The following is a 57,671-nucleotide window of genomic DNA, read 5'->3' on the forward strand; positions in this document are numbered from 1 at the left end:
CTGTCCTTAGTACGAGAGGACCGGGATGGACGTACCGCTGGTGTACCAGTTGTTCCGCCAGGAGCACGGCTGGATAGCTACGTACGGAAGGGATAAGCGCTGAAAGCATCTAAGCGCGAAGCCCCCCTCAAGATGAGATTTCCCAATTAGTAAGACCCCTTGTAGACGACGAGGTAGATAGGTTCGGGGTGGAAGTGCCGCAAGGTATGGAGCTGACGAATACTAATCGGTCGAGGGCTTATCCAAAAGAAAGGTCTTGCAAGCGAAAGCGAGTGAGGCGCGCTGCTCGAGCGCAATGTGAAGTTTCGGATCTAGTTTTCAGGGAGCAATGCGTCCATTGTTTCTAATGATCATGGAGAGATACCCAAGTGGCTATAAGGGGACCCTCTGCTAAGGGGTTAGACTGCGTAAGTGGTGCGAGGGTTCGAATCCCTCTCTCTCCGTAGTGAATTTTCCATGTGGCGGTGTAGCTCAGCTGGCTAGAGCGTACGGTTCATACCCGTGAGGTCGGGGGTTCGATTCCCTTCGCCGCTACCATTTCTTTTAATTGATTTTAATTAATGAAATGTGTTATAATTCGTTTGGTTTCATTCCATTATGGAGGCTTAGCTCAGCTGGGAGAGCATCTGCCTTACAAGCAGAGGGTCGGCGGTTCGATCCCGTCAGCCTCCACCATTTCAATTTTGAAGAATAATATTGATGATTCCTCCACATACTTGTTGAAGGACATCATACAAACTTGCCGTTGTAGCTCAACTGGTAGAGCAACTGACTTGTAATCAGTAGGTTGGGGGTTCAAGTCCTCTCGACGGCACCATGTACTTTTTCAAATGCGGAGCCGTGGTGTAGTGGCCCAACATGCCTGCCTGTCACGCAGGAGACCGCGGGTTCGAATCCCGTCGGCTCCGCCATTTTATTACCATTACTTTAAAGATGGACGAGTTTCCTTTTAATATGAATGGTACTTGAAATTTGAAAATATTGCAGTATGGCTCGGTAGCTCAGTCGGTAGAGCAGAGGACTGAAAATCCTCGTGTCGGCGGTTCGATTCCGTCCCGAGCCACCATTGGATTTTTACTGCAGCGATGCAGCATGATCCCATATGGAGGATTAGTGAAGTGGCTAAACACGGCAGACTGTAAATCTGCTCTCTCTGAGTTCGGTGGTTCGAATCCATCATCCTCCACCATGATTTGAGACATTAGCTCAGTTGGTAGAGCACCTGACTTTTAATCAGGGTGTCGTAGGTTCGAATCCTACATGTCTCATCCATACAAAAGTAAGAGACCTGCAAAGGTCTCTTTTTTTTTGTCGAGCATCATGTAATTTGAAATGTTTTGACATTCAGTTCATTTATACGGATTCATAGACCTAATTTTGTTTCTACCGATTTCATTTTTTGCTGCATGGAGCTGGGTTGATCTCGACGATCATCAATTTTAATGGATGTGGAAACACGTTGTGCCCCATTTTGAAAGGGCAGTTCATGCAAGCGGCTTATGACCTTGAATAAATCATCAAGCTCACCCTCTATAATCGTGCTCATGGGCGTCATTTGATAGCTAATGGGTTCTTTCGTCTGTGCAAGTACTTCCTGCATATTGGCTACATAAGCGCTTAAGCTGGTGGATGTGGTGCCAATCGGAATAATGGTGAGTTCGACAATGGCCATGAGAAGCAGCTCCTTTGTATTAGTAATGCGGTTTCCAGAATGTCACGTTATCGAACACGACTAGCTTGATCATCTTTCAGATTCATTGTCAGTAACTCCTGATGCCGAGAAATAACAATATCTATAATACGTCGGTAAATTTCTGATGCATATTCAGGAGTTAAGCCATGCCGTTCTGAAAGCTGAGTGATTTTCTGAAACTGTTGAGACTCACGGGTTGTATCTTGAGCATTTAGATTGTTTTTCGCTTTATAGAGTCCCACTTCTTCTGTATATTTAAACCTTTTAGCTAATAGAGCAATCATTTCATGGTCAATTTCGTCGATGTTTTTTCTCAATTCATCTAATCTGGATGTCATCCCATGCCCTCCTTTGTGTTTAATAAAAGGGTTGTCGTGCTTTGACGCTTTTTTGTGATAAAGCAGTTGATAAAACTGTAGCACATTCGTTAAGTGGTTGTAAATGAGGTACCAAGCTTTCTGTAGGTTCCTTTACGGTAAATGTAGCTGCTTACGCATCTTCAATTAAACAGATTGATAAGCAAACTAAGATTGAAGTGCATTGTAGGCCAAAAAGGGATATAGATGCAGAAGTCATTTCCTGATTGTGGACCGAAGCCCAACCTTTTCAGTTTCGAGGTACATATTGATCAATGAATCTCACATATTTTCCATGGTAATGTGTTGATATGGGAATAGAAGTCACCCAAAAATGGATAACATATGTGAAATTGGAGGGAATTCATGATGGTAAAAGGCAGTATGTTTCGGGCTGCAGGCTTGACCGTAGTTATGGCAATTGCTTTAAGCGGGGTTATGGCAGGATCGGCTTATGCCGCTTATGATGATATGGATGCTGTGTCATTAAGCAAAAAGCTGGTTGGGCATGATTTTACAGCAGGCGAGCAAACGATAGCTAAAGGCTTTGACGCATCGGGACTTAACTATTATGTATATAAAATGCTTGATTACAAGATGCCAAGAGCTTTGAACGACCAATATAATATGAATAAACCGTTGATAAAATCATTATCGAGTGTAATTGAAGGGGATGTTTTATTTTTCGGAAAAGGCAATACCCCAAGCTCATCAGGAATTTATATCGGAAACGGCAAGATGGTAATGGCATCTAAATCCAAGGATGAAGTGGTCACGTACTCCACGAGTACGTTTAGCAATGAATTTATCGGAGCACGTCGAATTTTGACCGCAAATGATCAGCTGCGTACGAAGCTGGTGCTTGAAGCCCAAAAATATTTGGGAACTCCCTACGTGTTTGGAGCCAAATACGGGCAAACCGAGACGTTTGATTGTTCGTCTTTTATGAAATGGATCTTTTCCCAATATGAAATCTCGCTGCCGCGCGTTTCCCGTGATCAAGCATTGGAGGGTAAATTCGTCAGCAAAAGTAATCTGGACACGGGCGATCTTGTGTTTTTTACAACAAAGGATTCCAAAGGAAAGATTGGTCATGTTGGCATGTATATCGGTGACGGTATGATGGTACATACTTATGGTGAGGGCGGGGTTAAATACAGCACGATCGACAGCGGATGGTGGAAGGAGCATTATGTAACGGCCCGCAGGGTGATTGATTGAAAAAATAGAATAAGCAATGAACCGGAGAAACCATCTTGTGCTGTACAAGGTGGTTTTCTTTGTTTGATACTTGGTTGTTTATCGCTATTTTGCTATGATAAAGTAGGATTGAAGGCCTCTGCTCAGCAGCAGAAGATTGTGGACATCAGGGACAAGGATAAATAAAGGATAACGGTTATACGGCATCATTATTTATCTTATCTTTGTTAAACTAAAATAGGTTGGGGGCTCAAGTATGGACTGGGAGCCATTAAGGCAGCAGCTGGAACAGATTTTCAAAGGGTCTGTACGTTTATCAAAATGGACTTGGGAGCATTGGTTGAATCAGCTTGAATCCGAAGCCAAGGACAAGCCAGCTTCAACGAAAAGTATCGTGCTTGAAGATCAACTCGTATTTTTCGTTAATAAGGATGCTCAGGATGCACTTGTATTGTCAGTAGCGGCCGAAGGTGTGACATTAGCAGAACGGCAGCTCGTTGAGCTGATGCTGGAGACTCGCCGTATGCAGGAGAAGAAAAACACCTCTTCCACCAGTGAGGAGGAGCGCAAGGCAGCGATGGTGAAGGATTGGTTCAAACAGCAGCAGGAGCTTGGGCTCGTTCATGCGGAAATGCCCGACACTTTGGTTTCCCAGCTGTCCTTGTATTCGACCAAGATTCCTTTACTGCTCTACGGGGATTATTCCCAATCACAGCGGGTGAGCTATCAGGAGCTGAAGAAGCTGCTGGAATCTTTTTTTGATACGGAGATGATTTTGATCCCGCTGATGGAGAAGGAATGGCTTATTCTTGGCTCCGAAAAAATGCTCTCGATCGATGCGGCTGATGAGCGTGATAATGGAGATGAAGAGAGCCTGGAGGATACCCTTGCGGCTATTGGATTCGGCTTGCACGCGATGCTGGAAAATGAATGGATCGGTGAGTGTCATCTTGCGATCCACTATCCTATTTTGCCTGCGAAGTCGTTGTATGCAAGTGTTTTGCAGCTGCGCGAAACGATCATGCTTGGACGTACCTATCATGTCGGAAGCAATATGCATTTGCCATGGTCCTTGCAGTTGGAGAAGCTTATTCATCAGATTCCCGAGGGGGATAAGACAAGCTTCCTGGAACGTGTATTGAAGCGACTTGATGTTGCGCTGGATTCGGAGACGATGACAACGCTGGAGCAGTTTTTCCGGATTGACTGTAATGTTAGTGAAACTGCGAAAAAGCTCTATATTCATAGAAATACGCTGCTTTACCGGTTGGACAAGTTTAAACAAGAGACAGGTTTGGATGTTCGTACATTTAATGATGCGGTATTGGTCAAGATTGCACTCCTATTGTACAAAGTAACGAAAAGAAAGTGATTTTTTTGTGAGGATTGTGCATAGTCACAAGCGGATAGGTAGGGTAAGATAAGGATATAAATTGATCATAAATATGTAGGGGGAATTGAATCATGGCAGGTGTACGCTTAAACCATATCGTAAAAAAATACGCGGGTGCAGAAGAAGCAACAGTTAAAGATTTCCACCTTGAAGTCAAAGATAAAGAGTTTGTCGTTCTTGTAGGCGCTTCCGGTTGCGGTAAGTCCACAACTCTTCGTATGATTGCAGGTTTGGAAGAAATCACTGAGGGTGAACTTTACATCGGCGACCGTTTGGTTAACGACGTAGCACCTAAAGACCGCGATATCGCGATGGTTTTCCAATCTTATGCCTTGTATCCTCATATGAGTGTTTATCAAAATATGGCGTTCGGCCTTAAACTTCGTAAATTCAAAAAAGCTGATATCGACGCTCGTGTTCGCGATGCAGCTAAAATTCTAGATATTACACATTTGCTTGATCGTAAACCAAAAGCTCTTTCCGGTGGTCAACGTCAACGTGTTGCCTTGGGCCGTGCGATTGTACGTGAGCCGCAAGTTTTCTTAATGGATGAGCCTCTTTCCAACTTGGATGCTAAGCTGCGCGTACAGATGCGTGCTGAGATCAGTAAATTGTCCAAACGTTTGGAAGTTACGACTATCTATGTAACGCATGACCAAACCGAAGCTATGACAATGGGTGATCGTATCGTTGTTATGGAAAAAGGAATTATTCAACAAGCCGATACACCAGAAGAAATCTACAACTTCCCGAAAAACATGTTCGTAGCGAGCTTTATCGGATCTCCTTCGATGAACTTCATTACAGGTAACTTCACTGATGCTAACAATAGCGTTTACTTCAAAGCGGATGGCGTGAATGTAGAAGTGCCAGAAGGTAAAGCAAAATTCTTGCGTGAAAAAGGCTACCTGGGTAAAGAAGTTGTTATGGGTATCCGTCCTGAGGATCTTCACGAAGAGCCAGTATTCCTGGAAGCTTCACCTAATTCCGTAGTTAATGCACATATCGAAGTTGCTGAGAACTTGGGTCATGAAATGTTCTTGTACTTGACTGGTATTGGCAAAAACAGCGTAGTAGCTCGTGTTGACGGACGTGCAGGATTCAAAGAAAATACAAACGTGAAATTAGCTGTTGATATGAATAAAGTTCATTTCTTCGATAAAGAATCAACATTATCCATCTTCACTTCATAATTTGCGTATAACGTAGAAGGCCAGTCTTAATGACTGGTCTTTTTTTATTGAATTCTAACTGGAATTCGCAGTATGAGTTGATTTATGACGGTATTTTATATACGATGGAATTATCGGGAAAATGAAGGAGACGGAAGAGAGATGCCAAAAAAAGTAAAAGTATCCGATCTTGTGGCGGAATTTCATTTGGAAGTTATTTGCGGTGAGGGAGGACTGAAAAGACAGATAACCGTAGCTGATTTGTATCGACCTGGATTAGAGATGGCGGGTTATTATGAATTCCATCCCATGGAACGTGTGCAAATTTTGGGGAAGACGGAACTGACCTTTTTTCATGGTTTGTCCTCGGAAGAGCGAATGGATCGGATGACCCGTCTGTGTGCCCCAGAGGAAACACCGTGTATTTTGATCAGCCGCGGTTTAGATGTGCCCATTGAGCTGCTGGCTGCTGCAAATGATAAACAGATTCCAGTGCTGCGAACTCCTCAGTCTACTACCATTTTATTAAGCAGAATAACAGGTTTTTTAGAAAATAAGCTTGCACCTTCTACGACCATTCATGGTGTTCTGGTAGATGTATATGGCATTGGGATCTTGATCTCCGGTTCTAGTGGTATTGGTAAAAGTGAAACGGCCCTGGAGCTTGTTAAAAGGGGACATCGGTTGATTGCCGATGATGCAGTTGAAATTCGTCAAACGGCTGATCATGTGCTGGTTGGAAATGCACCGGAGCTGATCCGTCATTTATTAGAAATTCGTGGTGTGGGTATCATTAATATGATGACTTTGTTCGGCGCTGGTGCAATTCGCAACTTGAAGAAAATTTCAGTTGTGATTAAGCTGGAAACGTGGCAGCAGGACAAGCAATATGATCGTTTGGGGCTAGATGAAGAGACAACGCGTATTATTGAAACCGATATTCCTTTGGTAACGATTCCTGTTCGTCCAGGACGAAATTTGGCGGTTATCATTGAGGTTGCTGCCATGAATTATCGTTTGAAGCGGATGGGTTATAATGCTGCGCTGCAGTTTACGAATAAGCTTACGGAAACATTAGCCGAAGATATGGACGATATGGAATAAGAGAAGGTTTCGGCATTCAGAAGGGAGAACAACATGTGGTTGGCTATGAATCCGATTGCATTTGGGATCGGGGCACTACAGGTGCATTGGTACGGTATTATTTTGGGTACGGCAGCCTTAATGGGTTTGCTGCTGGCTATTCAAGAAGGTAAACGGTTTGGCATGAATCCAGACTTTTATATGGATTTGGTGCTGCTTGGAGTGCCTTCAGCCATAATTGGTGCGCGAATTTATTATGTGGCCTTCAAGTGGGAAGATTACAGGGATAATTTATCCGAGGTCTTTATGGTATGGCATGGTGGTATCGCTATCTATGGCGCATTGATCGGTGCCGTCATTTGTGCCGTCATTTATACGCGTCGTAAAGGCTACAGCTTTTGGCGTATTGCTGATGTGTGCGCACCAGGTTTGATTATCGGCCAAGCTATCGGGCGCTGGGGGAATTTTATTAATCAGGAGGCTCATGGCGGGCCTGTGAGTGAGGCGTTTTTAAGAAACTCTCTGCACTTACCTGATTTCATTGTCAATCAGATGTTGATTAATGGCCAATATTATCATCCGACTTTTTTGTATGAATCTGTATTTAATTTTATTGTATTACTGATTTTGCTCGTGCTGCGCAGACGGTCATTTTTACGCGCAGGAGAGCTGTTTTTAAGTTATTTCATTGGGTATTCGATTGTCCGATTTTTCGTGGAGGGCTTAAGAACAGATAGTCTGGATTTCACCGGACCGGAATGGTTGGCTTCACTCATGAACGGACTGTGGGCGCCAATGAGAGCTTTAGGGTTTGAATCGGGTTTTATGACCTATGGCGGCAATATCCGCATATCACAGCTGCTTGCCGTACTGATCATCTTGTTCGCTTTGGCGTTTATGATGTATCGCAGAAAAAGCGGGGCTGCAGTCGAACGTTATTCGGATCCTATCCGTCCGCTTGGTTATGTAGAAGAGCCATCCGCGGCAGATGCGGATGCTGCAAATAATCCTGCTGAAGAATCTGCAGTACCTTTACTCACAGGCATCCCAGTGGTGACCCCGCCTTCAGCAGATCAGATTGTGGCACAACACACTGAGCATGCCTCTGAAGTAAAGACAGACTCAGAAGAATCTCAGGAAGTCATACTCAAAAAGCCAGAGAAGCCTGAGTAAACTGAGCGTGTCTCGCAGAGACGATGCTCCGCACACAACCGTCCGAATACAATGCAGCCCCAACAAAGTCAAGCGTGTCCGTAGGACGAAAGCGGCCCGAGAACACGGCAGTAAGCACACGATAAACCGCCACCCAAGTCAAGCGTGTCCCGCAGGGACGGTAGCGGCCCGAGAACACAATAGTCCGCACACGCTCCAAGGGAGTCCAGAGGGCAGCGCCCTTTGGGGCCCTCCCTATAGGGAGGGTTTAGGAGGGTAAACTACTTGGGTAACGAAAATTAGGGAGGACAATTCAGTCACATGATCCATACACTATTATTTGACCTCGATGGAACAATTATCGATACAAACGAGCTGATTATACAGTCATTTATACACACATTTGAAGGCATTACTGAAGAGCCGGTTACAAGGGAACATATTATTCCTAATATGGGTCGGCCGTTAATCGAGCAAATGAAATATTTTTCAGGTAGAGAGAATGTAGAAGATTTAGTGCTGAAGTACAGGACATTTAACATTGAGAAGCACGATAAGCTGGTGACGGAGTTTTCCGGTGTACGTGAAACGCTGGGTAAGCTGCATGCTGCTGGTATCAAAATGGGGATTGTTACAAGCAAAGTTCGGATTACTTCAGAGATGGGGTTAAGACTGTGCGGGTTGTATGATTATTTTGATTCGATCGTTACGGTCGATGATGTCAAATTGCCGAAGCCTGATCCGGAGGGCATACGCAAAGCGTTGACGGAGTTGGGTTCTGAAGCAGAGGGTTCCGTGATGGTTGGGGATAGTCATTACGACATAGAGGCGGCTCACAATGCGGGTATTCCTGTAGTAGCTGTTGCGTGGTCACTTAAAGGAATTCCGTATTTGCAGCAGTACAAGCCTACTTACATCATACAAGATATAAAGGAATTACTTAAGCTCACAGGAGTCGAGGAGATTTCGCTTGAGACAAACGGATAAATTTCCGATAGAGGGACCCAATTCACTTTGGCAAATGTACCGAACGGTTAGCCGCTGGAAGGCGGTTCGCAATTTTATTTGTATTCAAATCTCAAGATATACGCCATCACTACCTATGAAAAGGTGGATCTATCGCCATTTGCTGGGGATGAAGGTAGGGCATCAAACCTCTTTTGCTTTAATGGTTATGGTGGATGTATTTTTCCCTGAACGAATTGAGGTAGGGGATAATACGATCATTGGATACAACTCGACGATTCTGACCCACGAATATTTAATTAAGGAATACCGAATAGGAACAGTCCGTATTGGCTCTCATGTCATGATCGGAGCGAATACGACGATTCTTCCAGGGGTGACGATTGGCGATCATGCAGTGATAGGTGCGGGCTCTGTCGTACATAAGAATGTAGAACCTTATAGCTTTGTTGCCGGTAATCCGCTTCAGGTGATTCGCAGTGACATTCGATGAGCGATTGGAGTCAGTTGTTCATAGACCAATGAAAGTAAATGAAAAAAGACCCATTAGGGTCTTTTTTGCGTGCAGCCAAGAGGATAGTTTGTACCGATTATCGAACCGTAACTTGAACAGAACTGAACTGTTGACTAGGGGATTTTACCTGAATGGTAAAACCGATTACAGCATTACCAACATGCGTGATTTGTCCTTGGGAGTTTATGGTTACTGTGTTGTCGCTACCATAACTGCCACCTGCGAATATGATATCGGTGATTGTATAAGATAGTTTTAAAAATGGCTGATAAAGTTGGATATTCTGATCTGTCTTCGCATTACCATTATCGTCCTTATGGGTTTCAGGAGTTCGATCGGATATATACTCATTGCCATACTGGTCAACAATGGAGAGCTTACGACCAAGTTGAGTGTCCCATGCATACAGTTTAGACAGAGCTGCAATGGTTTGTAAGTAGGGCCGATCAATGGTAGCACTATTTACGGCAAACATCAGGCTGGTAATGATCGGAGCCTCATTTTTACTGACAGTATTTAATGAGGCTGCTTGAGGATTTCCAGCAATATCGCGATAGGATACCTGGAGTTGTGCTGTTCCAACACCCATACCGGCGATGAATATAGCTTCTGTAGTATTTGAAACAGAGTAAGTAGCATCAACGACACTTCGGTTTGAGCTGCTAACGGAGGTGACACTATTTGGGATAGATACGGTCTCCCCAGCACTCGTCGTTGCGCGAACCTTAACTTGTCTAGTGAATAATGGATAGTATTTTTTTGCATAGGTAGCATCGTTAACGCCACCCACGTAGTTATCCAATGCGAGAATGGTGTTATTTATTCCTTTATCGATATAAGCCTCGTAATTCAATTTGTTTTTAAAATCGCTTGGATCGAGAACCTCGATGGTTGTAGTTAAGGAGCTGATTTCCTTAGAAAGGATGCAGTAGCCAGCACCACCACCGCCACTGCTAGAGCTACCGTTAGAACTACTGCTGCCGCCACCGCCGCCGCTAGAGCCACCGTTTGAAGTGCTACTACTGCCGCCACTACCGCTGCTGGAGCTCGGAACACTGTTATAGCTGGTGCTAGTGCATTGAAATTCGTTGAGCTGGAAACTCAGTGAATAATGTGCCCCTGGTGCTGCATTGCTGGTAATCAGCTTAAATGATTTGTCATAAATGTCTTCAAAACGTAATTGGTAGTAGTCTTCATATTGATTGACGTATTCGTTAAACTTTTTGATTGTTGCCTCCCGATTCGCAGCAGTAGGTATCGCAACAAATTTCTTGGTTGTCAGAGCAGCTCCGCTGCCATTTGGATTAGCCACATCATTGCTTTTTAATGAAAAGCCATAATCACTATTTCCACTGCCAGTGATAATGGTATTAGCTACAAGCTTTACTTGTATTGCATAATCGATATTTCCTGAAGACATTTTATAACCTTCGCCGTATTGATCATAAATTTTTACTTTTAACTCATTATCCGTATTATTGGCCATATATCGATTAGGTGCTTTTGAATAGGCTATTCGATCCGGTATACGCTTCTCACCGACGATGGTTATAAACTGTGCCTTAGCATCCGACTTGTTTTTCATTTCAACAGTAATGGTCGCAATACCTTTCACACTTACGCTGTTAATAGCGATTTTGCCTCTGTGTATGCCTGATTGTACGATGGGAATCATAACCGGTTGCCCAATCTGCGGGTCGAGTGTTTGATAAGGTTCAAGAATGATACCGCCGGTAGAATATATGGAGAATTTGTAAGCCATATCTGCAATCTCAGTTGGAGTCAGTACTTTCCCTGAAGCATCTTTGATTATCAACGGAACAAACATTTTTTTATCTGTATCAAAATCCCCTGTAATCTGATCTCCTTCTGCTAGCGTGGTGTGGTAGCTGCTGTCAAATGCTAATTGAGTAGTTCCAATCGACCATGTAGTAAATGTAAGTTGAGCTGTCAAAATGGTCGTATTTCCCGCAGCTACAGCAACTTTCATGGGCTCAGTCGAATATCCACCCAAGGAAGCCAATAAAGAGTAATTACTGCCGCCTGGAATATTACTGATAGTGAACTTGCCTGTAGAATCCGAAATGGCTGAAAATGCGGTTCCTAACACAGTGACTGCAGCTCCTGCAATGGGTAAACCATCAGGGCCCATAACGTAGCCGCTTATCGCACCAGTCGTTACGTTGGGTGAACTGCCTTGAGCTTTTACAATTAGCTTAAATTCCTTGGTTACTGTTAATCCTTGTTTGGCAAATGTCACTGTCAGATTTACCTCTACATCAGCTTGTCCGGAAGCTGGTCGGGTGACGATGCCTTCTTTACTAATAATAGAGGCGTTGGAGGTTGTCCAGCTAAGTACCGTTCCATTGGCCCCGATAAGTGGCAGCGCTATATGACTGGTTACATAGGTATCTGTGTCTCCTGCATTGAAATTGATCATAAACGTCGATTTGGCATTATCCAAATCAGCAACAATTGGAGCTTTCAAAGCTGCAATGGACTGCTTGGCGGCCGCAAGAACGTTATTATTGACAAGGTCAGCTTCTACAGCACCTATACTTAGGGCACTGGTTGCTGCGGTATCGGCTGTGCGAATCAAGGTTTCTTTTTCCAGACTGTATTCAGAAAATGTTCCTATCAGATTGATGGCTTGAACTGCTATCGCTATTAATGCTGTCTTTATCTCTTCCGAGGCTGTTACCTTGACCCCAGCAGCAACTGTTATAAAAATAGCTGCAATTTTGACAGGGTCGCCAGTCAGTACAGCATTTCCGTTGACTTGCATGTTCTGAATGTTGGAGGAACTGCCAATATCCAGAATAGAACCCACTGCAGAAGCATCTACAGTTAATGAGCCTACGCTGCCAGAGCCTTTAAGTTCAACAGAAGCATTTGGAGCAGATATGTTGATGGCTCCCAAAGTGGCGTTAGGATCGACAGTAATTTTGGCATTGGATGCAATATTCAATTGGTTAATGGCTGTTTGGCCACCAGAATTTTCTGCAGGTGCTTCAAGCTTGATGACAATATTAGCTGCATTAGTGGAGATCGTACCTTTAAAGCTGCCTCTCAAAATAATATTTTGGTTGGCAGTGCCAGTATCCAAAGTAATATCGCCAAGCGTACCCGCAGTAGACTCCAGTATCACCTTGGAATACACACGAGTCATCAAGACTTGAGTACCCTCCAAAGATTGGACTCTAACTAAGGGGCTTTGAGCAGAGGCATTTACTTTCAGAACATTCGCTTTTGTTTTTAAAAGTTTTATGGAGCCAGGGCTTCCAGACAAAACTTCGATATTGTTGGCTTCCACGTTTTGCAGTGTGATTTCACCTGTCTCACCCGGATCCAGTCTTAATGTGCCGGTGATTACAGAAGTACCGCTTGCCGGACCAAACGTTCCGCTTGTACGCAGGAGCATATCGGTAAAGGTTCCGCCTTGATTGATGAGTGTTTCTGCGCTCGGGGTTGAATTGGCTGAAGAGGAACTGCCACCCCCGCCCCCGCCGCCAAGGAGAACACTAAAACCTGCTATTGTGATTCCTGTCTCTTTTCCTTTGTAGCTTAGCTTGTAGACAGTACCCGATGATTGATAGCTTGTTGTTAAAACGACGATAGCAGCGTTCTCCGGTTTAAGTTCAGCATTGGAAATGGATAGGCCGTTATCAAATGCAAAATCGGCTTTGTCCGTAGCAAGGAGGGGGCGATTGAATGTTACTTCAACTGTTGTTGCCGTCATCGGAGCAGCACTTCTCACTGTAAGAGCAGCATACTTATTAGTAAGCAGGCTGGCCTTTTCTATGTAATTTGATTTATTATGGCTGAATTCATAAGCTAGTCGGGCTAACGCTTGTCTTTCTGCGTTCTCTTTGGGACCGAACTTTAGCGAACCATCCGAACGTTCCAGACCGTTTACAAAACCAATCTGGAATGCAAGGGAAACACTAGCCTGTGCCCAACTGGACACCTCTTGGGTATCTGTGAATGTATTTTCTACGGGTATACCCAAGCTTGCCGATTCCAGGCCTAAGGCTCTTATAAAGAAGACGACGAGCTCTTCACGCGTTACTTTTGCTTCCGGCGAAAAGGTAGAAGCAGTTGTTCCCTGTGTAATCCCGGACTCGACAAGGGCCCCCACAAAACCACGGTACCAGCTGTTAGGTTCGACGTCTGTAAACAAGGAAGCCTTGTCCGTATTCTCCTTGAGTCCAAGAGCCAACACAACCATTTTGGCTAACTCGGCACGGCTCATGGTTTTGCGAGGTTGAAAAGATCCATCCTCATAGCCGGAGATAATCCCTTTATCGGCCAGAGTCTGGATTTCTTTTTGTGCATAGGAATCACTGATGTCATTCAATGAACCTGCTGCCCCCCATCCTACTGCAGGAAGAATCATGCTGAATAATAAAATAAGGACAAGCATCGTACTGATTGTTCTGTGTGACTTTGTGTATAGCATGAAATCGTCTCCATTCCCTTAAATATCGTATAAATCCAACATTTACCACTATACAATATGGAAGAATGGGCTACAACACAAATATACATTTTTACATTTTGAAAGCGGAAAATCAAAAAAGAGCCCTAGTCAGGGCTCATTTCATACAGAGGAAGTTACTCAAAAGTCCTATACAATCCGGATCGCCGTCTAAACCAATCGAACAGATGGGAAGCTATGACCTTCAGCACGGCATAACCGGGAACAGCAAGAATGATTCCGACTAATCCGAACAGGTTACCAGCTGTCAAAATGACAAAAATGATCGTGATCGGATGGATTTTGAGTGTTTTGCCCATAATTTGCGGAGATATAAATTTACCTTCTATTAACTGCACGATCGTCCAAATGACAATCATTTTGAGCAGCATGACAGGAGAGGTAACGGCAGCAACAATTAAGGCAGGTGTGATCGCAATGGCAGGCCCCAAATAAGGTACTACGCTGGTGAAGGCGGCAATGATGGCAAGAATCAGTGAGTATTTCAGACCAATAATCAAATAGCCGATATAGAGCAAAAATCCGATGCAAAAGCTGACGATAATTTGCCCGCGGATATAGGTACTGATTTGATGGTTCATTTCGGACATGACTTCAAAGGTCTGATTGCGAAAAGAGTTGGGAAGGAAGCTTAGTATGTAATCGGGCAGTCGTTTACCTTCTTTAAGCAAGTAGAACAAAATAAAAGGAACTACGGCAATCGCGAGCAAGGTTTCGGTGATAAAGCCAATAAAACTTCCGATGCTGGCCCCGGCCAGACTTATAAAAGAGGTGATTCGTTCGGTTATCGTTTGGGTCCAATCGTTGGGGTTGAACCCGGTCGTTTGCTGGATTTGATTGAAGATGTCGTTTCCAATCCATGATTCAAAATTCTGCTGAACTTGCTCGCTATAGGCTGGGAAGTTGTGAACCAATTCCATAATTTGCGTATGAATGACCGGTATTACGGCAAGAATCAAAAGCGTAATGACAGCAATAATCAATATGTAGAGTGAGATGATCGAATAAATCCGTTTCATGTTTTTACGTTCGAGTAGATCGACAATCGGATTCAATAAATAATAGACGATACCAGTCAAGATCAGCGGCAGCAGGACGGTTTTAACCAGTACAATAAATGGTTTGAAAACAAAGGGAATTTTGTTTAATACAAAGATATTGAGACCGATCAATAGTAGGGTCAGTAAAAATAAAACAAACTTGTTGTTTAAAAACAACCTTTTGAATCGATCCGGCCTGATTTCAGGTAGTTGCATGTTCTTGCCTCCACAAATATGATAGAACGAGACTTTCCTATTTAATCTTTACTCCATCGGGGAATATTTCAAACACTTTATAAGATATTTAAAAGAAGGTTTTTCCATTATAACGTGAGCTTTATTATATACAGGATTCCCAAATGGGAATAATTTCATAAGTTCTGCTTGGATGGAATTTGCAGTGTATACATAGCCAATTCTGTATTGACGTTAGGTAGTTTCAATGGTAAACTAACGATTATATTCTTTAACTTGGTAGTATGGTAGCACATTATCGCACTAAAGTAAATTATTAAGCAGGATATAGGTGGGTGAAGAACGGTGTCCAAACCAAAAGTATTTGAAAAGCCAACCGGGGTTAAGGATTATCTTCCGGAGGCAGTAGCTAAATTGCGGACCATTGAAACGAATGTATTGAACTGTATGGAGCGATGGGGATACTCGGAGATTATTACGCCTACATTAGAATTTTACGACACGGTGGGGGTAGCAAGCTCTACGGAGGATCGGAAGCTGTTTAAATTACTGGACCGTAACGGGACCACGCTTGTGATGCGCTCCGATATGACAGCGCCGATAGCTCGGGTCGTATCCTCCTTGTTGAAGCAGCAGCCTTTTCCTATTCGCCTTTCTTATCATGCGAATATATTTCGTGCGATTGAAGCGGAAGCAGGACGTGATGCTGAGTTTTTTCAAACCGGAGTGGAGCTGGTAGGTGATGCTTCCTCGGAATCCGATGCAGAGGTAATTGCCTTAGCTATAGCGAGCCTGCAAGCGGCTGGCGTCAAGGATTTCAAGATTGCGCTTGGGCATGTAGGTTTCCTGACAGGGCTCTTTAATGAAACGCTTCAGGAGCGTAAGGATGAGCAGCAGAGCTTGAAGCAATGTCTGTTGAATCGTGATTATGTTGGCTATCGGGAAAACATTAAGGCACTTGGTTTAAGCGAGGACCTGCAAAAAGAGCTGGAAGGTATTCTACGCTTACGTGGAGGCGAGGAAATATGTACACAGGCTCGGCTAGTAACGCAAGACCCGGTAGCACAGCAATCCATTGCGCATTTGTGCCAGGTATGGGATGTACTGAAGGCTTACGGAGTCAGTGAGCATGTGTTGATTGATTTAACAATGATCGGAGACTTTTCCTATTATACAGGCATGACGTTTGAGGGATATGCGGCTGATTTGGGCTTTCCCGTGTGCAGCGGTGGTCGGTATGATAATTTACTGACACAATTCGGACGTCCCGCTCCGGCGACGGGGTTTGCGCTTAAGACAAACCGGATTTTGGAAGTCATTAGCAAGCGACCTACCGAATCTAGCTTTCGGGTACTTATTGCCTATAAAGCTGCAGGGCGTGAGGATGCCTTTCGGATGGCAAAGGAGCTGCGTATGCGTGAAGGCACGAAGGTTGAAACGCGACTGCTTTCCGAAGATGAGGGCAAATTAGCAGCCGTTCGACTAGACGATGATACGTTTGTTGTGAATGGTGTTTCATATGGGGATGTTATTGAGTTTGATTAAAGGAGCGGGACCTATGCAGGATGTATTGAAAGTGGCGATGCCCAAGGGGCGTATCTATAAACAGGCTTCCAAGTTGTTTCGCGAGGCGGGGCTTTTGATTCCAGAAGATATGGATGATTCGCGCAAGCTGATTATTCCAGTGCCTGAGGCGAATATGGAATTCATTATGGCTAAACCGGTCGATGTGCCCACTTATGTGGAGTATGGTGTAGCTGACATCGGAGTAGTGGGCAAGGATGTATTAATGGAAGAAGATCGCGATGTGTATGAGCTGTTGGATTTAGGTATAGCACGCTGCCGCATGTCGGTCATTGGCTTGCCGGACTGGCAGCCGGTATTGAATCCGAGAGTAGCGACTAAGTATCCTAATGTAGCCTCGCAATTTTTTCGGGAGCGTGGTCAGCAAGTTGAGGTTATCAAGCTGAACGGCTCGATTGAGCTGGCTCCTTTGATCGGTCTTGCGGATCGTATCGTGGATATGGTCGAGACCGGGCAAACGCTTAGGGATAACGGCTTGGTGGAGCAGGAAGAAATTTTTGCAATCACTACCCGTTTGATTGCAAATCGTGTCAGCTACAGGATGAAAAATGCGACCATTCAGGCGCTTTGTGACAAACTGCAGCAGATGATTGCATCGGTACGTTAAGAGACGAGAATAGAAGGTAGAAACGAAGTAGAATGAATCCAATTGCTCTTGGCATTCAATATATGATAAGGAAGAAAGGGGAATCAGCCATGAAAATTGTGCCGGCAAGTGAATTTTCGCTGCGCCGCGAGCTTGAATACGGCTCAGAGGAGCAAAATGAGAGCGTTAAGCTTATTATCGAGGCTGTGCGCCGTGAGGGTGATTCAGCGCTGCGCCGTTTTTCACAGCAGTTTGATGGTGTAAGCGTACAAGAGCTGCGTGTCAGCAAAGAAGAAATTGAAGCTGCTTATGCTTCAGTGGACGAGAGCTTTCTTACTGCACTCCGTGAGGCAGCCGTTCGGATTCGCAGCTTTCATGAGAAGCAGAAGCGTACGTCCTGGATGGATTTGCAGCCGGATGGCAGCATCCTGGGTCAAGTTGTCCGTCCTCTGCGGCGTGTTGGCTTGTACGTACCGGGAGGGAAAGCAGCCTATCCCTCATCAGTTCTGATGAATGCGATACCTGCCATGGTAGCGGGTGTTCCAGAGATTGTGATGGTTACCCCACCTGCAACCGCCGGGGTTGACGGGATTGATCCCCATATTCTCGTAGCGGCTGCTGAAGCGGGTGTCAGCGAGATTTATCGTGTTGGCGGCGCACAAGCTGTCGCAGCCCTTGCCTATGGAACGGAAACGATTCCAGCAGTAGATAAAATCGTCGGTCCAGGTAATATTTACGTTGCTTTGGCAAAACGCTATGTATTTGGTGTTGTCGATATCGACAGTATCGCGGGACCGAGTGAAATTGTCGTGTTAGCTGATGATACAGCTGATGCTTCTTATGTAGCGGCAGATTTGTTATCGCAGGCTGAGCATGATGAGATGGCGTCAGCGATACTGGTTACACCTTCGCAAGCACTTGCAGAGGCTGTACAGGCAGAGGTTGCCCGTCAATTGGACTCATTGCCAAAGCGGGATATAGCTGCCCAGTCGATTCGCGATAATGGCGCTATTTTAACTGTTGCTAATTTGGAGGAAGGCGTACATGCTGTTAACGAGCTGGCGCCCGAGCATCTGGAAATCATTACAGCAGATCCGTTCCAGTATTTGAGCAAGATTGAAAATGCAGGCGCAATTTTCCTCGGTCCTTACAGCTCTGAGCCGGTAGGCGACTATTTTGCCGGCCCGAATCATGTACTGCCTACCAATGGCACGGCAAGGTTCTCCTCGCCGCTCAATATTGATGACTTTATGAAGAAATCGAGTGTTATTTATTATAGCAAGGAAGCGCTGCTGCGTGATGGCGCGAAAATTATCACTTTGGCTCAACATGAAGGTCTAGAAGCACATGCCAGAGCGATCCAAATCAGACTTGAGAAAGAAGGGAATTCCAATGGCTGACGAGCAGCAGGCGGTACGTTCGGCAAGTATTGACCGTAAAACGAATGAAACGAATATACAACTATCCTTTAACGTAGATGGCTCGGGTATTTCTCAGCTTGAAACCGATGTGCCATTCTTAAATCATATGCTCGACTTATTCACGAAGCACGGACAATTTGATCTGAAGGTTACAGCAAATGGGGATATCGATATCGATGATCACCACACTGTAGAGGATATTGGGATTTGTCTTGGAGCTGCGCTGCGTGATGCCTTAGGAGACAAAAGAGGTATTAAGCGGTATGCTAGTGTGTTTATCCCGATGGATGAGGCACTGGCACAGGTAGTTATTGATGTCAGCAATCGTCCGCATTTTGAATATCGTGCCGAGTATCCGTCTGCGCAGGTGGGCAGCTTTACTACAGAGCTAGTGCATGAGTTTTTGTGGAAATTTGCTCTTGAAGCGCGAATCACGCTGCATGTGATTGTTCATTACGGTCACAATACGCATCATATGATCGAAGCCATCTTCAAGGCATTGGGGCGTGCACTGGACGAAGCGACGAGCATTGATCCGCGCGTGAAAGGCGTGCCATCGACGAAAGGGGTCCTCTAGCATGATTGCGATCATCGACTATGGCATGGGCAATCTGCACAGCGTCAGCAAGGCTGTCGAGCGGTTGGGCTATGAGGCGCTTGTGACGTCAGATGAAAATGAAATTATGGCGGCAGACGGTGCTATTTTACCCGGTGTTGGCGCTTTTGGCGATGCGATGGAGCAGCTTCGTGAATCCCGTCTGGATGAAGTAGCTGTGCGTTACGCACAATCCGGCAAGCCGCTGCTCGGCATCTGTCTCGGTATGCAGCTGCTGTTCACCAGCAGTGAGGAGCACGGTTCGTATCAGGGGCTGAACCTGCTGCCAGGTAAAGTAGTCCGGTTCCAAGGCAGCTACAAAATTCCGCATATGGGCTGGAATCGACTGCAGTTTCAGCAGAAGGGTCCGCTTTTTGCAGGTATTGAAGAGGGCCATGTATATTTCGTTCATTCCTTTCATGCACTGCCAGAGCAAGCATCCGATTTACTGGCAGTAACAGACTATTATCAGCAGGTAACGGCCATTGTGGGGCGCGGCAATATATATGGGATGCAGTTTCATCCAGAGAAAAGCGGTAGTATCGGTATGCAGCTTTTGGGTAACTTTCTTGGCCTAAGCAAGCTGTAAACTTATTTGAGAATAAGCAGAACTTATTCTTCATACTTCTAAAGATTGGAGGAGAGCGATTATGCTTGCAAAACGTATTATTCCTTGTCTGGATGTTAAGGATGGTCGGGTTGTCAAAGGCGTTAATTTCGTCAATTTGCGCGATGCAGGTGATCCGGTTGAGCTGGCAGCGATCTACGATCAGGAAGGCGCAGACGAGCTGGTATTTCTCGACATATCAGCTTCGGTAGAGGGAAGGTCTACGATGATAGAGGTCGTCAAAAAGACGGCCGGTGAAATCACGATCCCTTTTACGGTTGGGGGCGGCATATCCAGTGTCGATGATATGAAACGATTGCTGCGCGCGGGTGCGGATAAGATCGGGATTAATACGGCAGCTGTCCGAAATCCGCAGCTGGTGTCGGATGGTGCCAGAAAGTTTGGCTCACAATGTATTGTTGTGGCTATCGATGCCCGTTATAACAAGGAATGGGAAGACTGGGAAGTGTTCACACATGGCGGACGCAACAGTACAGGCATTAGAGCACTGGAATGGGTCAAGCGTGTAGAGCAGCTGGGTGCAGGCGAGATTTTATTAACAAGCATGGATGCCGACGGTACAAAGGATGGTTTCGACCTTCCATTGACCCGCGCTGTATCTGAATGTGTGGGTATCCCTGTTATTGCTTCAGGCGGCGCTGGAACGAAGGATCATTTCTATGATGTATTTGCCGAGGGGAAAGCAGATGCAGGATTGGCTGCAACGATTTTTCATTATAAAGAGCTGACGATTGAAGACGTTAAGCAACATTTGAAGAACAGGGGAGTGGAAGTCAGATGAGTAATGTTAAGAAGCAAGCAGAAGAGAACAACCAACTCCCGCTATCCGGAGAGCAATTAAATGCAGCCATTAAATGGGATGCGCAGGGCTTAGTGCCCGCAGTAGTCCAGGATGCTGCGAGTAAAGAAGTATTGATGATGGCTTATATGAATCAGGAATCGTTAAAGCTGACTGTGGAATCGGGAGAAACCTGGTTTTGGAGCCGTTCACGAAATGAGCTGTGGCACAAAGGAGCGACCTCCGGTCACATCCAGAAGGTCAAGGCGCTAAAATACGATTGTGACGGTGATACCTTGCTCGTATTGGTAGATCAAGCAGGTCCGGCTTGTCATACAGGGGCTTACAGCTGTTTCTTTAACAATGTGCCGATTCAGGGACAAACTGCAGGGACTGACTCTTCAGCAAGCAAGGACCGCTTCGCTATTTTAGCCTCTTTGGAAGCTCTTATTGCCAAGCGTGATGCAGAACGTCCAGTAGGATCTTATACGACTTACCTGTTTGAACAAGGTATCGACAAAATATTGAAAAAGGTCGGCGAAGAAACGTCAGAAGTCATTATTGCTGCCAAAAATCGCGATAACGACGAAATTCGCTATGAAGCGAGTGATCTGATTTTCCATCTGCTGGTACTGCTGCGTGAAGCCAAGCTGCCGCTTGACGAGCTCATGCTGGAATTGGATCGTCGTCATCATTCAAAAAAATAACAGGAGAGATTCCGATGCTCATCGATTACCATACTCATCACGTCCGTTGTGGACATGCATCCGGAGAGCTGGAGGAATATGTACAAAAGGGCATTGAGCTCGGATTGACCCAACTGGGGTTATCCGATCACATGCCCTTGCTCCATGTAGACCCTGCCACCTATTTGCCTGGAATGGCCATGGCGATGGATGAATTGCCCCGCTACGTGGAGGAAGCTTTCCGGCTGCAGAAGCAATATAAGGACCGTATTGATATTCGTGTCGGCCTCGAGGGCGACTATATCGAAGGTTACGAGCAAGATATTGAACGTATAATTAATGCGTATCCGTGGGACTATGTGATTGGTTCTGTCCATTTTCTTGGAGAATGGGACATTTCTGATTATCGCCAGCTCGATAAATGGAACGGACGTGACCCCTATGACGTATATGTACAGTATTATGACGCTGTAGGCAAAGCAGTTCGCAGCGGTTTTTATGATTATATCGGACATATAGATGTGATAAAGCGTTTTGGTTACAAGCCCGAGCAAAGTGTCGTGCATTTGGAGAATCAAGCATTGGACGCGGTACGTGCTTCAGGAATGGCCATTGAGCTGAATGCTTCGGGACTGCGGATGCCCGTTAAGGAAATGTTTCCAAGCCGCCGTATGTTGGAATATTGCTATGAGCAAGGAATTCCGCTGACTATAGGATCGGATGCCCATCAGCCGGAACGGCTCACCCAGTATTTGGATCAAGCGGTGGATCTGCTGAAGGAGATTGGATTTACCGAGCTCGCTACCTTCCGTCAGAGGCAACGGACAATGATTGGGATGTAATTGGTTTAAATTAGGAGATTTTTTGGTAATCCAGAAAATGGTCAAGCAGATTTTCACGAATTCACCTAAATGACTTTTTCTTAATCAATTGGTTTCATGTATAATAGGTTTATGCAGTTTTTGTTGATTTTTATTTTATTCTAGTAAATGTAAACAACCCGTAGATGGAGGTAACCATGTTTAGCGACCAATTGAAAATATTTTCGGGATCATCCAACCCTCAACTAGCCGAGCAAATTTGTAAGGAATTGGATGTTCCACTTGGCAAAATCAAGCTTTCCCGGTTCAAATGCGGAGAGATCTACTGTCATTACGAGGAAACCATCCGTAACTGTGATGTGTTTCTGGTGCAGACGTTTTCCCATCCGATCAACGAGCACTTCATGGAATTGCTGGTGATGATGGACGCGGCCAAACGTGCGTCAGCCAGAACGATCAATCTGGTTATTCCTTATTACGGTTATTCCCGGCAGGAACGTAAGGCTGCCCCGCGTGAACCGATTACGGCCAAGTTGGTGGCGGATCTGCTTGATTCCGCAGGAGCGACTCGTGTGATCACGATTGATCTGCATGCTCCAGCTATTCAGGGATTTTTCAATATACCGGTCGACCATTTAACGGCGCTGGATTTATTAAGCAATCACATTAAGAGTCAAAATATTAAAGATTTAATCGTAGTATCTCCGGATGCCGGTGGCGTGACGAGAGCTGAGAATTTAGCTAATGTACTGGGAGCTCCAATTGCTATGATGTTCAAAAAGCGTTATGCACACAATGAAGCAACGGTTACCCATGTAGTTGGTGATGTCGAAGGCAAAACCCCGGTTATTATGGAAGACCTGATTGATACAGGTAAAACAATCGTTAACGTAGTGGAAGGCTTGAAGGAACGGGGCGCTAATGATGTATTCATCTGTGCCACGCATCCGGTGTTCTCTGGTCCTGCTCTGCAGCGTCTGGATCACCCGAATATTCGGGAAGTCATTATTACCGATTCGATTGCTATACCGAGCGACCACTCGTCAAAATTTAAGGTACTGTCTGTAGCGGGATTGCTCTCCAATGCGATCCGGATTATTAAAGACGGCGGCTCGATCAGCTCGCTGTTTAAATATGGCGGCATCTAAAATTGCATAATTCGTATGTATTCGTACGGTAATATGCTATAATTTTTGTAGATTAACGCTGATTTCTATGCGTATTCCAGACGGAACCGGAGGTGCCTTGCCTAGTGGAGAAGAAAAAACGTGCTGCACAATCCCAGCCTGACAAAGTGATACCTATAAAAATGGATGCAACGTTCTTTTTCGAACGAGCCGTTCAGTCTTTGGACCGATATCATTACGATAAGGCATTGAAGTATTTTCGTCGTGCCGCCGAATATGAACCGGATAATCCGGTCAATCATTGCAATTTGGCGGGACTTCTCTCGGAGATGGGGAATTACGAGGAATCAAATGTTATTTTGCAGCAGGTGCTGGATCAAGTGGATCCTACCATGACGGAATGCTATTTTTATATGGCTAACAACTTTGCCAACATGGAAAATTATGAATCGGCTGAAAAGGCGATTATACATTATTTAGAGCATGATGAATCCGGACAATTTCTGGAGGAATCTGAAGAGATGATTGAGCTGCTCACCTATGAGCTGGATCGTCCTACCCAATTGACCGGAATCAAAAGCCGCGAAGGCATGTTCGAACATGATCGTGCTCGTGCCTTGCTTGAAGAAGGCAAGTTTACGGAAGCTGTGCGCATATTGGAAAACATTGTAGAAAAACATACAGATTTTATGGCAGCACGCAACAATCTGGCGTTAGCGTATTATTATATGGGGTATTTCGACAAGTCTATTGACATGATTCGCCAGGTGCTGGAGTTGGATCATGGTAATCTGCATGCCCTGTGTAACTTAGCGATTTTTTACCAGCATTTTGGTGATGTGGAAAAACTCGGCGAGCTGCTCGAAGTGCTGCGCAAGACGTATCCTTTTCATCAGGATCATGTGTTTAAACTGGCTACCACAATGGGTATCTTAAGTGAGCATGAAACGGCGTATCGACTGTTCAAACGACTGTTGAAGACAGGCGAGGCTGGACTGGATCCTTGTTTATTTCATTATACAGCTGTTGCGGCTTACCATACGAAGCGTTATAGCGAGGCTGAGCGCCAGTGGCGGCAGGCTGAAAAATTCGATCCGGGCTCGGAAATACCGAAGTTCTATTTGAGTTTACTCGATAAGTCTCGTCATGAAGAGGAAAAACCCTCGGTAAGCTATCACTATCATCTTCCGTTCGAAGAGCAGTTTCGTGGATTGGAAAAATCAACGGAAGGCTTGCCGGACCATTTAAAGCGAGACCCGTTAGTGAGATCTTCGTTCTTCTGGGCATTGCGCCATGGAGACACAGAGACCAAGCTTCAGGTCATTCAGGCATTTGGCCTCATAGCCGACAATGAGGTGAAGGAAGCTCTGCTGGAGTTCGTACAGGAGCCTGGCGAGGACGATTATTTAAAAAAAGTTGCTATCTTCGTGCTACGCAGCATCGGTATTCAGGAGCCGGTTGATGCGGTACTGGAAGGTCGGAAGCTGGTTGTGCCTGCTTCTCCATTCTCTCCGAATTTGACGGTGTGGGAAACGAAATGGCAGCAAATTATGGATATGGCACTGGAGCAGATGAATCGCCGTTATGATATGGTACAACAATATGATTTGCAGACGCTGTGGGTCGAATTCCTGTCTCGCGTATCTCCGGATCATATGCCCAAAATTTCAAAGGTTGAGGGATGGGCAGCGGCTTTGGAATATTTGACAGCCAAAATGCACCGACGCGCAATTTCGTATCAGGAGTTGTCCTATCGCTACGGGGTTTCAGTAAAAACTATCAGTAAAAATGTAAAAGTTATTGACGATGCCTGCGGATTGCGGGAAAAGATGGAAACTATTTTTTCGAAGTTTGCAAGCTTTGATAATAAAGCAAAGTAACGGCACTGAAAGTGCATGTGCTGAAATACAAACGGATACCTGCGAAGCTGGTTAGTACAAAACTAAGGAGGATACCATCATGTACAGAACAATTGTTATAGGAACAGGTCCTGCGGGATTGACTGCAGCCATTTATTTGGCTCGTGCGAACCTGAATCCTCTGGTTATTGAGGGACCCGAGCCAGGAGGTCAGTTGACGACAACTACCGAAGTTGAAAACTTCCCTGGATTCCCTGAGGGTATTATGGGACCGGAATTAATGGACAACATGCGTAAGCAAGCAGAGCGCTTCGGAGCGGAGTTCAAGACAGGCTGGGTCAATTCGATCGATTTGTCGAACCGTCCGTTCAAGCTTTCAGTTGAAGGCTTGGGTGAGATTGAAGCGGAGAGCATCATTATTTCGACAGGGGCTTCTGCTAAGCTGTTGGGGATTGAGAATGAGAAGGAAAGTATTGGCCATGGTGTCAGTACCTGTGCAACCTGTGATGGGTTTTTCTTCCGCGGCAAGAAAATTATTGTAGTTGGCGGTGGTGACTCTGCGATGGAGGAAGCAAACTTCCTGACACGTTTTGCCACAGATGTAAAGCTTGTACATCGCCGCAGCGAGCTGCGCGCTTCCAAAATTATGCAGGACCGTGCTCGTGAAAATGCCAAGGTTTCTTGGGGACTTAACAAAACGCCGATAGCTGTTATTTCGGGTGATCGAGGCGTAACGGGTCTAAAGGTGTTAGATAATGAAACTGGAACAGAAGAAGTGATCGAAACCGACGGCATTTTCGTTGCGATCGGGCACAAACCGAACACCGGATTCCTTGCAGGGCAAATTACTACAGATGAAACAGGGTATATTATCGTAAAACCTGGTACTTCCCTAACCAACGTAGAGGGTGTATTCGCTTGTGGCGATGTACAGGACAGCAAATACCGTCAAGCTATTACAGCAGCCGGAAGTGGTTGTATGGCTGCACTTGATTGTGAGAAATTTTTGGATGGTCATATGGTTCACGACTGGAGCCAGTCCCTATAATTCATACAAAACGTGGGCATTCAGGACCCACGTTTTTTAGTCTTTTTTTAATTTCCTTTGCCTTGACCTGTAGATAGGCTTGGCTTATAGTTGGTATGAAGATTTATGCAATCATAGTTTATGGGGTGACCAGGTAATGGGAAATAACGTTTATGTTGGAGTCGACTTGGGAGGTACTTCAATCAAGGTAGGCCTTTGCGACGAGTCAGGCAAGCTGCTGCATACTTATGAAGGACCGACTGGAACAGAGCACGGTTCGGATGTAGTTTTGGAAAATATTGCGCAATATGTACGTAAGCTTGTTGCGGATTCGTCACATGATTGGGAGCAGGTAGCTGGAATCGGAGCGGGTATCGCCGGATTTATGGATATTCCTGAGGGGTTTATCAAGCTGTCTCCTAACTTGGGCTGGCGTAATGTACCTGTGAAGAAAATCCTAGAAGAAAAACTAGGGAAAACGGTGAAAATCGACAACGACGCGAACGTAGCTGCACTTGGCGAGGCATGGAGCGGTGCAGGAACTGGTATCCCGAATGTGGTATGCTATACTTTAGGTACAGGTGTTGGCGGCGGCATTATTATAAACGGAAAAATTTATCAGGGATTTAAAGGAATGGCCGGCGAGCTCGGACATATAAAGGTAGTACCGGATGTGGAAGCGATCCGATGCGGGTGTGGCATGTACGGTTGTTTGGAAACCGTGTCCTCAGCAACCGGCATCATTCGTATGGGTAAGGAAGCGGTTGAACGCGGCGAGCATACTTCATTAGCTTTGATCAAAGATCTGACAGCCAAAGATGTGCTTGATGCAGCGAAATCCGGTGATGAGGTTTCTTTGCGGATCGTGAACCGCGCAGCTCTGTATTTAGGCAAGTCGATGGCAGCTGTTTCCGTAATATTAAATCCACAGCGTTTTATTATTGGCGGCGGCGTTTCCAAAGCCGGTGAATTTTTATTCGAAGCGATACGTAAGTATTATCATGAGTACACACAGGAATCAGCCAGAGAAGGTGTGGATATCGTTCCAGCTTCCCTTGGAAATGATGCCGGTGTAGTCGGAGCTGCAGGCTTGAACCTGCATTCTTGAATTAGGAGGAAACTCGCATGGAAGAATTGCATTCCCTTGGCAAGCTGGTCATTATTACCGGTATGTCCGGAGCAGGCAAAACGATTGCGGTGCAAAGCCTAGAGGATCTTGGTTTTTTCTGTGTAGATAACCTGCCTCCGGTTTTGATTCCCAAATTCGCAGAACTGATTGAGCAGTCAAAGGGCCGAATTGGCAAGGTTGCTTTGGTCATTGATTTGCGCGGAAGGGAATTCTTCACGTCCTTGTCGGAGTCTCTGCAGTTTTTAAGGGAAAACCAGGCTTTAAAGTACGAAATTGTGTTTCTGGACGCTACCGACTCGGTGCTTGTTCAACGGTATAAGGAAAGCCGCCGCAAGCATCCGCTGGCTCCCGCTGGGGCGCCATTGGAAGGAATCCTGCAGGAGCGCAAGCTGCTTGAGGAGCTGAAGGGTATGGCGACGCAAGCGATTGATACCAGCAGTCTGAAGCCGGCCCAGTTGAAGGAAAAGATCGTATCCCGGTTTACCCATGCCGAAAAGGATGGAATTTCGATTAACGTGATTTCATTTGGCTTCAAATATGGGATACCGATCGATGCTGATTTAATATTTGATGTGAGATTTTTACCTAATCCTCATTACGTAGACGCCTTGCGGCCCAATACGGGTCAGGATTCTGAAGTGTATGACTATGTGATGAAGTGGGGTGAAACTCAGGAGTTTCTGGTCAAACTGCTCGATATGCTTCATTTTCTGATCCCGCAGTATAAGAAGGAAGGCAAAAGTCAGGTCGTGCTCGGTATAGGCTGTACAGGAGGTAAACACCGATCAGTGGCTATCGCTGAATACTTGGGTAAAGTGATGGGGAATAGTGAAACCGAGATCGTGCGGGTTAATCACCGTGACGCAGAGCGGGATCGGGTTGAGGTGAAAATATGACCTCTAGTTACGGAGAAGGTGACCGACCTCGTATCGTTGTCATCGGCGGAGGAACCGGTCTATCCGTTATGCTGCGTGGACTCAAGGAAAAACCGTTGGATATTACCGCTATTGTGACTGTAGCGGATGACGGAGGCAGCTCAGGTATTCTCCGCTCCGAGCTTGCGATGGTCCCCCCTGGCGATATCCGCAACGTGCTTACTGCACTGGCAGATGTGGAGCCGCTGCTGGGTAAAATGCTCGAGTATCGTTTTCAGAAGGGTCAAGGATTGGCAGGCCATAGTTTGGGTAATCTAATTTTGGCTGCAATGTGCGACATTACAGGTGATTTTGTAACCGGTGTACGTGAGCTGAGCCGTGTATTCGCCGTTCGAGGCCGTGTGCTTCCTGCTGCCAACCATGCTATTGTACTGAAGGCAGAGATGACGGATGGCAGTATCGTTGTGGGAGAGTCAAAAATCCCCAAGGCAGGCAAAGCCATAAAGCGCGTTTTTATCGAACCGGCCGATGTGTCCCCGTTACCAGAAGCTATTGAAGCACTAGAGCAGGCGGATGCGATTGTGATCGGTCCCGGCAGTCTGTATACAAGCATTTTGCCGAACTTGCTCGTTCCAGAAATTGCACGCACGATTGTTCAGTCCAAGGCATTGAAAATTTTTATTTGTAATGTCATGACGCAGCCCGGTGAAACGGATGGTTATAGTGTCAGCGACCATATTCAAGCGCTTCATGATCATGTTGAGCAAGATCTTTTCGATTATGTTATTGTTAATAATGGGGAGATTCCTCCTCAGGTCCAAGATCGATATGCAGAAAAGGGCGCCAAGGTTGTTCATCTTGATCTCGATGAGGTCACTCAAAAAGGGTATAAAGTCATCGCAGATCAATTAATTTTGTTCCGAACTTACCTGCGCCACGATGCGGAAAAGCTCAGTCAGCACATTTATCAGCTGGTGGAGAGCTGGATGCACAAGAAGAGGTGATTCCCCGTGTCCTTCGCCGCACAAACGAAAAAAGAATTGACCTTAATTCAGTCTGATGATTGTTGTGAAAAGGCTGAACTCTCTGCCCTCATTCGAATGAACGGTTCCGTACAGCTGACGAATCAACGCGTCGTCCTTGACATCAGCACTGAAAACGCAGCTATTGCCCGGCGTATTTATTCTTTACTCAAAAAGAAATTTAACGTACACATCGAATTGCTGGTCCGTAAAAAGATGCGGCTGAAAAAAAACAATGTGTACATGGTTCGAATTCCGAATCAGGTCCAGGATATTTTATCTGAGCTGCGGATTGTATCTGAAGGCTTTATGTTTACTCCGGGTATTGATGAGGAATTGATTCCGGATGAATGCTGTCAGCGTGCTTATTTGCGTGGAGCTTTTCTGGCAGGAGGCTCCGTCAATAATCCCGAAGGCTCATCCTATCATTTGGAAATCTCATCGATGTACGAGGAGCATTGTCATGCTTTATGTGATCTGGCCAATCAGTTTGAATTAAATGCACGATGTATCGAACGCAAAAAGGGATTTGTGCTCTATATCAAGGAAGGCGAGAAAATTATTGAATTGTTAAGCCTTATTGGTGCCCATCAAGCTTTATTGCGTTTTGAAGATGTTCGGATCATGAAGGATATGCGCAATTCCGTGAATCGTTTAGTCAACTGTGATACAGCCAATTTGAATAAAACGATCGGTGCTGCTGTACGTCAGATCGAGAATATTCGTCTGATCCAGAAAGAAATCGGTTTGGAAAACCTGCCTGAAAAACTGCGTGAAGTAGCTGAGGTTCGGATGCAAAATCCAGACATTAACTTAACCGAGGTCGGAGAACTGCTAAAGGGCAGTGTTAGCAAATCCGGTGTAAATCACAGGTTGCGCAAAATTGACGAGATGGCTGAGAAAATTCGAAAAGCTTGACTGGACATACGCCATGTAGGTTATTTTATGTAAATTTTCATTTGTTCTAGTGTAAAGGATTTAAAAATGATATAATGGTTGAAAAATCGCTTTTTCATGATCGTTGAAATAAATGATCATTTGCAATTTAAGATTTAGGGGGTATTGGTTGGAATGTCGAAACGCCCAGTAGTTGTGAAGTTAAAAACAGGCCTTCATGCCAGACCAGCAGCGCTTTTTGTTCAGGAAGCAAATAAGTTCTCTTCCGAGATCTTTGTTGAGAAGGACGAGAAGAAAGTCAACGCCAAGAGCATTATGGGAATTATGAGTTTGGCCATCAGTACGGGTACTGAGGTTTATATTAGTGCCGAAGGTTCGGACGCAGAACAGGCTGTAAACGCTTTAGTCACATTGGTAAGCAAAGAAGAGCTGGAGAACCAATAATCGATTGTCACTAGCTTCCGCTAAGGAAGCTTATTAGTGACACGGCCAAGACTTATAACATAACAAGAAAAGCGCAACCTTTTCTGAAGCTGAGCGTCTATTATGACGAGTTCTTCTGTGGAAAGGTTTTTTGCTGCGTAGACCTCACGCTATTTTACCCAATTGAAGGAGTAGAGAAATGAAACCGATGAAAAGAGAAATATCGCTGCTGGTTGTTATGTGCATGTTGTTCAGTCTCCTGATTACGTCAACCGCATCAGCGGCGCAATCAACGTCAACGACCTATATGCTGCTTTATGTGGATAAAACGGAAGCTTTTATTAACGGCAAACAGATCGTACTGGAGTCGCCAGCGACGATTATTAAGGACAAAATGTTTGTACCTGCCAAAGCTTTGGGTGATGCGATGGGGTTAAAGGTCGAATGGAACGATGTGACTCGGCAGATTGAAATGACCACGCCGGGCTTTAACATTGTACTTGACAGTGACCGCAAATCGGTTTGGATTAACGGGGTTTTAAATCCTTTTGATTCCGTAGCTGCGATCAGCAAGGAAGGTAAGCTTCTAATCAAGCTGACTTGGCTCGCTGATTATATGGGAGCACGATATACGTATAATGATGAGCTTCGCCGGGTTGAAATTATTCATACCAAAACGCCTACGGGCATTTATATTCCGAATACAGGCAATTCCAATCCCGTAGCCAAGTTCAATTTTGCCAAGCCGACGTATAAGCTGGGTGAGCCGATCAAATATGTGGATTTAAGCTATGATCCGGATTCCGAGGGTTTAGTGAAATATGAGTGGAAAGGTAACGAATCGGTGTTTTTCTCACCAGGTACTTACCCGATCACGTTGACCGTATGGGATGCGCATGGCAATAAAAGTGAAACTTATCTGCGAAACCTCACAATTGAAGATAAGGTATACCTGAGCGAGATTGAATACCCGATCTATATGAAACCGGTAGGAAGCTTTATTAAGACCGATTGGAGTACGCTTTGGGGGAATTTCTGGAATTTGCCTCAACTGCCGAAGCAGGTCACAACGGACAGCTCCCGCAAGCTGCTTGTGAGTGATAGTCCAGAGGAATTTACGGAAAAGGGCATTTTGTATCAGGACAAAGTCAATGGGAAAGGTCGGCTATACGCAGATCACATCAATGGAACGAAGGAAAAGGTCACTCTAGCGATTTTGGCTAAGAATACGACCAACAAACCGGTCACGATCAAAACAACGAACAAAGGCGAAGTGTGGCCTTCTGTGTATGCCAATCTGATCGGTAATGAAGCTTCTGTGGACTTCCTGATGAATGATCCGCGGAGCGATTCCATGGAGGTTCCTGCCAATCAGACTTTCATTTATTCGCAAATGCCAGAATTTTATCCAGGCCAAGGTGTTAACCTGTTCTATGACGTAGAAACGAATGGCGAGATTGAGTTTTCCTTTGTGGCTACAAGCCAGTTATCACAAACGACACTCAGCCAGCTGCCCTTGCTTCCTTTTACAGGGCATGTCAGAGGTACGTTTCCGGTATCAGAGGTCAAATGGAATATTGATGCCAGCTCGTTTACCAAGCCGAACCGCCTGATTATCGGGGATGGCACGACAGATCCGTTCCAGCCGGGCTATGATCCGATGCGCAAGCAGAATGTATTGAACGAAGGCAATTATGGAGTGGTTTACAAGATCCATGCGGACAAGCCAAGGAAAATGGCGATTATGCTGTTAGCGTATGGCGGCGTATTTAAAGGTCCGATTAAAATCAATGGTGAAATTAGTCTGATACCGCAATCAGGGGTTATTACCGCTTTTGACGGGATGCAGATTCTGGCTCGAACGACGGGTGAAGAAGCGGCCTTGGATATTGAATTTACGCCACCAGCCGGCTCCGCCTTCCCGATTGACCTGATTTTCTTCCCATTGGATGATAAATAATAAACCGATAGCTGAAAGCTCTCCCTTTTCGAACTAGGGGAGGGCTTTTTTTATACCCAATACCTAACCTATACCAAAAAAAGGACCGCTCCCATCTCAGCGTTTGCTGCGGATAGGACGGTCCTCGGTGAACATCGGGTATAGATGAATCTATGCGTCTGTACTTATAATTTGGTAATGACTTTATCGATCAGACCGTAAATCCGCGCATCTTCCGCATACATGAAATTGTCGCGATCCGTGTCTTTTTCGATTTGTTCAAAGGTTTGTCCTGTGCGTTCTGCCAAAATCGTGTTCAATTTATCCCGCATTTTGATAATACGGTTGGCACGAATCGCAATATCGCTAGCTTGGCCTTCGGCACCGCCTAGTGGCTGGTGGATCATGACTTCACTGTTCGGTAGCGCAAAACGTTTGCCTTTGGTACCGGCAGCCAACAGGAAGGCTCCCATCGATGCCGCCATACCTACGCAGATAGTAGATACATCGGGTTTAATGAACTGCATCGTGTCAAAAATCGCCATGCCTGAAGTGATGGAACCGCCTGGGCTGTTGATATAAATATGAATGTCTTTGTCAGGATCCTGCGCGGCCAAGAACAGCAACTGGGCAATAATGGCGTTCGCTACTTGGTCGTTAATGGCCGTACCGAGAAAAATAATGCGATCCTTCAGCAAACGGGAGTATATGTCATACGCTCGCTCTCCTCTGGCATCGGGTTCAACTACCATGGGTATAAAACTCATAAGCTGCAGCCTCCTAAAAGTACATGAATGTTTGATAACACTATAACCATCATAACGGAAATATAAACAAAGGTCAAGAAAGGTCAAACGGTGTTCATTAAAAAACCTTTACAATGCGGTCTTGAAGCTGATGACCGGACTGTAAAGGTTGTATATGGCTGAATGAGATCAATCATAATTGTTAAAGGTTAATGGCGCGCCCGCAAGGAATCGAACCTTGATCTCAGGCTTCGGAGGCCTACGTCATATCCATTGGACCACGGGCGCACATTTAAAATCATCGTTTAAAATGAATGAGCAAGGGTTATTATATGATATGCAGGAGTAAATTGCAACCTTGTTTTGCAGGGTCGTGATTTTTGACCAAATTGTGAATTGCTGTTGAAATTAACAAATCAATTCGTTATAATGAAATTACTAAGTAAATCTTAGTACTTTTTTTGGAAGTTGTGGGACGAAAAATGTAGTACTGGGACAAAAAAAGTCCATGGCGCAGCGGGAGTGTAAAGTATGAGAGGAATTCTCGATATTCAAAAACAGCTTTTGCCCGATCTGTTGGATACGATGAAAAAACGGTATACGATCCTGCATTTTATTCGTATATCCGGCGTTGTAGGCCGCAGGACGCTGGCGGGTTCGCTTAACACCACGGAGCGTATTATGCGCAGCGAGGTCGATTTTTTGAAGTCTCAGGGGTTGCTTGAAATTGAGTCTTCCGGAATCCGGATCAGTGAAACGGGACGGCAGCTGCTCGAGCAAATCGAGCCGTTGGTCAAGGAACTGTTCGGGCTGACTGAGCTTCAGGAGCAGATACGGTTGCATTTTAACCTGAAGCAGGTTGTTATCGTTCCAGGCGATTCAGAACTTTCACCCCACACCAAAAAGGAATTGGGACTCGTAGGCGCAGCTATTTTGCGCAAGCACGTAACCCAGGATGAAGTCATTGCGGTAACCGGTGGGTCCACAATGGCAGAGGTCGCGAATCACCTGTCTTCCTCCACATCGCTCAAAGGCTGCGTATTTGTGCCAGCACGCGGCGGGCTCGGAGAAAGCATGGATTTCCAAGCAAATACGATTGCTTCGACAATGGCCAAGAAAACCGGCTCTCGTTACCGATTGCTGCATGTTCCTGACCAGCTTGGTGAGGAAGCTTATCAATCGTTAATGCAGGACAGCTCCATATTGGAGATCATTGCCTTCATTAGGGGCGCTCGAATTGTTATTCATGGCATAGGAGAAGCTATGCTGATGGCAAGACGGCGTAAGGTTGATGAGTCCACTACAGCGATTTTGCAGCAGGACGGAGCTTTGGCAGAAGCGTTCGGGTATTATTTTGACCGAGATGGGAAGATACTGCATAAGATGCCTACAGTTGGCTTACGCATTGAGGACATTCAGGAAATGGACTGTGTCATCGGTGTCGCTGGGGGTAAAAGTAAAGGTGAGGCCATCGCTGCCGTGCTGAAATTTGGACATGAGGATATTCTTGTGACAGATGAAGCCGCTGCTTTGGAGATCGTGCAAATGCTACATCTTGATGGGCATCGCCCGTCTTGACATAAATCCAATACACATTATTAGGAGGCTTTTTCAATGGTAAAAGTAGGTATTAACGGTTTTGGACGTATCGGTCGTAACGTGTTTCGCGCAGCTTTGGGTAATCCTGATGTAGAAATCATAGCTATCAACGATTTGACAGATGTTAACACATTGGCACATTTGTTGAAGTATGACACGACTCACGGCAGAATCAATGCAACAGTTGAAGCAGCTGAAGGCGCACTAATCGTTAACGGTAAATCCATTAAAGTATTTGCTGAGCGCAACCCGGAAAACCTGCCTTGGGGAGCTAACGGCGTAGAAATCGTTGTTGAATCCACAGGTATTTTCACTTCCAAAGAAAAAGCTTCCTTGCATATTAAAGGCGGCGCTAAAAAAGTAATCATCTCCGCTCCAGCTACTGACGAAGATATCACTATCGTTCTGGGCGTAAACGAAGATAAATACGATGCAGCAGCACATAACATCATTTCCAATGCTTCTTGCACAACAAACTGTCTAGCACCTTTTGCTAAAGTATTGAATGATAAATTCGGTATCGTTAAAGGTATGATGACAACCATCCATTCCTACACAAATGACCAATCCGTATTGGATCTGCCGCACAAAGACCTTCGTCGTGCTCGTGCAGCAGCTGAGAACATCATTCCTTCCACAACAGGCGCAGCCAAAGCGGTTTCCCTGGTATTGCCTGAGCTGAAAGGCTTGCTGAACGGTATGTCCTTCCGCGTACCTACGCCTAACGTATCCGTTACGGATCTGGTTGCTGAATTGAAAGTAAACGTAACTGTAGACGAAGTGAACGCAGCTTTGAAAGAAGCAGCTAACAGCACTTTGAAAGGTATTTTGAACTACTCCGATGAGCCGCTTGTATCCAGCGACTACAATGGTGACCCAGCTTCCTCCACTATTGATGCGTTGAGCACAATGGTTGTTGGCGACAACATGGTAAAAGTGGTTTCCTGGTATGACAACGAGTGGGGCTACTCCAACCGTGTTGTAGACTTGGCTGCTTTTATCGCGAAAAAAGGCCTGTAATTCACATTGTGGTTATGACAAAAAGTTTGTGAACTAACTATCAAGTGATAATAAACCATGAGAAGGTGCCCCGGCTTGCGGAGCCTTTCTCATTGTTGTTATCGCCGGATGCTTGTCACATCAAGTCATACCCACAATTTTTGTATGCAGATAAATAGATACCTACAAGGAGGCGTTCCTGAATGAATAAACAAAGCGTGCGTAACGTAGATGTAAGCGGCAAAAGAGTATTTGTACGGGTAGATTTCAATGTACCTTTGGAAAACGGCGCTATTACCGATGATACACGGATTCGTGAAACACTTCCGACGATTCAATATTTAGCTGAACGAGGCGCTAAAGTTATTTTGGCAAGTCACTTGGGTCGTCCGAACGGCGCAGTGGTTGAAGAGCTGCGTTTGACGCCGGTTGCAGCACGTTTGTCCGAGCTGTTGGGCAAGACGGTTGCCAAAGCGGATGAGGCGATTGGCGAGGCGGTTCAGGCTCAAGTCGCTGCACTGAATGACGGCGATGTGCTGCTGCTCGAAAACGTGCGTTTTTATCCAGGTGAAGAAGCCAACGATGCGGAACTGGCGAAATCTTTTGCAAGCTTAGCTGATTTGTATGTTAATGATGCATTTGGAGCGGCTCACCGTGCACATGCTTCGACTGAAGGCATTGCTCACTATCTGCCGGCTGTATCCGGTCTTTTGATGGAGAAGGAGCTTGATGTATTGGGCAAAGCACTGCACAATCCTGAGCGTCCGTTCACTGCGATTGTTGGCGGCTCCAAGGTTAAAGATAAAATCAATGTCATTACGAACCTGCTGAACATTGCTGACAACATCATCATTGGCGGCGGTTTGTCCTATACATTCCTGAAAGCACAAGGCTACGAAATCGGTAAATCCTTGGTAGACAACAGCAAATTAGAGCTTGCACTCAGCTTCTTGGAAACAGCTAAGGAAAAAGGCGTCAACTTCCTGATCCCTGTGGATATTATTGTAGCTGACGATTTTAACGCGAAGGCGAATACTCGGGTAGCTGCGGTCAATGAAATTCCTGCGGATTGGGAAGGCATTGATATCGGTCCTAAAACTCGTGAAATCTATGCTAAAACGATTGCTGAATCCAAGCTGGTCGTTTGGAACGGACCGATGGGCGTATTCGAAATCGAGCCTTTCTCCCATGGTACTCGTGCTGTAGCACAAGCTTGCGCAGCTACTGAAGGCTACACGATCATTGGCGGCGGCGATTCTGCAGCAGCTGTTGAGAAATTCCACTTGGCTGATCAAATGAATCATATTTCGACTGGCGGCGGCGCTTCTCTTGAATTTATGGAAGGCAAGGCTCTACCAGGCGTTGTCGCGTTAAACGATAAATAAATACAAGGAGTGACACATATGCGTAAACCAATCATTGCTGGCAACTGGAAAATGTTCAAAACGGTAAGTGAAGCTACAGCGTTCATCAATGAAGTTAAAGGTCAAGCAGAGGTTGATGGTGTAGACAGCGTAATTTGCGCTCCTTACATCAGCCTGCCTGCGCTTGTAGAAGCAGTCAAAGGCACAACTTTGAAGATTGGCGCACAAAACCTGCATTGGGAAGATAACGGTGCTTATACAGGTGAAATCAGCGGTGTGATGCTGAAGGATCTGGGTGTGGACTATGTCATTATCGGCCATTCCGAGCGTCGTGCTTACTTTGCTGAGACTGACGAGACCGTTAACAAAAAAGTGCACGCTGCTTTCAAGCATGGCTTGACTCCAATTGTTTGCGTAGGCGAAAAGCTGGAGGAACGTGAAGCAGGCGAAACGAAAACGGTATGCAAAGTGCAAACAGAAGCAGCTTTTGCTGGAATTAGTGCAGAGCAAGCCGCTCAAGTTGTCGTGGCTTATGAGCCGATCTGGGCTATTGGCACAGGTAAATCGTCCACAGCGGCTGACGCAAATGAAGTGATCAGTTACATTCGTGAGTTGATTGCAGGCCTGTACAGTCAATCGGTAGCGGACGCAGTTCGTATTCAATACGGCGGCAGCGTGAAGCCATTCAACATTGGCGAATATATGCAGGAAGCGGATATCGATGGAGCGTTGGTAGGGGGAGCGAGCCTAGAGCCAGCATCCTATACACAGCTCGTTCAGGGGGCTAAGTAAGATGTCCAGACCCAAACCGGTAGCTTTAATTATCATGGATGGTTTCGGCCTTCGCGGTGAAGTCATGGGTAACGCCGTTGCCCAAGCAAAAAAACCGAACTATGACCGGTACATGGCTGAATATCCGCATACAACATTAACAGCTTGCGGTGAAGCGGTCGGTCTTCCTGAAGGTCAAATGGGCAACTCGGAAGTTGGCCATTTGAACATCGGAGCGGGACGTATCGTATACCAAGACTTGACTCGTATCTCGAAATCGATTCGCGATGGAGAGTTTTTTGATAACGAAACGATTCTGGGTGCGATCAACCATGCCAAGCTGAACGGCAAAAAGCTGCACCTTTACGGGTTATTGTCGGATGGCGGTGTTCACAGCCATATCGCTCACCTGTTCGCTTTATTGGAAGCTTGCAAGAAGCAGCAGTTCGAGGACGTCTACATACATGCATTCCTCGATGGCCGTGATGTCGCACCGGACAGCGCCAAGATGTATATGGAGCAGCTGCTGGCCAAGATTACCGAGATTGGTGTAGGTAAAATTGCGACTGTACAAGGTCGTTATTATGCCATGGACCGCGACAAGCGCTGGGATCGTGTGGAAAAGTCGTACCGAGCTATGGTTTATGGCGAGGGCCCGCATTATACAGATCCGCTGCAAGCGATAATTGATTCTTACACATCATCTGTATTCGATGAGTTCGTATTGCCAACGGTTATTGTCAAAGCCGATGGTCAACCAGTTGGGTTGGTTGAATCCGAGGACTCCGTGATCTTCTTCAATTTCCGTCCGGACCGTGCGATTCAATTATCGAATGTGTTTACGAATACCGATTTTCAAAGCTTCGACCGTGGAGAAAAATGGCCGCATAACCTGTATTTTGTATGCTTGACCCTTTTTAGTGAAACGGTTGGCGGCTATGTAGCGTATAGTCCAAAGAACCTTGATAATACACTTGGTGAGGTTCTGGTTCAAAATAACTTAACCCAGCTGCGTATTGCCGAGACGGAAAAATATCCGCATGTTACTTTCTTTTTCAGCGGCGGGCGTGATCATGAGCTGCCTGGGGAAACGCGGATTTTGATTAACTCTCCTAAGGTGGCAACCTATGATCTGCAGCCGGAAATGAGCGCTTTTGAGCTTGCTGAAGCAGCCGTTAAGGAAATTGAGGCGGAACGTCAGGATGTTATTATCATGAATTTCGCGAATCCGGATATGGTTGGACATTCCGGACTGCTGGAACCGACGATCAAAGCAGTTGAAGCTACGGATACTTGCATGGGTCGTGTGGTAGAAGCGGTGCTGGCTAAAGGCGGGGTTGCCCTGATTACAGCTGATCATGGAAATGCGGATTTGGTTACAAATGGGGATGGCAGCCGCAATACGGCGCATACGACAAATCCAGTGCCTTTTATTGTGACGTCCAAACATGTTACACTAAGAAATGACGGCATATTGGCAGATATTGCTCCGACGATTCTCAGCCTGCTCGATGTCAAGAAGCCGGTTGAAATGACGGGTACAACATTAATTTAAGCTTGAATGCGGATGCGTCATGCAGAGGCTGGGCTTAAACGGGGATATTTGCCCCTAAAACAAAACATTGAGGGAGTGTTTCTTAGTTATGACGACAATTAGTAATGTATATGCACGTGAAGTATTGGATTCCCGCGGTAACCCGACTGTAGAAGTAGAAGTATATTTGGAGTCCGGCGCAAGAGGTCGCGCTATCGTTCCTTCCGGTGCTTCCACGGGTGCTTATGAAGCGGTTGAGCTTCGTGATGGCGACAAATCCCGTTACCTAGGTAAAGGTGTTATCAAAGCGGTTGACAATGTTAATGATATCATCGCTCCTGAGCTGATCGGTATGGACGCTTTGGATCAAGTTGGCATCGACCAAAAAATGATCGAGCTTGACGGTACACCAAACAAAGCTAAATTAGGTGCTAACGCAATTCTTGCCGTTTCCATGGCAGTTGCTCGTGCAAGCTCCGATGCTTTGGACATTCCTTTGTATGTATACCTGGGTGGATTTAACGCGAAGCAGCTTCCGGTTCCGATGATGAACATCATCAATGGCGGCGCTCACGCTGACAATAACGTTGACGTTCAAGAGTTCATGGTTATCCCTGTAGGCGCTCCTTCCTTCAAAGAAGCATTGCGTACTGGCGCGGAAATTTTCCATGCTCTGAAAACAGTATTGAAAGAAAAAGGCTTGAACACGGCAGTTGGCGACGAGGGTGGTTTTGCTCCTAACTTTGCTTCCAACGAAGAAGCAATCACTACGATCCTGACAGCAATCGAACTTGCTGGCTACAAACCAGGTGTTGATGTATTCCTGGGTATGGACGTTGCCTCCACAGAATTCTACAAAGACGGTAAATACCATCTTGAAGGCGAAGGCAAATCCTATACTTCGGCTGAGTTCGTAGACTTCCTTGCAGCTTGGGTAGACAAATACCCAATCATCACCATTGAAGATGGCTGCTCCGAAGACGATTGGGAAGGCTGGAAGCTGTTAACCGAGAAGCTTGGCAGCAAAATTCAATTGGTTGGTGACGATTTGTTTGTAACTAACACAGAGCGTTTGGGCAGAGGTATTGATGAAAATATCGGTAACTCCATCCTAGTTAAAGTTAACCAAATCGGTACTTTGACAGAAACGTTTGATGCTATTGAAATGGCTAAACGTGCTGGCTACACAGCTGTTATTTCTCACCGTTCGGGCGAAAGCGAAGATAGCACAATCGCTGATATCGCAGTAGCTACCAATGCTGGCCAAATCAAAACGGGTGCACCTTCCCGTACAGACCGCGTTGCTAAATACAACCAATTGCTTCGTATCGAAGATCAATTGCGTGACACAGCTATTTATGCTGGTAAAAAAGCATTCTACAACCTTAAAAATTTTAAATAATTAAATAATAGCTGCATATGGATAGTGGTACGAGCTTCACATATGCAGCTTCTCAGGGGGAATCAACGATGAGCAACTGGTTAAAGACTGTATGTTTTCTAATAGGGTCTGCCTTGCTTACGCGGTGGATTCCCTTTTCTTCGTATTTTCGCAGTTTGGATACGATGATTCACGAATTCGGTCATGCGATCGTCACCTTGGCGCTGTCTGGCAAGGTAATGTTTATCGAGCTGAATGCCGATCACAGCGGGGTCACGTACTCCTCTGTCACGAATAGCTGGAGCTTGCTGCCGATAGCGTTGGCTGGTTACACAGCAGCGTCCTTGTTTGCGGTATTGCTGTTCAAGATGCAGTCTTATGGCAAGCAGCAGCTCGGACTTCAGATTATGACTTTGCTCGCCCTGATTTCATTACTGCTCTTTGTCCGCAATGGATACGGAATGATATGGTCGATTGGATTTATCGCACTTAACGTCGTCATGCTGTTCGTAGTGCCACGTTGGCTGCGGGACGGATATTACCTGCTGTTGGCATTTCTGACGCTGGAGGAGTCCGTTATGGGGCCGATCACGCTAGTCATCTATGCGATCAATAACCCTGCGTCGGCAGGAGATGCAGCTAATTTAGGCACACTCACCTGGATTCCGGCAATCGTCTGGGCGATCTTGTTTACGTTGTTCTCGTTATGGTGCGCTAAGAGCGCAATTGGGGCGTTTTTGAGTCGGAGAAGATCAAAGGCAGCACCACCAGCTTATTCGTCTTATAAGTAAGCCTAGAATCAGTTAAACCCTATATATGAGCTAAAGGCTGCCGCGAGGCAGTCTTTATTGCGTTCAGTTATGTGAAAGCATCAATCTATGATGTGCGAAAAATCAACCCACAAGGTTGCCTTTGCAGCGGCCTGATGCTATCAAGATGTTTAGTTAATCTTATGGAGGCATTTAATTATCGATACAACTCGGCATAATAAATGATGTGAAAAGTGATTGACATTCCAGTGATAGAATGAATATAATGACCTTAATACATTATATATGAATATATGCTCATATGATTGCTGGAAAGAGGGCGGTTGCAATGGATACATCCAAAGAACTTGTAAAGCGAGAGCTTATATTAGAGGGTTTAGATTGTGCCAACTGTGCATTGAAAATTGAAAACGGCGTACAAAAAATATCAGGCGTTTCCTCATGCTCCGTAAATTTCGTTACTAAAACGATGACAGTGGAGACTGAAAAAGGTCAAGATGAAGCGATAATAGCAGAAGCAAAGAAAAAGGTGAATAGGTTAGAGCCTCACATTCAAGTGAGGGAAAAAGTAAAAGCTGCCTCAAGAGGGAGCATATCGAGACAAGCAGAGGGACACGCTCACGATCACGGATCAGAGGGTCACGCTCACGATCATGGAACTGAGGGTCACACTCATGATCATGGATCAAAGGGACACGCTCATGAACGAGGGGCCAAAGCCCATGCCCATGCCCATGCCCATGACCATGAAACAGAGGGTCACACTCACGATCATGGAACAGAGAGACACGCTCATGACCATGGAGCCAAAGCACACGCCCACGATCATGGATCAGAAGATCACGCTCATGATAATGAAGAGGGGCACACCCATGATCATGGTAGTGGAAGTGTTAAGCAGATGTCGATTCGATTAGGGATAGGTGTCGTATTAACCGGTATCGGGATGCTTGCTCCGGTTTCAGGATTATGGGAGCTTGGGCTGTTTCTCCTGGCGTATGTGATTGTAGGGGGAGACATCGTCCTGCAAGCCGCGAGGAATATCATTAGAGGCCAAGTATTTGACGAAAACTTTCTAATGGCCATTGCCACAATAGGAGCTTTTGCCGTTAACCAATATCCCGAAGGTGTAGCGGTTATGTTATTTTACCAAGTCGGTGAAATGTTCCAGGGTATTGCGATAAATCGTTCACGTAAATCGATCAGCTCTCTGATGGACATACGCCCGGATTACGCAAATCTAAAAGTCGGAAGCGAGACTAAGCGTGTTTCCCCGGAACATATAAATATTGGCGACCATATTATTGTAAAACCCGGTGAAAAGGTGCCTTTGGACGGGAAAGTTCTAGAGGGGAGCTCCATGGTGGATACTTCTGCTCTGACAGGTGAATCCGTTCCAAGAGAGATAGAGGCGGGTCATGATGTCTTAAGCGGATTTATTAATAAAAATGGTGTATTGACCGTGGAGGTTACGAAAAGCTTCGGTGAATCGACTGTCTCCAAAATTTTGGAATTGGTTCAAAATGCGAGCAGCAAAAAAGCGCCAACCGAAAAGTTTATTACTAAATTCGCTCGTTATTATACACCTGTCGTCGTTATTGTAGCTCTATTATTAGCTGTAGTACCGCCATTAGTTGTGAATGGGGCAACCTTTTCAGACTGGATCTACCGTGCTTTAATTTTCCTCGTGATTTCGTGCCCATGCGCTCTGGTGGTTTCAATCCCACTTGGATTTTTTGGCGGTATCGGGGCGGCTTCCAAATCGGGTATTTTGATAAAGGGAAGCAATTACCTGGAAGCATTAAATGATGTGAAGTATGTGGTTTTTGATAAAACCGGAACCTTGACCAAGGGAGCTTTTAAAGTAACGGATATTAGGCCAGCAGGTGGTACTGCCGAGGATGAATTATTAGAGTATGCCGCTTATGCGGAGGCGCATTCGACTCACCCGATAGCCGTATCGATCCGAACAGCCTACGGGAAAGAAATTAAGGCAGACGATCTGACGGAAACCAATGAAATTTCCGGACACGGAATTCAGGTAATGGTGCGGGGGAAAGAAGTGCTTGCAGGGAATGCCAAGCTGATGAGCAAAGAACAGATTGTATTCCGGTCACCTGAAGAGGTCGGGACAGTTGTTCATATTGCTGTTGATAAACAATATCTTGGATATATCGTTATTTCGGATGAAGTGAAAGAAGATTCAGCAGAAGCGATCCGATTGCTCAAAGGGCTTGGGATTAAAAAGACGGTCATGCTGACAGGGGATGCCAAGGCTGTTGCAGAGGCTGTAGGCCGCAAACTGGATATAGATGAAGTCCATGCGGAGCTGCTCCCACAGCATAAGGTAGAAGAAATTGAAAAATTAGACATGCTGAAATTGAAGAATGAAAAGATCATTTTTGTGGGAGACGGGATTAACGATACACCTGTGCTGGCGCGGGCTGATGTGGGGATAGCTATGGGGGGCTTGGGATCGGATGCTGCGATTGAAGCGGCGGATATTGTCATTATGACAGATGAACCTTCTAAAATAGCTGCTGCAATCGGTATAGCGAAGCGTACGCGGCAGATTGTTTGGCAAAATATCATTTTTGCATTAGCGGTCAAAGGTGTTTTCCTATTACTTGGCGCTTTTGGAGTTGCGACGATGTGGGAAGCTGTTTTTTCAGATGTTGGGGTCACTTTAATTGCAGTTTTGAATGCCATGCGTGTATTGAAATTGAAGTAATTGACGTGTAAAGCTAACCGAACCTTAGGTTTGGTTGGCTTTTTTTTTGCGTCATACTGTCAGAGCTTAAGCAATTGTTCTTGTTGTCAGGATGCCTCGCGACGTTGATTGGTGCGTGTGTAGATGCTCATAATGGGAATATCTTTTAATGTTAAAAGATTTACTGGAATCTATTTTAATGTTAAAATACTTGTAGAAAGGAGTGTTAAGAATGAGCAGATTAGATGGAAAAGTGGCGATTATTACAGGTGGCGCATCTGGTATTGGTAAAGGAATGGCGATGGCTTTTGTAAAAGAAGGAGCTAAAGTGGCTATCGTGGATCTTAACGAGGAGTTAGGTCAACAATCGATTAAAGAATTACAGGAGTACCAGCCGGAATGTATATTCATACCAGCCAATCTTGCTGAGAGTGACAAACTGAAGGGCATTGTGCAGCAAGTTATGGATACCTATGGACAACTGGATATATTGGTTAACAATGCGAATGCATCAAGAATGAAACCATTTGAGGAAATCACACAAGCAGATATCGATTTATCATTCAACACAGGGTTTTACCCAACTTTCTATCTCATGCAAGCAGCTTTCCCTTATTTAAAAGAATCAAAAGGCAAAGTCATTAATTTTGCATCCGGTGCGGGTATTAATGGAGATGTTAGTCAAGGAACCTATGCCGCAGCTAAAGAAGCAATCTGTGCTATTTCGCGTGTTGCGGCTAATGAATGGAGTCCATATGGAATTAATGTGAACTTGATCTCACCGATTGCCAACTCTCCCGGTGTTCAAAAATGGGCGAAGGAAGAGCCTGAATACTATCAAGCCATGCTATCGAAAATCCCGCTGAGACGACTTGGTGAACTGGAAAGTGATATTGGTCGTGTGGCGGTATTCCTGGCGAGTGCGGATTCGGATTACATGACAGGACAAACCCTTATGGTTGACGGTGGTGCTAGAAAACTAAGATAATTATAAATAATACGGCACCCTAAAGGAGAACATTTTGGAGCACACCGATATTTTTAAACTGATACATGCAGTTGAATTATTTACAAATGAAGCGATTATTCGATGGATGAATGCCTTTGAACACAATATCGGGATTTCACCGGTTCTTGTTTTGTCCGATTTGAAGCAAAGGGGTCCACAGAAACAAACCGTTCTGGCAAAGAAATTGGGCTATACGCCGGGAGCTATGACCAACATTGCTAATCGGTTAATCAAGCTGGGTATGGCAGAGCGTAAATATAACGAAAATGATCGGCGGAATGTGTTCCTGTCTATTACGGAGAAGGGTCTAGATGTACTGAAGGAAGCGCAGCAAAAAGGGCAGGAACTGCGAGTGGAGCTGTTCCAAGTGCTCAGCGAGGAAGAATTAAAGCAGTTTTTACACATTCATGAGAAGCTACTTAAGAACTTTGAGAACCCTAAAGCAGAAGAGCAATAATCATCATAACATCAAAGGGGATAGTCAAATGGGTAGAGTACAAGGCAAAGTTGCGTTAGTAACGGGTGGAGCGTCCGGTATTGGCTTGTCAGCGGCTTCTTTAATGGCCAGAGAGGGAGCTAAAGTGGTTATTGCCGATTATAATGTTGATGCTGCCAAAGAAGCGGCTGATATCATTAAGAGTCAGGGCGGAGAAGCTGTAGGTCTATTCCTGGATGCTTCTCAAGAGGATTCGATCAAGGAAGCTGTTGACTATACAGTTGCAGAATACAAAACCCTTTCGGTTTTGTTTAATAACGTAGGTGTAACCAATTTGCAAAAAGACCTCGATGTGGTTCATATTGATTTGGATGAATGGGACCGCCTAATGATTGTGAATACCAAAAGCGTGCTGTTAGGCAGCAGGTTTGCGATTCCGCATATGATTGAAGCTGGTGGAGGTTCAATTATTAATACTGCATCGATGGCGGCTTTTGCTGGTGATTCCGTACGGTCTGCGTATGGTGCCTCCAAAGCAGCAGTTGTGAACCTTACCCGATATATCGCTGAACAGTATGGTAAAGATAAGATTCGTTGTAACGCGGTTGCTCCGGGACTTATCTTAACACCGGCAGCTGAGAAAAATATGCCTGCAGCTGTGCTGGATATTTTCGGCAAATTTAACGCGCTGCCCTATCACGGTGAAGCAGATGACATCGGATATACCGTGCTATTCCTGGCTTCTGATGAATCCAAATTCATTACTGGACAAACCATTCAAGTCGAAGGTGGTCATTATATGAGCAACCCGAGCATCGTGGATTTCAATCAGTATATGGCGCAGGCTCGTTCCTAATAACCAATGTGTAGCCTTTTAATGACGGCATTGTGCTGAATAATGGTTCGAATAACCCTCTTCAATTAATCAAGATGACAATGCTCATCATAACGTCGGCTTGGTTAATTTTATAAATTTGAACGTTTGGATGAGTCTTAGATAAAACTTAAAACGGCTCAATACGTGAGCCTTATTTGTTTAGACGGCTTGCAAGGAGATTTGGTTTGCCAGCTGGACAAGGCTATGTTATTATAATAGTACTGTGTAATTTAGGATCGAGGTGGAAATATGGAAATTGCTTTGAAAATAATATTGGTCATTGCATCCTTGGGTTTGATTGCAGCGGTACTGCTTCAACAAGGAAAAAGCGCGGGTTTATCCGGTGCCATCTCCGGAGGTGCAGAGCATTTATTTGGTAAACAAAAGGCTCGTGGTATGGAGCTCTTTTTATCTCGCTTAACAATGGGCTTGGCCGGAACGTTTTTCATTCTATCGGTGGTTGTAGCTTATTTCGTTAAGCATATTTAAATAACAAGCAACACAGCAGGGGACCTTTACTCCTGCTGTTTTTTTGTTGGAATTCGGGCCTGTACCATGTGAGACATGACTTAAAACCGCCGTTACCGGATGCTGCTCATTTACGTAAACTATAGTGCCCGGCATGGGTAACGATGATTCATAATTGAAAAATGGGTAAAACTAAGAAGAAGGACTATTATAGATTACATAAAAAAACAAAGGAGGTTGATGAAGCTTGATTCAACGAGAACAATTATTGGAATATATGAAAGAATCGGATTATAAGCCGATGACATACCAAGAGCTGGAGAAGCAGTTCCAGATTACAGGAGCACAGGATTTTAAAAGCTTTCTCAAGCTATTGAATGAATTGGAAAATGATGGTCATATCGTAAGATCTCGGACGGAGCGTTATGGAGTGCCAGAACGAATGAATTTGCTGCGTGGCCGGCTCCAAGCGCATGCCAAAGGCTTTGGTTTTTTGATTCCTGAGGATCGTGATCATCCGGATGTGTATATTCACGCAAACGACATGGGCGGCGCGATGAATGGGGATACGATTCTGGTTCGAATTACAACTAGAGGAGCAGCCGGAGGTAAACTGGAGGGTGAGGTAGCTAAGGTTGTTACCAGAGCCAACACGCAGATTGTCGGGTTGTTTCAGATGAATGAGGGTTATGCTTTTGTGCTGCCGGACGATAAGCGGATAGGGCGAGATATATTCATCCCTAAGGAGGCTTTCCATGGAGCGATGGACGGGCATAAGGTAGTTGTCCATATTTTATCTTATCCGGAAGGCCGTGCGGCTGCAGAGGGTGAAGTTATCGAAATTCTCGGACACAAAAATGATCCGGGTGTGGATATTATTTCGATTATTCGCAAGCATCGACTCCCGGAATCGTTCCCTGATGAGGTGCTGGAGGAAGCAACATCCGTTCCTGAGGTCATTGCCGAATCAGATCTGATCGGAAGGCGTGACTTACGCAGCAAACGTATTGTTACGATTGATGGCGAGGATGCAAAGGATTTGGATGATGCGGTCAATGTGGAACGGCTGGATAACGGCAATTATGTGTTAGGTGTGCATATTGCTGACGTTAGCTATTATGTACGCGAAGGCTCTCCATTAGATCGGGAAGCATATAATCGGGGCTGCAGTGTGTACTTGGTAGATCGTGTTATACCGATGCTGCCTCATCGACTGTCGAATGGGATTTGTTCATTGAATCCGCAAGTGGACAGGCTGACGATGTCCTGTGAAATGGAATTTGATGAAAATGCCAAGGTCGTACGTCATGATGTGTTTACAAGTGTGATTAAGACGAGTGAGCGGATGACATATACAAATGTGCGTAAGCTGCTGTCTGACGAGCCAGAGGCTGAATTGCTCGAACGGTATGCGTATCTGATGGATGATTTCCGTTTGATGCAGGAGCTGGCTGGCAAGCTGCGCAACCGGCGGATGAAGCGCGGAGCGATTGATTTTGACTTTGAAGAGTCGAAGATTCTGGTCGATGCGAGCGGCAAACCTACGGACATTGTGAAAAGAGAGCGCGCGATTGCTGAGCAAATTATCGAGGAATTTATGCTTGCGGCGAACGAGACGGTTGCCGAGCATTTCCATTGGTTGAAGGTGCCGTTCCTATACCGGATTCATGAGGACCCGGATAATGAGAAGCTGCAGCATTTTATGGAATTCATTACGAATTTCGGCTATACAGTGCGTGGAAGAGGCAATACCGTACATCCTCAGGCTCTGCAATCGCTGCTTAATGAAATTAAAGGAACCAAAGAGGAGCGGGTCATCAGCACGGTGATGCTGCGTTCGATGAAGCAGGCTAAATATGATGCTTTGAGCACAGGACATTTTGGTCTGGCAGCGGAATTCTATTCTCACTTCACCTCGCCGATCCGTCGTTATCCCGATCTCATCATTCACCGTGTTATTCGCGAAGTGTTGGAGCAGGGGGATATGCAGGCGAAGCGGCATGAATATTTGTCGAGTCGGATGGAGGATATTGCGAAGCAGTCTTCGGAGCGTGAGCGTGTCGCTGTAGATGCGGAGCGTGAGACGGAGGCGCTGAAGAAAGCCGAGTTTATGATGGATAAGGTTGGCGAGGAATTCGAAGGGATGATCAGCAGTGTAACGAGCTTCGGTATTTTTGTGGAGCTGGATAACACGGTAGAGGGTCTTATTCGTTTGAGCGATATGCATGATGATTACTATCATTATCATGAGGCGCAGCTGGCTTTAATTGGGGAGCGGACCTCCAAGGTATACCGTCTTGGTGATGAGGTTAAGGTACGTGTTGCACGTGTCAGTACGGAGGAGCATACGATCGATTTTGAGATGGTAGATATGCAGCCTCGTCAGAAAAAGATTGGTTTGATCGACGCATTGAAGGCTGTTCGACGAGGCGATAAGCGCGGAGGACGCCGTGGTGAAGCGGCAGGCAGCGGCGCAGGCGGGCGTGGTGGTGTAGGTGCGGCTAAGGGCGCACGTGGCGGCAAACGTGGCAAGGGCGGTACTGGTGTTGCAGCGAGCGGCAGTAGCAAAGGCAGCGGTAAAGGCAAAGCGAAGGCAGATGGGGGCTTAAGCAGCTCGAGAGCGAGTAGCAGCTTGGGAGCAAGAAAGGATGCTGCAAGCGGCAGTGTGAAAGTAGACGGCAGCCAAAGCGTAAGCCTGAAAGGTGCGCGTGACAGCTGGCGCGGAGCGGATACGGGCAAGGGTGCAGCAGGTGAAGCTGAGGCAGGCGCAGCAAGCATCAGGAAACGCGCAGTTGAGAGCGGAGCTTCCGTTGGCGACGAAGGAGTGACAAGTGATGGATGGCGCAGCAGCAAGAGCGAAGCTAGGGCACTGGCTGGATTAGGCGGAGACCGGAGCAGCAGAAAACGCGGTGGTAAAGGCAAGTCTGGCGCATCTGCAAGCGGCGAAGGTAATACCTTTGGAAAGCGCAGCGGCAAAGGTGCAGCAGCTGCTACATTAGGTGGACTAAGTGCAGCAAGCGGTCGGAAGCGCGGCAGCAAGGGCGTCAATGGCATCTCATTTAGTGGTGAGGGTGCAGCAAGTGATAATGGAAGCAGCGGTAAAGGCATTGCTGGCGTTACCTTAGATGGCTCAGGTGCAGGTGGAGGCAGGAAGCGTACGAGTAAAAGCGCAGGAAATGCTGCTGCTGGCAAAGCTACCGGTGTCGATGCTGCGAAAGCACGTGCGTTGGATGCGGCAGCCAAGGGCGATAGCGGAAGCGGACAGCCGCGCAAGCGTAGGAAGCAAACGAAAAAGTAGCTTGTTCGCTTGCTTCAAGGGATTGGAGTTTGGTAAAATGAATTCCAATCCCTTTTTAAAGGGAATATATGAAAGAAATACTTTATGGTTGTATAGCGTTCTGCTTACAATTGTTAACTTATCTAAGAGGTTGCGCGGTGTGGGAAGGAGTGAGGGTTTACGATGGGGAATAGAGCTGACGGCAAGGTACTTGCACAAAACAAAAAGGCTTCCCACGATTATTTTATTGAGGACACCTATGAATGCGGTATTGTGTTAACCGGAACGGAGATCAAATCACTTCGTCTGGGCCGAGCCAACATCGGAGATGCTTTTGCTACCATCCGTAATGGCGAAGCGTTCATTCACAACATTCATATCAGTCCATTCGAGCAGGGAAATCGTCACAATCCTACGGACCCCACAAGAGCGCGGAAGCTGCTGCTCAAAAAGGTGGAAATTCGGAAGCTGTTCGGATTGGCTAAGCAGGACGGTTACGCGCTCGTGCCTTTGAAAATATATGTGCGTAACGGATTTGCCAAGCTGCTCATCGGTTTGGGTAAAGGTAAAAAGCAATATGACAAACGGGATACGGCTGCTAAACGCGATGCACAACGCGATATTCAAAGAGTGCTTCGTGAGAAACAAAAGGTTGCTCGTTAATTGAGTAAGGACAATCGAAGGATGTAATAAAGGCAGCATCTCTCTGTGATTCCAGAAACACGGACTGCTTTTTATTTGGAAATGTGTTATACTAAGTAAGCATCTTTCAGAGATGTGATTTATCTTTGTGGCTTTCTTAACGGAAGTCCACTTATGCGGGGACGTTCTTGGATTCGACGGGGATAGTTCGAGCATGAGTAGCGGGTAGTGGGGACGCGTCCGCTTTATCAACGCTAAAGCCTATTAAACGGCAAACAACAAAACAACTACGCTTTCGCAGCCTAAGAAACTGTGTGCGTGCTTCTACCTCGCATCACCCATGTGTTAGGATAGGGGCTCAACCTTAAGTGGGATACGCCGCTTGGTCTCCGCCTGGGGTCAATCGGAAGAAGACAATCAGGCTGACCTGAAGGAGAGCCGGTTACGGGGCGCTTCTAAGGTGACATCAAAACTGTAGCTACACCCGTAGAAGCTTGTGTGCCGTTATCTTCGGACAGGGGTTCGACTCCCCTCGTCTCCATATGTTAAATCCACAATATGGAGTTTAAAGATTACATCTACATGGGCTTTGTAGATGATCACCTTCTCTACATAGCTGGCAATGAACTTCTTGATCTCAGGAATGTTCTTTTCAGCTAAATGAGTTTTGAACTGGGAAAGCAGTTGTCGCAGAGTATCCTCTGTGATGGCTGCTTTTTCTTTTATAGCTTCTGCCTCAATGAGTTTTTGAGACAGCTCCAGCTTTTGCTGCTCCAATCCCTCCAATTTGTCGTTCAACGATGAATTGGAGATGCCGCCAGCAATGGCATTGATGATGTTCTCGATCTGCCGTTCAATTCCTGTAAGGCTCTTTTTCAACCTTGCCTTCTCACTTTTGATGTTAGTTTCCTTCGATTTACGAAAATCATTCAACTGCTTGGTGATCACCGGAATCGCATCGTCATTGAAAACTTTCTCCTCCAGTTGTGAAATCACGTAGGCTTCAATATACTCCCGGCGTAGTTCAGGGTTTTTGCACTCCTTGGTTCGGTCGCGGTTGCCGCAGCGATAGCTGACGTACTTGAGCTTGTTTCTGCCGCTATGTTTGACGTTGCCCATCATGGAATATGCGGTTCCCAGGTTGTTGAGGCATTCCCCACAGACGCACAGACCACTTAGCATGTACAGTTCCTTTGCCTTGTAGGAGCCAGGCGCTTGCTTGTTGCCATTAATCTTATCCTGGACCTGCTGAAATGCTTCCTTTGAAATGATTTCAGGCATCCCCCCTTCTACACGAATGACATCCTCATCGGCTTTTTTTCTGTTGCCGTTTCGCTTACCTTCCGCATCTTTTCCATCAGTCACGTTGAAAATGTATGTTCCTGTGTACTTCTCACAGCGAAGAATGTTGTTTAAGGTGTTCTTCCCGATTGGACGACCGTAACGCGATTTGTAGCCCTTTTCAGTCAAGACGTCGATGATCTGGTTGTACCCGTGTCCAGCAAGGAACATGCTGAAAGTAATTTCAACGATGCCGACTTCTTCTTCATTAATAATGTATTTTTTAGTCACGGGATCAACGGCGTAGCCGATGGGAGCAAAGCCGCCCGTATGTTTGCATTGGTAGGCGGTTTCTTTCAGGCCCTTCATGACTTCGCGAGCGAGATTTTTGGAGTAGTATTCGGCCATGCCTTCAATTACGGATTCCATCATTATGCTTTCAGGCGATCCGTCCAGATTCTCCGTCACACTAAGCAATTGGATGCCATTCTTCTTTAGCTTGCGTTTGTACTTGACGCTATCGTACCGATCACGGCTAAAGCGGTCCAGCTTATGGACGATTAGAATGTCAAAGAGTCCCTTATCACTGTCAGCGATCATCTGGAGGAATTTGGGGCGTTTATCTGAAGTGGCGGACTTGGCTCGGTCAGCGTAAGTATTAACAAAATCGAATCCATTTTGTTTGCAGTAGGCTTTGATAGCTCTGACTTGGGCATCTATGGATTCATCCCTTTGATTATCGCTGGAAAATCGAACGTAGGCTACTGCTCGTTTAATGCTCATGGTTGGAACCCCTCTCAGTAATTGAATTTAGGAAAAGTAGCTCCTCGGTGGAGGAGCCGATTAAAAGGGAATTAGTTCTTGAGGTTCTACTTGTTTATAATGGCGTTCAAGAGTTCAACTGCTGATAGATAGTATGGTTCGGTAGTTTCCTGGACATGATCGATGAGCTTACAATCCGTTTTGTCCGGTTCCATGATGTAGTGCTTGAGCTTTTCTCGCGTAATACTGGTGCGAAGGTGTGTAATTTGCACATTCGTTGCCCCTATTCGTGAACGTTCGCTCTAGGTTGTAGATCAGGGTGGGAACATTGTTTTATTTTAGAATCGGAATTTCTTATGGAGAGCTTATCAACCTACTGTTCAAGCTGGATCTGCGATCATGAGTGTCGCCCCGAGTTCTTCGTAGTCGATGGCCCAAGCCTCTATGTAATCCTGGGCAAGGGAGTAGCCGTCCAATAGGCATTTTTCTTTTCTCGGCGGATTGTTTTGGCTATGGGTGATGAGCAGTTGATTGAGATTTGTTTTCTGTAGTTCGAAAAACTGCCAGTGATCCATTTCCAGTCCCTGTTCGATTTGTGAATCGATGAGTCGAAAAAGGTGAAGTTGCAGATCGAACGGGATAATCTTATGGACCTTATTTGTAGCGCCTCTTGGTGCGAATTTCAGTGTCACAGAAATTGCTCCTTTTCAGTTCTTTTTTAGTTGACCTTTTTTCTGGAATAGTTACATAAGCCCTTGTTCTTTCATGCTTAAGAAGTTGCCGTCGCCCAAGATGACGTGATCCAACAGTTCAATGCCCAACAAGGTGCCGCTATCGCGTAGCCTTTCAGTCAATTCAATGTCTTCTACGCTGGGAGAAGGCTCACCGCTCCGCTTGGCGGGTGTAGCCCTTTTTGCGCTGTCTTCGTTATAGCTGCGAATTCTTTTCTTCATGAAGTACTCCCCCCTCCATGTGATGGGAGAACCAGTTCTCTACTTCCTTGCTTTGAATGCCAGTTACTGAAATGACAAATGTGAAGTTCTCATTGTCTTCCGTTATGCAGGCTTTGAAAAGTAGGCAGTCGTCAAGCGCGAGACACTCTACATATTCCAGGAAGTGATCGTACATACGGAAACCAGCGGTTCGTAAGGAGACTAGGGTGTCGCTTTTCACTAATAGTAATAGCCTGTAACCGTGATCGGAAAGCCTGAATGGCTTCTTTCCTTGCACTAGTAGCTGGTGTAGCTGATCGAAAAACTTACTTAGAAAGATTTCTGCTGATTCAGGAAGTTGGTTGCTGGGATTGTTAATTTCCGCTAAGTCCTGATGGCTATTTATGACTATCATCTTTGTCTTCACTCCAATTGGTATAATATCCCTTACCAAGATATATTAACTGTTTGAAAATGGGACAAAGACGGGTTTGATTGCTTCGAGAGGCTGGGAAGGTGGATTCGCAGTTGTTCGATTTTTATTCTTCTGTTCTGTCTTTTCTCCGTGCCGTTTTAATTAACCCCGCCTCTCTTCCTTGCGGTTAAGAGGTCGGGAACACAGGGATTCTGCTTGTCCGTACCTTTCATGTTTCAAAAAGCGACGGTAGCGGGGGGAGCGAAGTTACCGGACGCTATCTACCGAACTGACGCTTTTTTAGGGACAAAGAGTAGGAGTTACGATTTATCCAAGCTCGGGTTATCGTCAGTCATGGATTATACACGCTCTGCACGATGCTTACCATGAGGGATGATAACCTTCTTCGCAGGAGTAAAACTGTTTGTTTTCAAGATCCTATTCTCCAGGATGAGTTCTTTCGTGTCACCCTGTCGTGTATCGAAGTAGATGCCTGCTTGCTCCAAGTTCGACTTGATGGTATTCATGCGTCTACTCAATGCATGGGCAGCAGCAGGCCAGCTTTTTTGATGCGTACGAATGTTCATTTTTAACGCTTGATTCTCGAGTTCAGCTAACAATGTGGTCCAATCGCCTTTCCATTTTGATTTATTCTTCATGAACCGTAGTACGGTCATTGCTACAGGGTGGGTAGAAAGTACCTCTTCATTCGATCGAAGCTGGTTCTTCTTATAAGCCTCTAAAAACTGCGTACCTCCTATCCCTAATGCTTCTGCTATAGCAAATCCCCATGTGGCGAAATCAGCCATGCGTGGGAGTGAGGTCAGTTGGACAGTAGGGTAGATGCCCATAGCTTTGGAAAGGGTATTGAGACAAGCCCCAACTAGCTGGGGTAGGTCTTCGTAAAAGCTGCTCCAAACGTCTTCTTCTGATCTCCTTTCCGTTTCGGAAATACGTCCCAACTCGGAAATGAGTGAACGGTCAAGCAGGTCTGGTCGAGATACGACAACATTTATTCCATTGAGTGTTACACAACGACGTAAACTCATGATGATTTCATCGTCATTGGTGTACAAGGCACGTTTGCTGAAGCTTCCCCCTGTGCTGGCCATACACAAAATATTACTCTTTTCAGAAGAAATCATATCGAGATTATCGAAGCTCGGCATATAGTTGTTGAGTAATGCAAGTATCAGATCGTCATGGCCGTTTGGCATGGAGAGTAGATCATTTTTTGCAGGGTCAACGATAGCTCTTAACATACTCATAGTAGTCGATTTGGCGGCTCCGTGTTCCCCAGCGAGAACAAGGAGCGGATGGGGGATATTTGGGATGAAACATGATACAAGATATACGGTGAAAAGGATACAGTCGCTTGTTCTTTTAAAGCGGAAGTGCCTCTTGATCAATTTAAGTAAAGAGCCGTTAGGATCAGGTGTTACTTGTCCACGCATGTTTTTACTTCTAAAGAATGGAATAGGTGACTTAGATAAGATCTTAAATCCCTTATTATTGATTTCAACGACCTCCCATGCATCATTCGTCAGGTCATAATAGATGTTTCCGTGGAGACGGCCGACCCTCCGTGACAACTCTTCAGTAGCCCCTTCAAAAGCTGCTATCGATTTGAAATGGGTTATCACTTGCTGAATGCTATCAGGCCCAATCAATTTATTAAAGGTATCGTAGGAGATTTTTGATAGAAAGAGCTTGAATTTCGAACTATCCATTTTCATAATCTGAGTATGACCGTCAATCATTACCTCTGCACAGGGCTCTTCCATTTCGCTGCGAAACTTCCTCATATCTTTGCAGATGAAAATCAGCGCATCGGCATGCGTGTCGAAATCGGTAAGAGAGATTGATGAAGATAGGGGATGTATGGGATGCTTGTCTCCGAGTCCGTCTTTTTTTGGTTTATTGTTTGGCATATTGTTATCCCCCTTTTATGTTTCGGAAATCCTTAATTACAGTTTCCGCGAATATTGATTAGCGTCTGCGTCTACGGCTTTGTGGCTGGGAGATGGCATCCCCTTCTACGAAATCGTCGTTAATATCAAAATCTTCGAGCTCTCCACTATCGTCGGAATCGTCCGATTCCTCTTCCAATTCGAAATCATCGTCCATGTCTTCCGCTTCCGAATCTTCCTCGAACCCTCCGGAATTATCTGATATTTCATTATCAAGGAAAGGCATTACTTTCTTGATATTGTTGTATATATTACCTTTGATATCTTCCCTTTTTAGAACGATTCGGGCACGGCATCCAATGAGGCCCTCAGGTTCGAAGTCTTGGATGTCCCCGAGGCAAGTTTTCACTAGGACAGTCAGTGCAGCGAGTCCCCCTTCAGTACTGATGTAGTAACTTTTGGGTAAGGATGTGCCATTTCCAAGTTTGAAAGTTACTTTTAGTATTTTTCCGTTATCCTCTATTTTGCATTTGATGATTTCAGCTTCGTGAATTCCTTCTTGGATTGAAGGTGCGAGTTTGATTTTCATAGTGATTCCTCCAGGTATGAGTAGTTGATATATTATTTTTCCCTTTTATTTGCTTTGTGTTATTTTCGCTACATGTACTACAATAGATTCGAATTGTCTTTTCTCAGCCGCAAGGATGGTAGACACATCTTGGCGGTTCTTTTTGTTGTGTGTATTCATGAATGGGAAGGCCCATTTAATTAGGTTTATATCTTGAAAACGCCTTTCTTTTATGGAAATTTATGCTTCAACTTCATGAATTTCGCGTTTTCGTCTCTAGAGCATCTCATCAATTAAGAATTGAAGCCTAACGAAGTCAAGCTTCAGTTCGACTAATGTCCTCAGGATATAGGGGCTAAGATAGTATTCAATGTTATGAAGTATTTGAGGGATGGTTTCAGCATACGGACCCTCGTGTGCAATGCATTCAATGCAAGCCTCGCCATTTAGCACGGTTGCATCGACTACTTCAAATTCTGGTGATATAAGGGAAATGATGTTCTCCAGTGAGGAATTCTCATCAAACTTATAGAAAACTTTGAAGCAGGGCATGAAGTATGC

At 45.5% G+C, this 57,671-nt stretch carries 48 protein-coding genes, 9 tRNA genes, 1 rRNA gene, 1 other RNA gene and 1 pseudogene (1 of these 60 running past the window's edge); 48 read left to right on the forward strand and 12 right to left on the reverse strand.

Features of this window, described 5'->3' with window-relative positions:
- From BM210_RS28830 to BM210_RS28870, 9 genes are all read left to right on the forward strand, one after another.
- Positions 1 to 246 (forward strand): 23S ribosomal RNA (locus tag BM210_RS28830); the annotation flags it as partial.
- Positions 247 to 354: 108 nt separating this feature from the next.
- Positions 355 to 443: transfer RNA gene (locus BM210_RS28835), tRNA-Ser, on the forward strand.
- Positions 444 to 460: 17 nt separating this feature from the next.
- Positions 461 to 537 (forward strand) — tRNA-Met (locus BM210_RS28840).
- Positions 538 to 599: 62 nt separating this feature from the next.
- Positions 600 to 675 (forward strand) — tRNA-Val (locus BM210_RS28845).
- 66 nt (positions 676 to 741) lie between these two features.
- Positions 742 to 817: transfer RNA gene (locus tag BM210_RS28850), tRNA-Thr, on the forward strand.
- 17 nt (positions 818 to 834) lie between these two features.
- Positions 835 to 911, forward strand: a tRNA-Asp gene (locus BM210_RS28855).
- A 79-nt stretch (positions 912 to 990) separates the two neighbouring features.
- A tRNA-Phe gene (locus BM210_RS28860) sits at positions 991 to 1,066 on the forward strand.
- 38 nt (positions 1,067 to 1,104) lie between these two features.
- A tRNA-Tyr gene (locus BM210_RS28865) sits at positions 1,105 to 1,189 on the forward strand.
- 6 nt (positions 1,190 to 1,195) lie between these two features.
- A tRNA-Lys gene (locus BM210_RS28870) sits at positions 1,196 to 1,268 on the forward strand.
- Between the two features lie 95 nt (positions 1,269 to 1,363).
- On the opposite strand, the gene BM210_RS28875 is transcribed toward BM210_RS28870, so the two are convergent.
- Entirely contained in the window at positions 1,364 to 1,672 is a 309-nt protein-coding gene (locus BM210_RS28875) for an MTH1187 family thiamine-binding protein (protein WP_091175911.1), read from the reverse strand.
- 47 nt (positions 1,673 to 1,719) lie between these two features.
- Positions 1,720 to 2,031 carry a chorismate mutase gene (locus tag BM210_RS28880; protein ID WP_091175912.1) on the reverse strand — a complete coding sequence of 104 codons (312 nt, stop codon included), beginning with the start codon at positions 2,029 to 2,031 and terminating at the stop codon, positions 1,720 to 1,722.
- Positions 2,032 to 2,415: 384 nt separating this feature from the next.
- Here BM210_RS28880 and BM210_RS28885 point away from each other — a divergent pair, with 384 nt between their 5' ends.
- From BM210_RS28885 to BM210_RS28915, 7 genes are all read left to right on the forward strand, one after another.
- On the forward strand, positions 2,416 to 3,270 hold the full coding sequence (locus tag BM210_RS28885) for an NlpC/P60 family protein (RefSeq protein WP_091175914.1): 855 nt from the start codon (positions 2,416 to 2,418) through the stop codon (positions 3,268 to 3,270).
- Between the two features lie 235 nt (positions 3,271 to 3,505).
- A complete protein-coding gene (locus BM210_RS28890; protein ID WP_091175915.1) occupies positions 3,506 to 4,621 on the forward strand; it encodes a PucR family transcriptional regulator in 1,116 nt (371 codons plus the stop codon).
- Between the two features lie 92 nt (positions 4,622 to 4,713).
- Complete coding sequence (locus BM210_RS28895; RefSeq protein WP_076230615.1) at positions 4,714 to 5,835, forward strand: ABC transporter ATP-binding protein; 1,122 nt, start codon at positions 4,714 to 4,716, stop codon at positions 5,833 to 5,835.
- 141 nt (positions 5,836 to 5,976) lie between these two features.
- The gene (gene hprK / locus BM210_RS28900; RefSeq protein ID WP_091175917.1) at positions 5,977 to 6,918 is read left to right on the forward strand and encodes an HPr(Ser) kinase/phosphatase; all 942 of its coding nucleotides are present in this window, start codon (positions 5,977 to 5,979) and stop codon (positions 6,916 to 6,918) included.
- A 33-nt stretch (positions 6,919 to 6,951) separates the two neighbouring features.
- On the forward strand, positions 6,952 to 8,070 hold the full coding sequence (gene lgt / locus BM210_RS28905) for a prolipoprotein diacylglyceryl transferase (RefSeq protein ID WP_091175919.1): 1,119 nt from the start codon (positions 6,952 to 6,954) through the stop codon (positions 8,068 to 8,070).
- 300 nt (positions 8,071 to 8,370) lie between these two features.
- Complete coding sequence (gene ppaX / locus BM210_RS28910) at positions 8,371 to 9,036, forward strand: pyrophosphatase PpaX (RefSeq protein WP_091175921.1); 666 nt, start codon at positions 8,371 to 8,373, stop codon at positions 9,034 to 9,036.
- A complete protein-coding gene (locus BM210_RS28915; protein ID WP_091175923.1) occupies positions 9,020 to 9,508 on the forward strand; it encodes an acyltransferase in 489 nt (162 codons plus the stop codon). Before ppaX ends, BM210_RS28915 begins: the two co-directional genes overlap by 17 nt.
- Positions 9,509 to 9,605: 97 nt before the next feature.
- Here BM210_RS28915 and BM210_RS28920 read toward each other — a convergent pair whose 3' ends face one another.
- A complete protein-coding gene (locus BM210_RS28920; RefSeq protein WP_091175925.1) occupies positions 9,606 to 13,988 on the reverse strand; it encodes an S-layer homology domain-containing protein in 4,383 nt (1,460 codons plus the stop codon).
- Between the two features lie 155 nt (positions 13,989 to 14,143).
- A complete protein-coding gene (locus BM210_RS28925) occupies positions 14,144 to 15,283 on the reverse strand; it encodes an AI-2E family transporter (protein WP_091175927.1) in 1,140 nt (379 codons plus the stop codon).
- A gap of 324 nt (positions 15,284 to 15,607) precedes the next feature.
- Between BM210_RS28925 and BM210_RS28930 the strand changes: the two genes are divergently transcribed.
- From BM210_RS28930 to BM210_RS29010, 17 genes are all read left to right on the forward strand, one after another.
- A complete protein-coding gene (locus BM210_RS28930; RefSeq protein ID WP_091175928.1) occupies positions 15,608 to 16,807 on the forward strand; it encodes an ATP phosphoribosyltransferase regulatory subunit in 1,200 nt (399 codons plus the stop codon).
- Positions 16,808 to 16,820: 13 nt separating this feature from the next.
- Positions 16,821 to 17,453 carry an ATP phosphoribosyltransferase gene (hisG, locus tag BM210_RS28935; RefSeq protein ID WP_091175930.1) on the forward strand — a complete coding sequence of 211 codons (633 nt, stop codon included), beginning with the start codon at positions 16,821 to 16,823 and terminating at the stop codon, positions 17,451 to 17,453.
- A gap of 89 nt (positions 17,454 to 17,542) precedes the next feature.
- Entirely contained in the window at positions 17,543 to 18,832 is a 1,290-nt protein-coding gene (gene hisD, locus BM210_RS28940) for a histidinol dehydrogenase (RefSeq protein WP_091176015.1), read from the forward strand.
- A complete protein-coding gene (gene hisB / locus BM210_RS28945; protein ID WP_091175931.1) occupies positions 18,825 to 19,430 on the forward strand; it encodes an imidazoleglycerol-phosphate dehydratase HisB in 606 nt (201 codons plus the stop codon). The genes hisD and hisB overlap by 8 nt, the downstream gene beginning before the upstream one ends.
- Position 19,431: 1 nt before the next feature.
- Positions 19,432 to 20,037: an imidazole glycerol phosphate synthase subunit HisH gene (hisH, locus tag BM210_RS28950; RefSeq protein WP_091175933.1), complete on the forward strand. Its 606-nt coding sequence runs from the start codon at positions 19,432 to 19,434 to the stop codon at positions 20,035 to 20,037.
- Positions 20,038 to 20,098: 61 nt separating this feature from the next.
- Positions 20,099 to 20,857 carry an imidazole glycerol phosphate synthase subunit HisF gene (gene hisF, locus BM210_RS28955; RefSeq protein ID WP_091175934.1) on the forward strand — a complete coding sequence of 253 codons (759 nt, stop codon included), beginning with the start codon at positions 20,099 to 20,101 and terminating at the stop codon, positions 20,855 to 20,857.
- Positions 20,854 to 21,561 (forward strand): bifunctional phosphoribosyl-AMP cyclohydrolase/phosphoribosyl-ATP diphosphatase HisIE, encoded by a 708-nt coding sequence (gene hisIE, locus BM210_RS28960; protein WP_091175936.1) that lies wholly within the window; start codon positions 20,854 to 20,856, stop codon positions 21,559 to 21,561. The genes hisF and hisIE overlap by 4 nt, the downstream gene beginning before the upstream one ends.
- Before the next feature lie 14 nt (positions 21,562 to 21,575).
- Positions 21,576 to 22,382 (forward strand): histidinol-phosphatase HisJ, encoded by an 807-nt coding sequence (gene hisJ / locus BM210_RS28965; RefSeq protein WP_091175937.1) that lies wholly within the window; start codon positions 21,576 to 21,578, stop codon positions 22,380 to 22,382.
- Between the two features lie 176 nt (positions 22,383 to 22,558).
- Positions 22,559 to 23,509 (forward strand): ribose-phosphate diphosphokinase, encoded by a 951-nt coding sequence (locus tag BM210_RS28970; protein ID WP_091175939.1) that lies wholly within the window; start codon positions 22,559 to 22,561, stop codon positions 23,507 to 23,509.
- A gap of 104 nt (positions 23,510 to 23,613) precedes the next feature.
- Positions 23,614 to 25,368: a tetratricopeptide repeat protein gene (locus BM210_RS28975; protein ID WP_371263564.1), complete on the forward strand. Its 1,755-nt coding sequence runs from the start codon at positions 23,614 to 23,616 to the stop codon at positions 25,366 to 25,368.
- A 79-nt stretch (positions 25,369 to 25,447) separates the two neighbouring features.
- Positions 25,448 to 26,395, forward strand: a complete 948-nt coding sequence (gene trxB / locus BM210_RS28980) for a thioredoxin-disulfide reductase (protein WP_091175940.1) — start codon at positions 25,448 to 25,450, stop codon at positions 26,393 to 26,395.
- A gap of 136 nt (positions 26,396 to 26,531) precedes the next feature.
- Positions 26,532 to 27,482, forward strand: a complete 951-nt coding sequence (locus tag BM210_RS28985; RefSeq protein WP_091175942.1) for an ROK family glucokinase — start codon at positions 26,532 to 26,534, stop codon at positions 27,480 to 27,482.
- A gap of 17 nt (positions 27,483 to 27,499) precedes the next feature.
- Positions 27,500 to 28,399 carry an RNase adapter RapZ gene (gene rapZ, locus BM210_RS28990; RefSeq protein ID WP_091175943.1) on the forward strand — a complete coding sequence of 300 codons (900 nt, stop codon included), beginning with the start codon at positions 27,500 to 27,502 and terminating at the stop codon, positions 28,397 to 28,399.
- A complete protein-coding gene (gene yvcK / locus BM210_RS28995; RefSeq protein WP_091175944.1) occupies positions 28,396 to 29,382 on the forward strand; it encodes a gluconeogenesis factor YvcK family protein in 987 nt (328 codons plus the stop codon). The genes rapZ and yvcK overlap by 4 nt, the downstream gene beginning before the upstream one ends.
- A gap of 6 nt (positions 29,383 to 29,388) precedes the next feature.
- Entirely contained in the window at positions 29,389 to 30,318 is a 930-nt protein-coding gene (whiA, locus tag BM210_RS29000; protein WP_091175946.1) for a DNA-binding protein WhiA, read from the forward strand.
- 153 nt (positions 30,319 to 30,471) lie between these two features.
- The gene (locus tag BM210_RS29005) at positions 30,472 to 30,741 is read left to right on the forward strand and encodes an HPr family phosphocarrier protein (protein WP_076230567.1); all 270 of its coding nucleotides are present in this window, start codon (positions 30,472 to 30,474) and stop codon (positions 30,739 to 30,741) included.
- Positions 30,742 to 30,919: 178 nt separating this feature from the next.
- Positions 30,920 to 32,680, forward strand: coding sequence for a stalk domain-containing protein (locus tag BM210_RS29010; protein ID WP_091175947.1), 1,761 nt, complete (start codon positions 30,920 to 30,922; stop codon positions 32,678 to 32,680).
- Between the two features lie 164 nt (positions 32,681 to 32,844).
- On the opposite strand, the gene clpP is transcribed toward BM210_RS29010, so the two are convergent.
- Both clpP and BM210_RS29020 read right to left on the reverse strand, forming a co-directional pair.
- Entirely contained in the window at positions 32,845 to 33,426 is a 582-nt protein-coding gene (gene clpP / locus BM210_RS29015) for an ATP-dependent Clp endopeptidase proteolytic subunit ClpP (protein ID WP_091175948.1), read from the reverse strand.
- Between the two features lie 192 nt (positions 33,427 to 33,618).
- A tRNA-Arg gene (locus tag BM210_RS29020) sits at positions 33,619 to 33,693 on the reverse strand.
- A gap of 243 nt (positions 33,694 to 33,936) precedes the next feature.
- Between BM210_RS29020 and BM210_RS29025 the strand changes: the two genes are divergently transcribed.
- The 15 genes from BM210_RS29025 (at position 33,937) to ssrA (ending at position 51,786) form a co-directional block, all read left to right on the forward strand.
- Complete coding sequence (locus BM210_RS29025; protein ID WP_091175950.1) at positions 33,937 to 34,983, forward strand: sugar-binding transcriptional regulator; 1,047 nt, start codon at positions 33,937 to 33,939, stop codon at positions 34,981 to 34,983.
- 36 nt (positions 34,984 to 35,019) lie between these two features.
- Positions 35,020 to 36,024 (forward strand): type I glyceraldehyde-3-phosphate dehydrogenase, encoded by a 1,005-nt coding sequence (gene gap, locus BM210_RS29030; protein ID WP_076230556.1) that lies wholly within the window; start codon positions 35,020 to 35,022, stop codon positions 36,022 to 36,024.
- 182 nt (positions 36,025 to 36,206) lie between these two features.
- Entirely contained in the window at positions 36,207 to 37,388 is a 1,182-nt protein-coding gene (pgk, locus tag BM210_RS29035; protein ID WP_091175952.1) for a phosphoglycerate kinase, read from the forward strand.
- Positions 37,389 to 37,406: 18 nt separating this feature from the next.
- A complete protein-coding gene (gene tpiA / locus BM210_RS29040; RefSeq protein WP_091175953.1) occupies positions 37,407 to 38,159 on the forward strand; it encodes a triose-phosphate isomerase in 753 nt (250 codons plus the stop codon).
- 1 nt (position 38,160) lies between these two features.
- Positions 38,161 to 39,693 (forward strand): 2,3-bisphosphoglycerate-independent phosphoglycerate mutase, encoded by a 1,533-nt coding sequence (gene gpmI / locus BM210_RS29045; RefSeq protein WP_091175955.1) that lies wholly within the window; start codon positions 38,161 to 38,163, stop codon positions 39,691 to 39,693.
- A gap of 88 nt (positions 39,694 to 39,781) precedes the next feature.
- The gene (gene eno / locus BM210_RS29050) at positions 39,782 to 41,074 is read left to right on the forward strand and encodes a phosphopyruvate hydratase (protein WP_091175956.1); all 1,293 of its coding nucleotides are present in this window, start codon (positions 39,782 to 39,784) and stop codon (positions 41,072 to 41,074) included.
- 68 nt (positions 41,075 to 41,142) lie between these two features.
- A complete protein-coding gene (locus BM210_RS29055; RefSeq protein WP_091175958.1) occupies positions 41,143 to 41,844 on the forward strand; it encodes a M50 family metallopeptidase in 702 nt (233 codons plus the stop codon).
- Positions 41,845 to 42,151: 307 nt separating this feature from the next.
- Entirely contained in the window at positions 42,152 to 44,554 is a 2,403-nt protein-coding gene (locus BM210_RS29060; protein ID WP_091175959.1) for a heavy metal translocating P-type ATPase, read from the forward strand.
- Positions 44,555 to 44,765: 211 nt separating this feature from the next.
- The gene (locus tag BM210_RS29065; protein ID WP_091175961.1) at positions 44,766 to 45,521 is read left to right on the forward strand and encodes an SDR family NAD(P)-dependent oxidoreductase; all 756 of its coding nucleotides are present in this window, start codon (positions 44,766 to 44,768) and stop codon (positions 45,519 to 45,521) included.
- A 34-nt stretch (positions 45,522 to 45,555) separates the two neighbouring features.
- Positions 45,556 to 45,999, forward strand: coding sequence for a MarR family winged helix-turn-helix transcriptional regulator (locus BM210_RS29070; RefSeq protein ID WP_091175962.1), 444 nt, complete (start codon positions 45,556 to 45,558; stop codon positions 45,997 to 45,999).
- Positions 46,000 to 46,027: 28 nt separating this feature from the next.
- Positions 46,028 to 46,834: an SDR family NAD(P)-dependent oxidoreductase gene (locus BM210_RS29075; RefSeq protein WP_091175963.1), complete on the forward strand. Its 807-nt coding sequence runs from the start codon at positions 46,028 to 46,030 to the stop codon at positions 46,832 to 46,834.
- 270 nt (positions 46,835 to 47,104) lie between these two features.
- Positions 47,105 to 47,344: a preprotein translocase subunit SecG gene (gene secG / locus BM210_RS29080; RefSeq protein ID WP_091175964.1), complete on the forward strand. Its 240-nt coding sequence runs from the start codon at positions 47,105 to 47,107 to the stop codon at positions 47,342 to 47,344.
- A gap of 226 nt (positions 47,345 to 47,570) precedes the next feature.
- The gene (gene rnr / locus BM210_RS29085) at positions 47,571 to 50,621 is read left to right on the forward strand and encodes a ribonuclease R (RefSeq protein ID WP_091175965.1); all 3,051 of its coding nucleotides are present in this window, start codon (positions 47,571 to 47,573) and stop codon (positions 50,619 to 50,621) included.
- A gap of 162 nt (positions 50,622 to 50,783) precedes the next feature.
- Positions 50,784 to 51,263 (forward strand): SsrA-binding protein SmpB, encoded by a 480-nt coding sequence (smpB, locus tag BM210_RS29090; RefSeq protein WP_091175967.1) that lies wholly within the window; start codon positions 50,784 to 50,786, stop codon positions 51,261 to 51,263.
- A gap of 157 nt (positions 51,264 to 51,420) precedes the next feature.
- Positions 51,421 to 51,786, forward strand: a transfer-messenger RNA (tmRNA) gene (gene ssrA, locus BM210_RS29095).
- Here ssrA and BM210_RS29100 read toward each other — a convergent pair.
- The 6 genes and pseudogenes from BM210_RS29100 to BM210_RS29130 all read right to left on the reverse strand — a co-directional run.
- Positions 51,747 to 53,306 (reverse strand): recombinase family protein, encoded by a 1,560-nt coding sequence (locus BM210_RS29100; RefSeq protein ID WP_177238063.1) that lies wholly within the window; start codon positions 53,304 to 53,306, stop codon positions 51,747 to 51,749. The two genes, ssrA and BM210_RS29100, sit on opposite strands and share 40 nt — an antisense overlap.
- Before the next feature lie 359 nt (positions 53,307 to 53,665).
- Positions 53,666 to 53,977, reverse strand: coding sequence for a DUF960 family protein (locus tag BM210_RS29105; RefSeq protein ID WP_177238064.1), 312 nt, complete (start codon positions 53,975 to 53,977; stop codon positions 53,666 to 53,668).
- A 51-nt stretch (positions 53,978 to 54,028) separates the two neighbouring features.
- Positions 54,029 to 54,175 (reverse strand): annotated as a pseudogene (locus tag BM210_RS29110) (JAB domain-containing protein); the annotation flags it as partial.
- A gap of 816 nt (positions 54,176 to 54,991) precedes the next feature.
- Positions 54,992 to 56,563: a hypothetical protein gene (locus BM210_RS29120; RefSeq protein WP_091175974.1), complete on the reverse strand. Its 1,572-nt coding sequence runs from the start codon at positions 56,561 to 56,563 to the stop codon at positions 54,992 to 54,994.
- Between the two features lie 58 nt (positions 56,564 to 56,621).
- Entirely contained in the window at positions 56,622 to 57,131 is a 510-nt protein-coding gene (locus BM210_RS29125; protein WP_091175975.1) for a hypothetical protein, read from the reverse strand.
- A gap of 255 nt (positions 57,132 to 57,386) precedes the next feature.
- Positions 57,387 to 57,671: the 3' portion of a hypothetical protein gene (locus tag BM210_RS29130; RefSeq protein WP_091175977.1), read on the reverse strand. 135 nt of this gene lie beyond the right edge of the window; the window shows 285 of its 420 coding nt (coding positions 136–420); its start codon lies beyond the right edge, outside the window; its stop codon occupies positions 57,387 to 57,389.

Source organism: Paenibacillus sp. 1_12 (assembly GCF_900114475.1).
Classification (GTDB): domain Bacteria; phylum Bacillota; class Bacilli; order Paenibacillales; family NBRC-103111; genus Paenibacillus_S.

Excerpts from the sequence above, each read along its gene's own strand:
- BM210_RS28875 (WP_091175911.1), bottom strand. The coding sequence starts at position 1,672 with ATGGCCATTGTCGAACTCACCATTATTCCGATTGGCACCACATCCACC.
- BM210_RS28880 (WP_091175912.1), bottom strand. The coding sequence starts at position 2,031 with ATGACATCCAGATTAGATGAATTGAGAAAAAACATCGACGAAATTGAC.
- BM210_RS28885 (WP_091175914.1), top strand. The coding sequence starts at position 2,416 with ATGATGGTAAAAGGCAGTATGTTTCGGGCTGCAGGCTTGACCGTAGTT.
- BM210_RS28890 (WP_091175915.1), top strand. The coding sequence starts at position 3,506 with ATGGACTGGGAGCCATTAAGGCAGCAGCTGGAACAGATTTTCAAAGGG.
- BM210_RS28895 (WP_076230615.1), top strand. The coding sequence starts at position 4,714 with ATGGCAGGTGTACGCTTAAACCATATCGTAAAAAAATACGCGGGTGCA.
- hprK (WP_091175917.1), top strand. The coding sequence starts at position 5,977 with ATGCCAAAAAAAGTAAAAGTATCCGATCTTGTGGCGGAATTTCATTTG.
- lgt (WP_091175919.1), top strand. The coding sequence starts at position 6,952 with ATGTGGTTGGCTATGAATCCGATTGCATTTGGGATCGGGGCACTACAG.
- ppaX (WP_091175921.1), top strand. The coding sequence starts at position 8,371 with ATGATCCATACACTATTATTTGACCTCGATGGAACAATTATCGATACA.
- BM210_RS28920 (WP_091175925.1), bottom strand. The coding sequence starts at position 13,988 with ATGCTATACACAAAGTCACACAGAACAATCAGTACGATGCTTGTCCTT.
- BM210_RS28925 (WP_091175927.1), bottom strand. The coding sequence starts at position 15,283 with ATGCAACTACCTGAAATCAGGCCGGATCGATTCAAAAGGTTGTTTTTA.
- hisG (WP_091175930.1), top strand. The coding sequence starts at position 16,821 with ATGCAGGATGTATTGAAAGTGGCGATGCCCAAGGGGCGTATCTATAAA.
- hisD (WP_091176015.1), top strand. The coding sequence starts at position 17,543 with ATGAAAATTGTGCCGGCAAGTGAATTTTCGCTGCGCCGCGAGCTTGAA.
- hisB (WP_091175931.1), top strand. The coding sequence starts at position 18,825 with ATGGCTGACGAGCAGCAGGCGGTACGTTCGGCAAGTATTGACCGTAAA.
- hisH (WP_091175933.1), top strand. The coding sequence starts at position 19,432 with ATGATTGCGATCATCGACTATGGCATGGGCAATCTGCACAGCGTCAGC.
- hisF (WP_091175934.1), top strand. The coding sequence starts at position 20,099 with ATGCTTGCAAAACGTATTATTCCTTGTCTGGATGTTAAGGATGGTCGG.
- hisIE (WP_091175936.1), top strand. The coding sequence starts at position 20,854 with ATGAGTAATGTTAAGAAGCAAGCAGAAGAGAACAACCAACTCCCGCTA.
- hisJ (WP_091175937.1), top strand. The coding sequence starts at position 21,576 with ATGCTCATCGATTACCATACTCATCACGTCCGTTGTGGACATGCATCC.
- BM210_RS28970 (WP_091175939.1), top strand. The coding sequence starts at position 22,559 with ATGTTTAGCGACCAATTGAAAATATTTTCGGGATCATCCAACCCTCAA.
- trxB (WP_091175940.1), top strand. The coding sequence starts at position 25,448 with ATGTACAGAACAATTGTTATAGGAACAGGTCCTGCGGGATTGACTGCA.
- BM210_RS28985 (WP_091175942.1), top strand. The coding sequence starts at position 26,532 with ATGGGAAATAACGTTTATGTTGGAGTCGACTTGGGAGGTACTTCAATC.
- rapZ (WP_091175943.1), top strand. The coding sequence starts at position 27,500 with ATGGAAGAATTGCATTCCCTTGGCAAGCTGGTCATTATTACCGGTATG.
- yvcK (WP_091175944.1), top strand. The coding sequence starts at position 28,396 with ATGACCTCTAGTTACGGAGAAGGTGACCGACCTCGTATCGTTGTCATC.
- BM210_RS29005 (WP_076230567.1), top strand. The coding sequence starts at position 30,472 with ATGTCGAAACGCCCAGTAGTTGTGAAGTTAAAAACAGGCCTTCATGCC.
- BM210_RS29010 (WP_091175947.1), top strand. The coding sequence starts at position 30,920 with ATGAAACCGATGAAAAGAGAAATATCGCTGCTGGTTGTTATGTGCATG.
- clpP (WP_091175948.1), bottom strand. The coding sequence starts at position 33,426 with ATGAGTTTTATACCCATGGTAGTTGAACCCGATGCCAGAGGAGAGCGA.
- BM210_RS29025 (WP_091175950.1), top strand. The coding sequence starts at position 33,937 with ATGAGAGGAATTCTCGATATTCAAAAACAGCTTTTGCCCGATCTGTTG.
- gap (WP_076230556.1), top strand. The coding sequence starts at position 35,020 with ATGGTAAAAGTAGGTATTAACGGTTTTGGACGTATCGGTCGTAACGTG.
- pgk (WP_091175952.1), top strand. The coding sequence starts at position 36,207 with ATGAATAAACAAAGCGTGCGTAACGTAGATGTAAGCGGCAAAAGAGTA.
- tpiA (WP_091175953.1), top strand. The coding sequence starts at position 37,407 with ATGCGTAAACCAATCATTGCTGGCAACTGGAAAATGTTCAAAACGGTA.
- gpmI (WP_091175955.1), top strand. The coding sequence starts at position 38,161 with ATGTCCAGACCCAAACCGGTAGCTTTAATTATCATGGATGGTTTCGGC.
- eno (WP_091175956.1), top strand. The coding sequence starts at position 39,782 with ATGACGACAATTAGTAATGTATATGCACGTGAAGTATTGGATTCCCGC.
- BM210_RS29055 (WP_091175958.1), top strand. The coding sequence starts at position 41,143 with ATGAGCAACTGGTTAAAGACTGTATGTTTTCTAATAGGGTCTGCCTTG.
- BM210_RS29060 (WP_091175959.1), top strand. The coding sequence starts at position 42,152 with ATGGATACATCCAAAGAACTTGTAAAGCGAGAGCTTATATTAGAGGGT.
- BM210_RS29065 (WP_091175961.1), top strand. The coding sequence starts at position 44,766 with ATGAGCAGATTAGATGGAAAAGTGGCGATTATTACAGGTGGCGCATCT.
- BM210_RS29075 (WP_091175963.1), top strand. The coding sequence starts at position 46,028 with ATGGGTAGAGTACAAGGCAAAGTTGCGTTAGTAACGGGTGGAGCGTCC.
- secG (WP_091175964.1), top strand. The coding sequence starts at position 47,105 with ATGGAAATTGCTTTGAAAATAATATTGGTCATTGCATCCTTGGGTTTG.
- smpB (WP_091175967.1), top strand. The coding sequence starts at position 50,784 with ATGGGGAATAGAGCTGACGGCAAGGTACTTGCACAAAACAAAAAGGCT.
- BM210_RS29100 (WP_177238063.1), bottom strand. The coding sequence starts at position 53,306 with ATGAGCATTAAACGAGCAGTAGCCTACGTTCGATTTTCCAGCGATAAT.
- BM210_RS29120 (WP_091175974.1), bottom strand. The coding sequence starts at position 56,563 with ATGCCAAACAATAAACCAAAAAAAGACGGACTCGGAGACAAGCATCCC.
- BM210_RS29125 (WP_091175975.1), bottom strand. The coding sequence starts at position 57,131 with ATGAAAATCAAACTCGCACCTTCAATCCAAGAAGGAATTCACGAAGCT.